At 67.1% G+C, this 53,704-nt stretch carries 50 protein-coding genes; 19 read left to right on the top strand and 31 right to left on the bottom strand.

Features of this window, described 5'->3' with window-relative positions:
* The 7 genes from VF649_RS04210 to VF649_RS04180 form a co-directional block, all read right to left on the bottom strand.
* Positions 1-1,189: UDP-N-acetylmuramoyl-L-alanyl-D-glutamate--2,6-diaminopimelate ligase (locus VF649_RS04210; protein ID WP_331010707.1), on the bottom strand; the 1,189-nt coding region annotated here is incomplete at its 3' end.
* Positions 1,176-2,888 carry a penicillin-binding protein 2 gene (locus VF649_RS04205; protein WP_331010704.1) on the bottom strand — a complete coding sequence of 571 codons (1,713 nt, stop codon included), beginning with the start codon at positions 2,886-2,888 and terminating at the stop codon, positions 1,176-1,178. The genes VF649_RS04205 and VF649_RS04210, both read right to left, overlap by 14 nt.
* Complete coding sequence (locus VF649_RS04200) at positions 2,888-3,424, bottom strand: hypothetical protein (protein WP_331010703.1); 537 nt, start codon at positions 3,422-3,424, stop codon at positions 2,888-2,890. The genes VF649_RS04205 and VF649_RS04200 overlap by 1 nt, the downstream gene beginning before the upstream one ends.
* Positions 3,421-4,380: a 16S rRNA (cytosine(1402)-N(4))-methyltransferase RsmH gene (gene rsmH, locus VF649_RS04195; RefSeq protein WP_331010702.1), complete on the bottom strand. Its 960-nt coding sequence runs from the start codon at positions 4,378-4,380 to the stop codon at positions 3,421-3,423. Before rsmH ends, VF649_RS04200 begins: the two co-directional genes overlap by 4 nt.
* A complete protein-coding gene (locus VF649_RS04190) occupies positions 4,377-4,889 on the bottom strand; it encodes a division/cell wall cluster transcriptional repressor MraZ (RefSeq protein WP_331010701.1) in 513 nt (170 codons plus the stop codon). The genes rsmH and VF649_RS04190 overlap by 4 nt, the downstream gene beginning before the upstream one ends.
* A 423-nt stretch (positions 4,890-5,312) precedes the next feature.
* The gene (locus VF649_RS04185; protein ID WP_331010700.1) at positions 5,313-5,627 is read right to left on the bottom strand and encodes a hypothetical protein; all 315 of its coding nucleotides are present in this window, start codon (positions 5,625-5,627) and stop codon (positions 5,313-5,315) included.
* 131 nt (positions 5,628-5,758) lie between these two features.
* Positions 5,759-6,745, bottom strand: coding sequence for a cysteine synthase A (locus VF649_RS04180; RefSeq protein WP_331010699.1), 987 nt, complete (start codon positions 6,743-6,745; stop codon positions 5,759-5,761).
* 196 nt (positions 6,746-6,941) lie between these two features.
* Here VF649_RS04180 and VF649_RS04175 point away from each other — a divergent pair, with 196 nt between their 5' ends.
* From VF649_RS04175 to bfr, 5 genes are all read left to right on the top strand, one after another.
* Complete coding sequence (locus VF649_RS04175; RefSeq protein ID WP_331010698.1) at positions 6,942-7,325, top strand: hypothetical protein; 384 nt, start codon at positions 6,942-6,944, stop codon at positions 7,323-7,325.
* Between the two features lie 93 nt (positions 7,326-7,418).
* The gene (gene purL, locus VF649_RS04170) at positions 7,419-9,596 is read left to right on the top strand and encodes a phosphoribosylformylglycinamidine synthase subunit PurL (protein WP_331010697.1); all 2,178 of its coding nucleotides are present in this window, start codon (positions 7,419-7,421) and stop codon (positions 9,594-9,596) included.
* Positions 9,597-9,679: 83 nt separating this feature from the next.
* The gene (locus VF649_RS04165; RefSeq protein ID WP_331010706.1) at positions 9,680-10,825 is read left to right on the top strand and encodes a DUF418 domain-containing protein; all 1,146 of its coding nucleotides are present in this window, start codon (positions 9,680-9,682) and stop codon (positions 10,823-10,825) included.
* Positions 10,826-10,883: 58 nt separating this feature from the next.
* A complete protein-coding gene (locus VF649_RS04160; protein WP_331010696.1) occupies positions 10,884-11,054 on the top strand; it encodes a (2Fe-2S)-binding protein in 171 nt (56 codons plus the stop codon).
* Positions 11,055-11,126: 72 nt separating this feature from the next.
* Positions 11,127-11,615: a bacterioferritin gene (gene bfr, locus VF649_RS04155; RefSeq protein ID WP_331010695.1), complete on the top strand. Its 489-nt coding sequence runs from the start codon at positions 11,127-11,129 to the stop codon at positions 11,613-11,615.
* A 25-nt stretch (positions 11,616-11,640) separates the two neighbouring features.
* Here the strand turns inward: bfr and VF649_RS04150 are convergent, their stop codons facing one another.
* From VF649_RS04150 to panB, 6 genes are all read right to left on the bottom strand, one after another.
* The gene (locus tag VF649_RS04150; protein WP_414713638.1) at positions 11,641-12,063 is read right to left on the bottom strand and encodes an Hpt domain-containing protein; all 423 of its coding nucleotides are present in this window, start codon (positions 12,061-12,063) and stop codon (positions 11,641-11,643) included.
* Positions 12,064-12,105: 42 nt separating this feature from the next.
* Positions 12,106-12,333 carry a sulfurtransferase TusA family protein gene (locus VF649_RS04145; RefSeq protein WP_414713637.1) on the bottom strand — a complete coding sequence of 76 codons (228 nt, stop codon included), beginning with the start codon at positions 12,331-12,333 and terminating at the stop codon, positions 12,106-12,108.
* 20 nt (positions 12,334-12,353) lie between these two features.
* Positions 12,354-13,721 (bottom strand): ribosome biogenesis GTPase Der, encoded by a 1,368-nt coding sequence (gene der / locus VF649_RS04140; RefSeq protein ID WP_331010692.1) that lies wholly within the window; start codon positions 13,719-13,721, stop codon positions 12,354-12,356.
* Between the two features lie 241 nt (positions 13,722-13,962).
* Positions 13,963-15,285, bottom strand: coding sequence for a PQQ-like beta-propeller repeat protein (locus tag VF649_RS04135; protein ID WP_414713636.1), 1,323 nt, complete (start codon positions 15,283-15,285; stop codon positions 13,963-13,965).
* Positions 15,282-15,980, bottom strand: a complete 699-nt coding sequence (locus VF649_RS04130) for a tetratricopeptide repeat protein (protein WP_331010690.1) — start codon at positions 15,978-15,980, stop codon at positions 15,282-15,284. Before VF649_RS04130 ends, VF649_RS04135 begins: the two co-directional genes overlap by 4 nt.
* A 66-nt stretch (positions 15,981-16,046) precedes the next feature.
* Positions 16,047-16,889 carry a 3-methyl-2-oxobutanoate hydroxymethyltransferase gene (gene panB / locus VF649_RS04125; protein WP_331010689.1) on the bottom strand — a complete coding sequence of 281 codons (843 nt, stop codon included), beginning with the start codon at positions 16,887-16,889 and terminating at the stop codon, positions 16,047-16,049.
* A 515-nt stretch (positions 16,890-17,404) separates the two neighbouring features.
* Here panB and VF649_RS04120 point away from each other — a divergent pair.
* Positions 17,405-17,926 carry a PEPxxWA-CTERM sorting domain-containing protein gene (locus VF649_RS04120; RefSeq protein WP_331010688.1) on the top strand — a complete coding sequence of 174 codons (522 nt, stop codon included), beginning with the start codon at positions 17,405-17,407 and terminating at the stop codon, positions 17,924-17,926.
* A 159-nt stretch (positions 17,927-18,085) separates the two neighbouring features.
* On the opposite strand, the gene VF649_RS04115 is transcribed toward VF649_RS04120, so the two are convergent.
* The gene (locus tag VF649_RS04115) at positions 18,086-18,970 is read right to left on the bottom strand and encodes a TraB/GumN family protein (protein ID WP_331010687.1); all 885 of its coding nucleotides are present in this window, start codon (positions 18,968-18,970) and stop codon (positions 18,086-18,088) included.
* 107 nt (positions 18,971-19,077) lie between these two features.
* Here VF649_RS04115 and yghU point away from each other — a divergent pair, with 107 nt between their 5' ends.
* Both yghU and VF649_RS04105 read left to right on the top strand, forming a co-directional pair.
* Positions 19,078-19,962, top strand: a complete 885-nt coding sequence (gene yghU / locus VF649_RS04110) for a glutathione-dependent disulfide-bond oxidoreductase (RefSeq protein ID WP_331010686.1) — start codon at positions 19,078-19,080, stop codon at positions 19,960-19,962.
* A gap of 29 nt (positions 19,963-19,991) precedes the next feature.
* Positions 19,992-20,840, top strand: coding sequence for a dienelactone hydrolase family protein (locus VF649_RS04105; protein ID WP_331010685.1), 849 nt, complete (start codon positions 19,992-19,994; stop codon positions 20,838-20,840).
* Positions 20,841-20,884: 44 nt separating this feature from the next.
* Here VF649_RS04105 and VF649_RS04100 read toward each other — a convergent pair whose 3' ends face one another.
* Entirely contained in the window at positions 20,885-21,499 is a 615-nt protein-coding gene (locus VF649_RS04100; RefSeq protein WP_331010684.1) for an FMN-dependent NADH-azoreductase, read from the bottom strand.
* Positions 21,500-21,578: 79 nt separating this feature from the next.
* Between VF649_RS04100 and VF649_RS04095 the strand changes: the two genes are divergently transcribed.
* The gene (locus VF649_RS04095; RefSeq protein WP_331010683.1) at positions 21,579-21,986 is read left to right on the top strand and encodes a helix-turn-helix domain-containing protein; all 408 of its coding nucleotides are present in this window, start codon (positions 21,579-21,581) and stop codon (positions 21,984-21,986) included.
* Between the two features lie 20 nt (positions 21,987-22,006).
* On the opposite strand, the gene mdoH is transcribed toward VF649_RS04095, so the two are convergent.
* From mdoH to VF649_RS04065, 6 genes are all read right to left on the bottom strand, one after another.
* A complete protein-coding gene (mdoH, locus tag VF649_RS04090; protein WP_331010705.1) occupies positions 22,007-23,812 on the bottom strand; it encodes a glucans biosynthesis glucosyltransferase MdoH in 1,806 nt (601 codons plus the stop codon).
* A 2-nt stretch (positions 23,813-23,814) separates the two neighbouring features.
* Positions 23,815-25,299, bottom strand: a complete 1,485-nt coding sequence (locus tag VF649_RS04085; protein WP_331010682.1) for a glucan biosynthesis protein — start codon at positions 25,297-25,299, stop codon at positions 23,815-23,817.
* A gap of 135 nt (positions 25,300-25,434) precedes the next feature.
* Positions 25,435-25,659, bottom strand: coding sequence for a hypothetical protein (locus VF649_RS04080; RefSeq protein ID WP_331010681.1), 225 nt, complete (start codon positions 25,657-25,659; stop codon positions 25,435-25,437).
* Between the two features lie 102 nt (positions 25,660-25,761).
* Positions 25,762-25,950 (bottom strand): hypothetical protein, encoded by a 189-nt coding sequence (locus VF649_RS04075; protein WP_331010680.1) that lies wholly within the window; start codon positions 25,948-25,950, stop codon positions 25,762-25,764.
* 128 nt (positions 25,951-26,078) lie between these two features.
* Complete coding sequence (locus VF649_RS04070) at positions 26,079-28,607, bottom strand: TonB-dependent receptor (RefSeq protein WP_331010679.1); 2,529 nt, start codon at positions 28,605-28,607, stop codon at positions 26,079-26,081.
* 261 nt (positions 28,608-28,868) lie between these two features.
* Complete coding sequence (locus VF649_RS04065; RefSeq protein ID WP_331010678.1) at positions 28,869-29,510, bottom strand: GntR family transcriptional regulator; 642 nt, start codon at positions 29,508-29,510, stop codon at positions 28,869-28,871.
* Positions 29,511-29,690: 180 nt separating this feature from the next.
* Between VF649_RS04065 and VF649_RS04060 the strand changes: the two genes are divergently transcribed.
* The 6 genes from VF649_RS04060 to VF649_RS04035 all read left to right on the top strand — a co-directional run bounded on the left by VF649_RS04060 (position 29,691) and on the right by VF649_RS04035 (position 38,154).
* Positions 29,691-30,617 carry a hydroxymethylglutaryl-CoA lyase gene (locus VF649_RS04060; protein WP_331010677.1) on the top strand — a complete coding sequence of 309 codons (927 nt, stop codon included), beginning with the start codon at positions 29,691-29,693 and terminating at the stop codon, positions 30,615-30,617.
* Complete coding sequence (locus VF649_RS04055) at positions 30,614-32,662, top strand: hydantoinase/oxoprolinase family protein (RefSeq protein WP_331010676.1); 2,049 nt, start codon at positions 30,614-30,616, stop codon at positions 32,660-32,662. The genes VF649_RS04060 and VF649_RS04055 overlap by 4 nt, the downstream gene beginning before the upstream one ends.
* An 11-nt stretch (positions 32,663-32,673) precedes the next feature.
* The gene (locus tag VF649_RS04050; protein WP_331010675.1) at positions 32,674-34,539 is read left to right on the top strand and encodes a hydantoinase B/oxoprolinase family protein; all 1,866 of its coding nucleotides are present in this window, start codon (positions 32,674-32,676) and stop codon (positions 34,537-34,539) included.
* Between the two features lie 5 nt (positions 34,540-34,544).
* Complete coding sequence (locus VF649_RS04045) at positions 34,545-35,744, top strand: CoA transferase (protein ID WP_331010674.1); 1,200 nt, start codon at positions 34,545-34,547, stop codon at positions 35,742-35,744.
* Positions 35,744-36,373 (top strand): isochorismatase family protein, encoded by a 630-nt coding sequence (locus VF649_RS04040; RefSeq protein ID WP_331010673.1) that lies wholly within the window; start codon positions 35,744-35,746, stop codon positions 36,371-36,373. Before VF649_RS04045 ends, VF649_RS04040 begins: the two co-directional genes overlap by 1 nt.
* Positions 36,374-36,567: 194 nt before the next feature.
* Positions 36,568-38,154 carry a carboxylesterase/lipase family protein gene (locus VF649_RS04035; protein ID WP_331010672.1) on the top strand — a complete coding sequence of 529 codons (1,587 nt, stop codon included), beginning with the start codon at positions 36,568-36,570 and terminating at the stop codon, positions 38,152-38,154.
* A 35-nt stretch (positions 38,155-38,189) separates the two neighbouring features.
* Here VF649_RS04035 and VF649_RS04030 read toward each other — a convergent pair whose 3' ends face one another.
* The 4 genes from VF649_RS04030 to VF649_RS04015 all read right to left on the bottom strand — a co-directional run bounded on the left by VF649_RS04030 (position 38,190) and on the right by VF649_RS04015 (position 44,064).
* A complete protein-coding gene (locus VF649_RS04030; RefSeq protein WP_331010671.1) occupies positions 38,190-41,021 on the bottom strand; it encodes a family 78 glycoside hydrolase catalytic domain in 2,832 nt (943 codons plus the stop codon).
* A 243-nt stretch (positions 41,022-41,264) separates the two neighbouring features.
* Positions 41,265-42,443, bottom strand: coding sequence for an acetyl-CoA C-acetyltransferase (locus VF649_RS04025; protein WP_331010670.1), 1,179 nt, complete (start codon positions 42,441-42,443; stop codon positions 41,265-41,267).
* Between the two features lie 66 nt (positions 42,444-42,509).
* Positions 42,510-43,262, bottom strand: coding sequence for an SDR family oxidoreductase (locus tag VF649_RS04020; protein WP_331010669.1), 753 nt, complete (start codon positions 43,260-43,262; stop codon positions 42,510-42,512).
* A 34-nt stretch (positions 43,263-43,296) separates the two neighbouring features.
* Complete coding sequence (locus VF649_RS04015) at positions 43,297-44,064, bottom strand: SDR family oxidoreductase (RefSeq protein WP_331010668.1); 768 nt, start codon at positions 44,062-44,064, stop codon at positions 43,297-43,299.
* Positions 44,065-44,181: 117 nt separating this feature from the next.
* Between VF649_RS04015 and VF649_RS04010 the strand changes: the two genes are divergently transcribed.
* Entirely contained in the window at positions 44,182-45,381 is a 1,200-nt protein-coding gene (locus tag VF649_RS04010; protein WP_331010667.1) for an acyl-CoA dehydrogenase family protein, read from the top strand.
* A 21-nt stretch (positions 45,382-45,402) separates the two neighbouring features.
* Here the strand turns inward: VF649_RS04010 and VF649_RS04005 are convergent, their stop codons facing one another.
* A complete protein-coding gene (locus tag VF649_RS04005) occupies positions 45,403-46,611 on the bottom strand; it encodes an acyl-CoA dehydrogenase family protein (RefSeq protein WP_331010666.1) in 1,209 nt (402 codons plus the stop codon).
* 185 nt (positions 46,612-46,796) lie between these two features.
* Here VF649_RS04005 and VF649_RS04000 point away from each other — a divergent pair, with 185 nt between their 5' ends.
* The 3 genes from VF649_RS04000 (at position 46,797) to VF649_RS03990 (ending at position 48,777) form a co-directional block, all read left to right on the top strand.
* Positions 46,797-47,927, top strand: coding sequence for an acyl-CoA dehydrogenase (locus VF649_RS04000; RefSeq protein WP_331010665.1), 1,131 nt, complete (start codon positions 46,797-46,799; stop codon positions 47,925-47,927).
* The gene (locus VF649_RS03995) at positions 47,924-48,292 is read left to right on the top strand and encodes a Rieske (2Fe-2S) protein (RefSeq protein WP_331010664.1); all 369 of its coding nucleotides are present in this window, start codon (positions 47,924-47,926) and stop codon (positions 48,290-48,292) included. Before VF649_RS04000 ends, VF649_RS03995 begins: the two co-directional genes overlap by 4 nt.
* Before the next feature lie 74 nt (positions 48,293-48,366).
* Complete coding sequence (locus VF649_RS03990; RefSeq protein ID WP_331010663.1) at positions 48,367-48,777, top strand: nuclear transport factor 2 family protein; 411 nt, start codon at positions 48,367-48,369, stop codon at positions 48,775-48,777.
* A 3-nt stretch (positions 48,778-48,780) separates the two neighbouring features.
* Here VF649_RS03990 and VF649_RS03985 read toward each other — a convergent pair whose 3' ends face one another.
* The 5 genes from VF649_RS03985 to VF649_RS03965 all read right to left on the bottom strand — a co-directional run.
* Complete coding sequence (locus VF649_RS03985; RefSeq protein ID WP_331010662.1) at positions 48,781-49,788, bottom strand: NADP-dependent oxidoreductase; 1,008 nt, start codon at positions 49,786-49,788, stop codon at positions 48,781-48,783.
* Positions 49,785-51,206 carry a 2-oxo acid dehydrogenase subunit E2 gene (locus VF649_RS03980; RefSeq protein ID WP_331010661.1) on the bottom strand — a complete coding sequence of 474 codons (1,422 nt, stop codon included), beginning with the start codon at positions 51,204-51,206 and terminating at the stop codon, positions 49,785-49,787. The genes VF649_RS03985 and VF649_RS03980 overlap by 4 nt, the downstream gene beginning before the upstream one ends.
* Positions 51,206-52,216 (bottom strand): pyruvate dehydrogenase complex E1 component subunit beta, encoded by a 1,011-nt coding sequence (locus tag VF649_RS03975; protein WP_331010660.1) that lies wholly within the window; start codon positions 52,214-52,216, stop codon positions 51,206-51,208. Before VF649_RS03975 ends, VF649_RS03980 begins: the two co-directional genes overlap by 1 nt.
* 16 nt (positions 52,217-52,232) lie before the next feature.
* On the bottom strand, positions 52,233-53,204 hold the full coding sequence (locus tag VF649_RS03970) for a thiamine pyrophosphate-dependent dehydrogenase E1 component subunit alpha (RefSeq protein WP_331010659.1): 972 nt from the start codon (positions 53,202-53,204) through the stop codon (positions 52,233-52,235).
* Positions 53,205-53,214: 10 nt separating this feature from the next.
* On the bottom strand, positions 53,215-53,704 hold a 490-nt coding region (locus VF649_RS03965), incomplete at its 5' end, for a thiolase C-terminal domain-containing protein (RefSeq protein ID WP_414713635.1).

Genomic DNA, 53,704 nt, shown 5'->3' with positions numbered 1-53,704 from the left:
TGTCGTCGGTCACGATCACATGATCGCCGCCCGCCACCGCCACCCGGCCCATTTCCGGCCGCTTGCCGGTGTCGCGGTCCCCGCCGGCACCGAACAGGACGATCAGCCGCCCCTTCGCATGCGGCCGCAACGCCGCGATCGCCGCGTCCAGCCCGTCGGGTGTATGTGCATAATCGACATAGACCGGCGCCCCCGTCTTGGAAATCACCGCCCGTTCCAGACGCCCGCGCACCGGCGCCAGCCGCGCCAATCCCGCCAATGTCGTGCCCAGATCGGACCCGGTCGCCAGCGCCAGCCCGGCCGCGGTCAGCGCGTTCGCCGCCTGATATCCGCCGATCAGCGGCAGGGTCACGACATGCGTCTTGCCCGCGGCGTCGATCGTCAGCGTCTGGCCCAGCGCGGTCGGCACGCGCGTCACCAGCCGCAGGTCGCGCCCTTCCACGCCCACGCTCAGCACGCGCAGGCCGCGCGCGGACGCCGCCTCCGCCACCCGCACCGACGCCGGATCGTCCGCCCACACCACCACCGCGCCATCGGCCGCCACCACTTCGGTGAACAGCCGCAGCTTCGCGTCCAGATAGGCGTCCATCGTGCCGTGATAATCGAGATGGTCGCGGGTCAGGTTGGTGAACGCTGCCGCGCGTACCGGCAGGCCTTCGGTGCGATATTGCGACAGGCCGTGGCTCGATGCCTCGAATGCGGCGTGCGTCACGCCCTCGCGCGCCAGGCCGGCCATGTTCGACAGGAACGTCACGATATCCGGTGTGGTCAGCCCGGTCGACACGCGGTCGTCGCCCGTCGTCACGCCCAGCGTGCCGATCGACGCGGCGTGCCGCCCCTCCTGGCTCCACAATTGGCGCAGCAGTTCGACGGTCGATGTCTTGCCGTTGGTGCCGGTCACCGCCACCGTCACGTCCGGGAAGGGCGCGAAGAAGCGTGCGGCGATACGGGCGAAGGCGCGCCGTGGCTCCGGATCGGCGACATGCACCGCACCCGCCACCGCCGCCTCCGGCCGCGCGACCACCGCGATCGCGCCCGCCGCCACCGCCGCCGCGACATAATCCTCGCCGTTGAAGCGAGTGCCGGGGAACGCGCCGAACACCGTGCCCGGCGCGACCTTGCGATGGTCGATCGCAAAGCCGGTCACCACGGCGTCGCCCGCGCCCTCGATCAGATCATTCAACCGCATTCGGATCGGCACCCTTCGGTTCCCACAGCAACGGCAACAGCTCGCTTTCGTCCACGTCGGCGCGGTCGTCGGGACGGATGCCCAGCATCGGCCCGATCCGCTGCACCACATGGCTGATCACCGGCCCCGCCGTCCATGCCGCCGTCGTGAAGCCGAATGTATCCGCGGTTCCCTTCGGGCTGTCGAGCATGGCGATCACGACATAGCGCGGGCGGTCCATCGGGAACACCGCGGCGAATGTCGACACGTTCGCGCTGCGATCATAGCCGCCCTTGTCCGGCTTTTCCGCCGTCCCGGTCTTGCCGCCGATGCGCAGACCCGGTGCCTCCGCCTTGCGGCCCGTGCCCTTCATCACCACCAGCCGCATCAACTGGCGCATCCGGTCGCTCGTCGCCTGGCTGATCACCCGGCGCCCGGCCGGAACCGCCACGCCCTGCCGCTTCATCAGCGTCGCGGGTCGCCAGACGCCGCCGTTCACCAGCGCGGCATAAGCAGACGCAAGATGCAGCGGCGTGACCGCGATCCCGTGGCCATAGGCGACCGTCATCGTCGTCGTCCGCGCCCAATATTTCGGCCAGAGCGGCTTGGCGCGCCCGCCGACCTCGATATCCGCCGCCTCGCCGAAACCGACCTTGTTGAAAAAGGCGCGGGTCCGGTCGGGCCCCAGTTCGTCGGCGATCCGTGCGGTCGCGATGTTGGACGAATGCACCAGCAGTTCGGGGACATTCAACCAGCGCTTCTGCGGATGATCGTCGCGGATATGGAACCCACCCACCGCCAGCGGCGCGGTCGCGTCGTACCGCTTGGTCATCGACGTCACGACCCCGCTCTCGATCGCGTTGGCGACGGTCAGCATCTTGAACGTCGACCCCAGTTCATAGACGTTCGACACCGCCTTGTTCAGCAGCAGCTCGTACGGCACGTTGCCGGTCCGGTTGGGGTTGAAGCTCGGCAGTGACGCCATCGCCACGATTTCCCCGGTATCGACGTCCAGCACCAGCCCGGTCGCGCCGATCGCGCTATGCTTCGTCATCGCGGCGGCCAGTTCGGTTTCCATCGCCGCCTGCACCCGGCTGTCGATCGACAGCGCCACCGGCGTGCCGCGCCGCGCCGGGTCGGTCAGCTGCGCATCCAGTACCTTTTCCATCCCGGACGCCGCATTGCCGTTCTGGTCGATCCAGCCCAGCACATGCGCCGCCAGCGACGCCTGCGGATACAGCCGCTCGGGCTCGCGCCGGAACTCGATGCCCGGCTCGCCCAGCGCGTTGATCGCCTTCACCAGTTCGGGCACCGCCCGCCGCGCGAGATAGGCGAATTTCTTGCGGCCCGTAAGGATCGCCAGATATTGCGCCTCGCTCTTCTGCGGCATCAATTCGGCCAGCCGGTATGCCAGCAACGCCGGATCACCGACCAGCTTGTTCGGGTGCACCGCCACCGACCAGGCATCGATCGTCGTCGCCAGCGGCATGCCGTTCCGATCGACGATATCGCCGCGTTCGGGCACCAGCCCGCGCACCGATGCCTCCGCGCGCGGTCCGTCGGATGCAACTGCCAGCCATAGCAGCCGCACGCCGACGATGCCGGTGACGAAGATGAACAGCAGCATCATCACCATCAGGCGAAAATGTGCGGTCGCAGTCGTCTGCTGCCGCTGCCCCGCGACGCTGACGCGCTCCGGCCGGGCCAGGGTCGCGGTCATTATGGCCGTTTCGCCGCGGCTTCGTTCTTCGCCAGCGCCGCCAGGTCATCGGCGAAATCGCTGCTGTTCAGGGCGACCTTCTGCGGCAGCGCCGTCATGCCACCCTTTGGCCTGATGTAATTGGCATGGCGCAGCATCGGTGCGGGCATGGCCCCGCTATCCGGCGCCGGCTGCGGCGTGGGATAGGAAACCTGTCGCGTCACCGATTCCGGCATCGCCACCGCCGGGTCCAGCATGGGTGCCGCCGCATGGTTGAAACTGGCCAGCTGCACCTCGCCCTCGACATATTGTCCCGCGCGCGGCGCCGACAGCGCCAGGACTTCGCTGTTCCACCGCTCCAGCTGGCTCAGCCGGCCGCGCGTTTCGATCTCCGTGTTCAGCCGGCGGATCTCGCGCTGCGACAGCAGGATGCGATGCTCGACCTTGGTCAGCGCCTGCCGCTCGCCCGCCACGCGCTGCGTCACCAGATAGCATCCGAGCGCGGCGGTCGCGACCGCCGCGACCAGACCCACCGATCGGAAACGCAACACGATCATGACAGGGAACCTTTCAAAGACGACCAGGACGGGGCCGCGGTACGGTGGGCCACGCGCAGCGTGGCGGATCGCGATCGGGGATTGCGGGCGATTTCGGCCGCGTCGGCGCGGATCGGCTTGCTCAGCCGCGCAAAGCTCGGCTCGGTCGCGGCGGCGGCCTGGGGCGCGTGCCGCGATCCCGCCGGCGTCGCGCCGCTCCGCTCCTTCAAAAACCGTTTGACGATCCGGTCCTCGGTCGAATGGAACGACACCACCGCCAACCGCCCGCCCGGCCGCAACACCGCCTCCGCCGCCGCCAGCCCGTCGCGCAACTCGTCCAGTTCCCGGTTCAGATGGATGCGGATCGCCTGGAAGGTCCGCGTCGCCGGATCCTTCTTCTCGTGCGGACGATGCCCCAATGCGCGCCGGACCACGGCGGCCAGTTCGGCGGTGGTGGTCAGCGGGCGCGCCGCGACGATCGCGCGCGCCACCCGCCGCGATTTCGGTTCATCCCCATAATGATACAGGACGTCGGCAATCTCCGCCTCGTCGCTCTCGTTCAGGAACTCGGCGGCGGTCTGGCCTTCCTGGCTCATCCGCATGTCGAGCGGGCCGTCCGCCTGGAACGAGAAACCGCGTTCGGCGCGGTCCAGTTGCATCGACGACACGCCGATGTCGAACGTCACCCCGTCGACCGCATCGACATCGCGCGCCGCCAGCGCCGCCGTCATCGCGCCGAACCGGTCATGCAGCAACATCAACCGCCCATCCGCTTCGGCCACCAGCGGCGCGCCCTCCGCGATCGCATCGGGGTCCCGGTCGAACGCGATCACCTGCGCACCTGCGGCCAGCAACGCACGGGTATAGCCGCCCGCCCCGAACGTCCCATCGACATGGCGTTCGCCAGCCACCGGCGCCAGTCCGGCGATCACGGCGTCCAGCAGCACGGGGATATGCGGGGCCGCGCCGCCGGTCATTTCCCGCTCCGTTCGGCGATCAGGGAATCCAGCATGCGGATCAGGCGCGGCTTGTCGGCCCGCGCTTCGCGGAACGTGTCCGGGTTCCAGATCTGGAACGTCTCGCCACCACCCACGAACAGCGCGGCATCGGCGATGCCCGCCGCCCGGCGCATCGGCGCGGACAACACCATGCGGCCGGCGCTGTCATAGGCGATCTGGGCCTTGGATCCGAACGCTTCGGCCATTTCGTCGTCCATGGCCTCCATCACGTCCACGCCTTCCATCGCCGCCACCTTCATGCGGATATTTTCGTGCAGCTGCCGCGAATAGGTCGGGTCGAAACCCTCCAGGCATGGCAGCTTGGCATGTTCACCAAGCAGGATCAGCCGATCGTCCGAACCGGCTTCCGGGGCATGGCGGCGGACCCGACGGTCGATCACGGCGCGAAAGCTGGACGGCAGGGACACCCGCCCCTTCGCGTCCACCGCGTTCAGAATTCCTCCGTGGAAGAAATCGATGATTTCCACGCACTGACCCCGTTGGAAGCCGCCGCCGTGCCGCTCGATCCCGATCGGATCGGGTGTGCCCCGGTACGTGAAGGCTTCCGCCCCTTCACACTGCGATGGGGGTATCAGGGCGCATCATGGGTTTCAATACCACTTCATGGTTCTACGCTGTTGATTGTCCCGATCATTGGTCTGTGCGGGAAGGCGCCACAATCGCGCTAATCCGCCATCGTTCTTTGCTTGTTCCGACGACGCGCCTGTGGATAACTCTTGGGGCAACTATTTTGCGCGGCGGGGCCGGCATGGTTTTTCATGGGTACGGCCCCCGCGGCCCCGGAATTTTTCGGTGGGCAGAATCAGGCCGCGAACGGCGGAGCCGGCATGGCCCGGCGCCGGTGCGTCGATGATTCTCGGGAACGTCGGCCGCGGATCTGCGGCGACGGATCAACGCCGGGTGGCGGATCCTGCGGCGGGTGGCGCCAGCACGGGGGCGGCGGGCGCGGGGATCGTCACCGGACCGGTGGGTGGTGCGGCGATGTTCTGGACTTCGGTGGCACCGCCCGGCGCCACACCCAGTTCGGCCAGCGGTTCCTTGGGGTCGGCCGCGGCGGCATTCGCCAGCGTCCCGGCGGCCTGGCCCGGTTCGCCCGGACGCCCCACCTCGTCACCGCCGCTCGCCAACCCGAAAAAGGCGGCGGCCAGCAGAACCAGCAGGAACACCGCCGCCAGTCCCATCAATCCGATGCGAACTCTCTGCATCCGATCGCGTTCTCCATGTCTTCGCACCACCGGCGCCTATGCACCATCGCATCCGAAGCGCTTTAACCTATGCCACGGTTCATCGCTTGTCTAATGCGCCCTGCCGGACGATCGATGCGTACCCGGCCGCCTCAGCGCGCCAGATAGGCCGGAACCGGTAGCCCCTTCGCCGCCAGCCACACCGGATTATAGGTGGTGCTGAGATAGCGCATACCCGAATCGCACAGGATGGTGACGATGCAGTGCCCGGGCCCCAGCTCACGCGCCAGGCGCACGGCGCCCGCCACGTTGATCCCGGACGACAGCCCGACGCACAGCCCCTCGCCCAACAGCCCGAACACCTGTTCCAGCCCCTCCGCGTCGGACACGCGATATTGGGTATCGACCGGCGCGCCCTCCAGATTGGCGGTGATCCGGCTCTGCCCGATGCCCTCCGCCACCGAATTGCCCTCCGCCCGCAATTCGCCATGCGCATAATATTCATACAGCGCGGCACCGTGGGGATCGGTCAGCGCGATCGTCACCGCCGGGTTCCGCTCCTTCAACCCCAGCCCGATCCCCGCCAGCGTCCCGCCGGTCCCGACCGCGCAGGTGAAGCCGTCGACCCGGCCCCCGGTCTGGTCCCAGATCTCGGGCGCGGTGGTGCGGATATGCGCCATCCGGTTGGCGATGTTGTCGAACTGGTTCGCCCACAGCGCGTTCGGCGTCTCCTCCGCGATCCGCCGGCTGGTATGGACATAGTGCGCGGGATTGGAATAGGCGGTCGGCGGCACCAGGACGAGTTCGGCACCCAGCGCGCGCAGCGTGTCCATCTTCTCGCGGCTCTGGGTCTCGGTCATCACGATGATCGCGTGATAGCCCTTGGCCTGCGCGACCAGCGCCAGTCCGATCCCGGTATTGCCGGCCGTCCCCTCGACGATCGTCCCGCCGGGCTGCAACGTGCCGTTCGCCTCCGCATCCTCGATGATCGCGCGCGCCGCGCGGTCCTTCACCGATCCGCCGGGGTTCATGAATTCGCACTTGCCCAGGATGTCGCATCCCGTCGCCGCGCTTGGCCCGTTGAGGCGGACAAGCGGCGTGTTGCCGATCAGCGAGAGGGTATCGGGAACGATTGTCATGACCGGCAGATAGGATAGCGGCGGGCTTTGGCCAACCCAGCTTGGCTTGGGCTGCCCATAGCCGCGCTCCGCCTGTTCGATGCTGCACCTGCGAGGACATCCGCCGGCTCGCAATGATCGCAATGTCCGGGTGCCCCGAAACGTAACGCACTGTCCCCTTGACGCGCGATGCCGCAACCGCGAAGACCGGGGCACCATGGCAAACCGCTCTCTCCCCCTCGCCGCCGCCATTCTGGCGGTTTCCCTCCTCGCCGGCTGCAATTCGCAGCCCGAAACCGTCAACGGCGGCCCGGTCGATCCGACCGCAGAAGCCGTCGCCAACGCGCCGAAGGTTGCGCTGCCGCCGTCGGTGAAATCCAGCAAGGTCTATCGCTGCGCCGACAGCAGCCTGCTCTATGTCGACTTCTTCTCCGACGATCTCGGCGCCAACATCCGCACGGAAAGCGCCGGCACCAACACCCGGTTGACCGCCCCCGCCGTTGGCGCGCCGTTCACCGGCGAAGGGTACAGCGTGTCCGGCAACGGCGACAAGGTCGAGATCGCCCAGCCCAAGAAGCCGGCGCAGTCCTGCAAGGCCTGAACCCGTCCTCCCCCTTCCGGCCGAAGGGGGAGGACCGCAGCCGCCTCAACTCGGCGGCTGACAATGCCGCCCGCCTCCGCTATCCGCCGGCCCATGACCCAGATCACCCCCGCGATCGTCGCCGAGCACGGCTTCTCCCCGGACGAATATGATCGCGTGCTGCACGCGCTCGGACGCGAGCCGAACCTGACCGAACTCGGCATCTTCTCGGTCATGTGGTCGGAACATTGCAGCTACAAATCCAGCCGGCTCCACCTCAGGAAACTACCCACCACCGGTCCGCAGGTCATCTGCGGCCCCGGTGAGAATGCCGGCGTGGTCGATATCGGCGATGGCCAGGCCGCGATCTTCAAGATGGAGAGCCACAACCATCCAAGCTATATCGAACCCTATCAGGGCGCGGCCACCGGTGTCGGCGGCATCCTGCGCGATGTGTTCACCATGGGCGCGCGCCCGATCGCGAACCTGAACGCGCTCCGCTTCGGCCGGCCCGATCATCCGAAGATGCGCCATCTGATCGCGGGCGTCGTGTCCGGCATCGGCGGCTATGGCAATTGTGTCGGCGTGCCGACCGTCGGGGGCGAGGTCAATTTCCACCGTGCCTATGACGGCAACATCCTGGTCAATGCGATGACCGTGGGTGTCGCCGAAACCGCCAAGATCTTCTATTCCGCCGCCTCCGGCCTCGGCAACTCGATCGTCTATGTCGGGTCGAAGACCGGGCGCGACGGCATCCACGGCGCCACCATGGCGTCTGCGGACTTCTCCGAGGATTCGGAGGAGAAGCGGCCCACCGTCCAGGTCGGCGATCCCTTCACCGAAAAACTGCTGATCGAGGCCTGCCTTGAGCTGATGGCGTCGGACGCGATCGTCGCGATCCAGGACATGGGCGCCGCCGGCCTCACCTCCTCCTCGGTCGAAATGGCGTCCAAGGGCGGCGTCGGCATCGAACTGGACATGAACAGGGTACCGTGTCGCGAAACCGGCATGACGCCCTATGAGATGATGCTGTCCGAATCGCAGGAACGCATGCTGATGGTGCTGAAGCCGGGGCGTGAAGCCGAGGCGGAGGCGATCTTCACCAAATGGGAACTGGACTTCGCCGTCATCGGCCGCGTGACGGACACCGGCCGCATGGTGCTGACGTTCGACGGCGCCACCGTGTGTGACATCCCGCTCGGCCCACTCGCGGACGAAGCCCCGCTCTATGACCGCCCGCACGTCCCCACCCCGCCGCGCGCGCCGCTCACCGACCTGCCCGAAACCACCGATCTGGCCGCCGATCTGCTGACGCTGATGGGGTCGCCGGATATCGCCAGCCGCCGCTGGATCTGGGAACAATATGACCACATGGTCGGTGCCGACACCGTCCAGCGGCCCGGCGGCGATGCTGCGGTCGTCCGGGTCCATGGTACGCAGAAGGGGCTGGCGATCAGCACCGATTGCACCCCACGCTACTGCTTCGCCGATCCGGTCGAGGGTGGAAAGCAGGCGATCGCCGAATGCTGGCGCAACCTGACCGCCGTCGGCGCGGTCCCGCTCGCCACCACCGACTGCATGAACTTCGGCAATCCGCAACGGCCGGAAATCATGGGCCAGTTCGTCGGTTGTATCGAAGGAATGGCCGCGGCCTGCACCGCGCTCGACTTCCCGATCGTGTCGGGCAACGTCTCGCTTTATAATGAAACCAAGCTTGATGACGGCACCGGGTCCGCGATCCTGCCCACGCCCGCGATCGGCGGTATCGGCCTGCTCGCGGACTGGACGCGCTCCGCCACGATCGCGCTCAAGGCCAATGGGGACGAGATCTGGCTGATGGGCGAAGGGCCCGGCCATCTGGGGCAGTCGATCTGGCTGCGTGAAATCCACGGACGCGAGGATGGCCCGCCGCCGCCGGTCGACCTTGCCGCCGAACGCCGCGTCGGCGATGCCGTCCGTGCGCTGATTCTGGACGGCACCGCCACTGCGGTTCACGATCTGTCCGACGGCGGCCTGCTGGTCGCGCTGACAGAAATGGCGCTGGCCGGCCGGCACGGCGCGACGCTCGATGCCGCGCTGACCGCCGCGCAGGCGTTCGGCGAGGATCAGGGACGCTATCTCGTCACCGTCGCGCCCGGCACGATGCCGGCGCTGCCGGTGCCTGCAAGCCGGATCGGCACGGTCGGTGGCGATCACATCGCGGTGGCCGGTGCCGTCGTCCCGGTCGCGACGCTGCGTACCGCGCACGAGGCGTTCTTTCCGCACCTGATGGGCGCGACCGCGCTCGCCTGATCGCGGAACGACGGATCTCGGACCAGCACCCCCCGCCGCCCGCGCGGATCGTCACGCTGGATATCCTGCGCGGCCTCGCCGTGATGGGCATCCTGCTGATGAACATCGGCAATTTCGCACTGCCGGAAGGCGCGTTCTTCAACCCGCACGCGGTTGCGGTGGCCGGGCCGGCGGATATGGCGATCTGGCTGGCGGAGTTCGTGCTGGTCGATGGCAAGATGCGCAACATCTTCACGATGCTGTTCGGCGCGGGCATCCTGCTGCTGCGTGATCGCGCGGTCGCGTCCGGCATGGACGACGGCCGGCTGCATACCCGTCGGCTGGCGGTGCTCGGTCTGTTCGGGCTCGCGCATTTCTACCTGTTGTGGACCGGTGATATCCTGTTCCAATATGCGGTGATCGGCACGCCGATGCTGTTTTTCGCCGATCGCCGGCCTGCCTTCCTGCTCGGGCTGGCACTGCTCTGTCTCACCGCCCATTTCCTGCTGTCGCTGTCGGTGCTGCACGGCATTGCGGCGATGCGGTCCGATCCCGCCGCGTGGCGGGCAATGGTAACGATGCTGGGCAGCGTCGATCCTTCCGCGATCGCCGCCGACATCCGCCAGATGCAGGGATCCTATGCCGTAACTCTCCATCATCGCATCGTCGCCGACGGCCATATGCCGTTCGTCACGCTGTTCGTCACCGGCCTGGAAACCGCGGGCATGATGCTGCTCGGCATGGCGCTGTTCCGCACGGGGTTCCTGCAGGGACGCTGGTCGCGCGGCCACTATGCCGTCGTTGCCCTGACCGGCTATGGCATCGGACTGCCCGTAATGCTGACGCTCGCCGCCCGCACCAGCGCCAATGACTTCGATCCGGTCGTTGCCTTTGGTGCGGCGACGGTCTGGTCGCTGCCTGCTCGGCCGCTCGTGGCGCTTGCGCATGTTGCGGTGGCGATCGTGTGGGCCGGTGACGGCAACGGCCCGGTCCGGCGCAGGATCGCCGCGGCGGGGCGCGCCGCCTTCACCAACTATCTCGGCACCACGCTCGTCATGACCACGCTGTTCTACGGCTATGGCGGCGGGCTGTACGGCCGGCTGGATCGGCTTGCCCTGCTGGGGATCGTGGTTTGCGGGTGGGCGGTAATGTTGCTCTGGTCCGCGCCGTGGCTCTCCCGCCACAACCACGGCCCGCTCGAATGGCTCTGGCGCCGGCTGGCACGGCCACCCGCCGTAACCGGATCATAACTATTGCGACTTAGTAGCAATAGCGCTAAACAGGCTTCGTTCCGGGAGAGGGAGCCATATGGTCGTCTGCATCTGCAATGCCATTCGTGAAAACGACATCCGGGCCGCGGCCCGGTCCGGCTGCCATACGCCGTGCCGCGCCTATGCCGCACTCGGGCGACAGGCCCGCTGTGGCCAATGCGTGCCCTTCGCCCGTCAGATCATCGATGCGGAACGCGCCGTCGCCTGATAGGAAATCCCTGTTCCCCGCCCCGCGTTCCGCGCTAGGGGGATCGGGAACCGCGATTAAGGGGACTGCGCCATGAAGGGCGACGCCAAGGTCATCGAACTGCTCAACCTCTGCCTGAAGAATGAGCTGACGGCGATCAATCAATATTTCCTGCACTATCGCATGCTGGACCATTGGGGCGTCGAGCGCCTGGCCAAGTTCGAATATGGCGAGTCGATCGACGAGATGAAGCATGCCGACTGGCTGTCGGAACGCATCCTGTTCCTCGACGGCCTGCCCAATTTCCAGCTGCTCGGCCGGCTGCGGATCGGCGAGAATGTCGAGGAAGTGCTGCGCGCCGATCTCGCGCTGGAGGAGGAAGCGATCCCGGCGCTCCGCGAAGGTGTGGCGCATGCCGAATCGGTCCGTGACTATGTCAGCCGCGACCTGTTCCTGAAGATCCTGGCAAGCGAGGAACATCATGTCGATTATCTGGAACGCCAGTTCGACATGATCAAGCAGATGGGGATCGCCAACTATATCCAGCTGCAATCCCGTCCGGCCGGCGAAGGCGCGGACTGATCGTACCGCGTGTCGGCCGGCGCGGTCACGCCCGGCCGAACACGACCTTTCGACCAAAGCCAGTCGGCTTGCGCATGATCGGCGGGGCCGCCGCCTGATCGCACAGCGCCATCGTCCGCTGGAACAACGGGCGCAACCGCACGACCACGGACAGCAGTTCGTCTGGCGCTTCACGATGCTCGATACAGCGCCGCGCCGTCATTTCGACATGCTCCGCCAAGCGCGCCAGTGGCATCGCCCCGATCTGCGCCGAATCACCTTTCAGCGTATGCGCCGGCAGCACCAGCGCGGTCGCGCTGCGGTCGCGCATGGCATCCTCGATCGCCGATAGCGACTTGATGCCGTCCTCCCGGAAATATCCCAGGATCCGCACGAAATCGGCTCCCAGTTCGGATCGGGCGCGGTTGAACGCCACCCAGTCCACAAGTGCGCCGTCGGGTTCGGACACGGCTTCCACCTTCTTGATCACGACATCATCGTCATGACCGCTTTAGGCAGGGTTTGGTAAAGATTGGATTGCACGCGGCGTGGTCCAAACGTCGAATCGCCCCGCCGTCGCGCTCACGATCCAGCCATGCGTCGCCGCCAGTGCCGCGACTTCGCCGGCGACGTTGGGATCGTCGGCCAGCAGGACGAACGCCGTCCCCGTGTCACCCGTCCGCACTGCCCGCGCCAGCCGCAACGCCGGCCAGGGGCAGCGCATGCCGCGCGCATCCACCAGGACGGGCGCGCCCGCGCTCACCGATCGAACGGATTGCGCGGCGCGCGCACGGTCAGCCGGATCGGCACCGCCCCGAACCCCAGATCCTTGCGGATCCCGTTCATCAGATAGCGTTTGTAGCTTTCCGGCAGCTGATCGACCCGCGTCCCGAACAGGATGAACCCCGGCGGCCGGGTCTTCGCCTGCGTCAGATAGCGCAGCTTGATCCGCCGTCCGCCCGGCGCCGGCGGTGGGTTGATCTCGATCGCCTTTTCGAACCAGCGGTTCAGCACGCCGGTGGACACGCGTTTCGACCATGCTTCGCGCACGTCGAACGCCGCCTGGATCAACTGATCCATCCCGCGTCCGGTTTCCGCCGACACCGTCAGCAACGGCACGCCGCGCACCTGCGCCAGCCCTTCCTCCAACGCGGCCCGCACGCCCTGGAACAGGCTGGGCGGGTTCTCCGCCACGTCCCATTTGTTGAGCGCGATGATCAGCGCGCGTCCCTCCTGCAACACCTGATCGGCGATGCGCAGGTCCTGCGCCTCCAGCCCCAGCGTCGCATCCAGCAGCAGCACGACGACCTCGGCAAAATCCACCGCATGCATCGCATCGGCGGCGGACAGCTTCTCCAGCTTGTCCTGCACCTTCGCCTTCTTGCGCAGCCCGGCGGTGTCGATCAACCGCACCGGCCGCACCTGCCCGTCGGGCGCGGTCCATTGCCATTCGATCGCGATCGCATCGCGCGTGATCCCGGCTTCCGGGCCGGTAATCATCCGCTCCTCCCCCAGGATGCGGTTGACCAGCGTCGACTTGCCGGCATTGGGCCGCCCGACGATCGCCAGCTTCAGGGGGCCGTTCTCCTCATCCTCCGGCTCGTCCACGACATCGTCGAAGCCCTCATATTCGATATGCGGACGCAACGCTTCGAACAGGTCGACCAACCCGTCGCCATGCTCGGCCGAAAACGCCAGCGGCTGCCCGAACCCCAGCGCGTAGGCTTCCAGCACGCCGCCCTCCGCGGCCTTGCCCTCCGCCTTGTTGGCCATCAGGATCACGGGCGTATCCTCGGACCGCAACCAGCGTGCGATTTCCTCGTCCTGCGGCACGATCCCCGCCCGCGCATCGATCAGGAACAGCGCGACGTCCGCCTCGCGCACCGCCGCCTGCGTCTGCGCGCGCATGCGGCCCGGCAGCGTGTCGGGATCCTCATCCTCCACGCCCGCGGTATCGATGATCCGGAATTCCATGCCCAGCAGGGTCGCGTCCCCCTCCCGCCGGTCCCGCGTCACCCCCGGCCGATCATCGACCAGCGCGATCCGCTTGCCGACCAGGCGGTTGAAGAGCGTGGATTTGCCGACATTCGGTCGGCCGACGATTGCGACGAGGGGAAGTTTAGCCATGCTCGCGATGTAGCGAAATCCTGGCGCACGTCACGGCAAAGTTGTGGGGGACCACCGCTTCACCACATACCCATTTCTGGCAAAACCCGCTCCTCGACACGCCCCGTTCGGTTCGAGCAGCCGTCGAACCTTTCGAGACGGCATATCGAGAAGGCGCCGCGCCATTCTCGATATGGCCTCTCGACAGGCTCGATCCCTGCTCGAACCGAACGGAATCGTCTGGATCAGGCCCGCTTGGTACTCACCGCCAGGCGGACAGCTTCCCGTCGTCCGCCAGCAAGAACACCGCATCGCCCGCCACCACCGGCGGCAGCGAGAAGGACTTGCCCGCTTCGATCGACGTGCCCAGACCGCCGGTCGCCGGCGTTACCGACAGCAGCTGGCCCTCGGTGCTGACCACCAGCAACCGGTCGCCCGCCAGCACCGGGCCGGTCCAGCCGATGCGCCCCTTCTTGCTCTTCTCGTTGCGCCAGCGCGGCAACTGGCTGATCCAGCGGATGCGACCGGTGGCGCGCTGGATGCACAGCAGCCGCGCGTCGTCCGTCACCACGAACAGCCAGTCACCGGCCACCCACGGGGTCGCGATGCCGGCGATGTTCAATTCCCACAGACGCTGACCGGTGGTCAGTTCCAGCGCGACCATGCGCCCGCCCTGCCCGACCGCATAGACGCGCCCGCCATCGATCACCGGGTCGGCATCGATATCGCTCAGCGTCGACACCGCCGTGGAAATGCTGGTCCGCGACAATGCATCCTGCCACACCGCGCGGCCATTCTCATACCGGTACGCCGTCAGCTCGCCCGAGGAAAAGCCCGCCACCACCGTGCCCTGCGCCGCGGCCGGCGCCGCCACGCCGAACACGCCGGCTGCCTCCAGCGTGCCGGATTCGTTCCATACGGTATTACCGGTGTCGGCGTTCAGCGCGAACAGCTGATTGTCCTGGCTAACGACATAGACATTGCCGTTCGACACGGTCGGCGCGCCGCGCAACGGGCCACCCGGGCGCTTTTTCCACACGATCTTGCCGGTCGCGGCTTCCACCGCGGCGGCATCGCCTACGCCGTTGGTGGCATAGAGGCGCTCGCCATCCACGCTCACACCGCCCCCGAACAGCGAACGGGCATTGCCCTTCGGATCGTCCAGCTGCACCGACCAGGCGACCGCGCCGCTCCTGGCGTCGATCGCGCGGATCATCGCCTCGGTGTCCATCACATAGACGCGCCCACCCGCGACCACCGGGGGCGCGGCCAGCCGCACCTGCTTGCTGGTACCCGCGATCGACACCGTCCATGCCCGCGCGGGGGCGGCGCCCAGTGCCAGATGACCCATGGATTTCTGCGCATTGCCCCCGGACTGCGTCCAGCTGTCATTGGGTTCCGCCGCCGGCAGCGTCACCGGCACCTCCGCGATCGACGCGTCCAGTTCCGCCCCGTTTTCCGACGTCAGGACGGCGATGCGATCGCCCAGCAAGGTCGTCTTGGACTTGCCCGATCCCTTGAAGACGCCACAGCCGGACAGCGCGCCCGCCATCATCAGCGCGGCTGCGAACTTCATCCTGGTCATTGAAGATTTCCCTCACCGCCCTGGGGCACATCGAAGCCCAGCGCGCCTGCCACCCGCACCGCGCGCCCGCGCAGCGATGCCGACAGCGTTTCGTCCTTTGCGATCGCGGCAAAGATCCGCCCCGCGTCCTGCGGCCGATTCATCCGCAGATGGGCGACCGCCACCATTTCCCCCGCACTGCCGAACCAGGGATTTCCGGCCGCCGCCAGCGGCTTCAACCGCTCGATCACCTTGGCCGGCGGCAGGCTGTCATATTCGATCGCGGTCTGGCGAACGAGCGCCGCATCCCGCATCGGCTGCGGCAGGCTGCTGTCGCCCGCCACCTTTGCAAAGCCGGCCAGTGCGGCCGTCCGGTCATTGCGGATCTGCGCCGCCGATGCCTCCGCCAGCAACGCCGCGCCGCGATAGCCGTCATGGCCATCCGCCGCCAGCGCATCCAGCCGCGCCTTCACGCCCGCCTCCTTGCCTTCGCTCAGGTCGGTCAGCGCCTGCGTCAGCACCTCGCTCTGCGCTTCGGCGGCCAGGGTCTGGCGATGCTGCCAGTAGATCCAGCCACCGGCGGCGGCCAGGAACAGGATGACGGCCAGGGCGATCCACTTGCCGTTGCGCGTGACAAAGCTTTCCATCCGGTCGCGACGCAGATTCTCGTCGACCTCACGGAAGAAGGTATCCTCATTCTGGGGGGCGAGGGCCAAACGGTATCTCCGGCGCTAGAAACTGGCAGCACCCTTAGCGACCACCGCGCCTGAACGGAAGCTGTGTCAATTCTTCGGCTGATACGTCTGTTCCAGGCCGGGAAACACCCGCGCGCGGACATCGGCGGCATACCGCGCCGCGGCCGTGTCGATCCCCGCCGCCATCGTGCCATAAGCTTTCACGAAGCGCGCCGTCTGCGTGAACAGCCCCAGCATGTCCTCCGCCACCAGCACCTGACCGTCGCATCGCGCCGATGCGCCGATGCCGATCGTCGGGCACGCTACGCTCTCGGTGATCGCCACGGCGATCGGCTCGACCACGCCTTCGATCACGATCGCGAATGCGCCGGCCGCCGCCACCGCCTGTGCATCGCCGACGATCTTGTCGGCCTCCGCCGCACTCCGCCCGCGCGCACCGTAACCGCCCAGCGCGTTCACCGCCTGCGGCGTCAGTCCGACATGCGCCATCACCGGAACGCCGCGCGCGCCCAGAAATGCGATCGTCTCGGCCATCGCCGCGCCGCCCTCTAGCTTCACCGCCGCCGCGCCGGTTTCCTTCAGGATGCGGGCGGCGTTCGCAAAGGCCTGCTCCTTCGACATTTCATAGCTGCCGAACGGCATGTCGATCACGACCAGGCTGTGCGCCGCTCCGCGCACCACCGCCGCCCCGTGGGCGCACATCATCTCCAGCGTGACCGGCACCGTCGACGGCAGGCCGTAGATCACCTGCGCCAGGCTGTCGCCGACCAGCAGGATGTCGCAATGCGGATCCAGCAATTCCGCCGTACGCGCAGTATAGGCGGTCAGCATGACCAGCGGCGTGCCGCCCTTCCGCGCCCGCACGGCCGGCACGGTCACGCGTTTCAGACTGCCCGCCGCGGGAACGGGCTCGGAAATATGGGTCGACATGCCGGCGGTCTAATCCGGACATGGCACGCAGGCAAATCGGTTGGGCGGACCGGCTTTGCCGTAGAGAGCGGGTCGAACACGCTGGCTCCCGATCCTCCATCGGAGTCGATGCATAAGCGAACGGTCAGCACTGACCGTCGCTCGCAGAATAGCCCTGTTGATGAACCCCAGGTCAATCCTCGGCCGCTTACCCAAATGTCAATCCGTTATAAAACAGCAATATTTGACGATATAGGCGTCCTGATTGGATGATGGTGGAGCAGAATAAGCCGGATCCGCGGCGCCGAAAGTTCCATGATGCATCATAGAGAGGGGGCTAAACTGGACAAATTGACGAAAAACGGTGGACGCGATCCGGCAGCTTCCAACCGTGCGGGGCGGGTTACCTACTCGGCGCCCACTAAAAAACAGGGCTTGCCGCAATTCTTCGGCGCTACTGCAACCTTTCCCGAAATGGAACGTAACTGTGTACGTTATACCACCGTCACGTTCGGCCTTTAGCGTAGGGAGACATTATGAAAAAACTGGCACTTGGCATGGCCACCGCGATGGTCGCGGCTGCTTCCCCCGCATATGCGGAACCGCTGCTCTTCGACTTTTCCGGGCCTTCGGGAACAGCGATGTTCCAGCTCGAGTCAAACCCTACTCCCGATTTTTCGCAGACGTTCCTCGGGTCAGAGCAGTTTTCTTTCAGTAACGTCGTGGGTACCTTTGGTGGAGTATCCGGAACCGCGTCGACGATCAGCTTTGGGAATGGCGTATTCGCCAGCCTGAGCATCAACGCCGCCAATCTCGGTTTCACCCAATTCAACAACCCGACATTATTTACTGGACCGCCGGCAAGTCCGACATTCCTGACGGGTTCGTTCACTATGATCAACCCGTTCTTCGGAAATGGTCAGTTGACCATCTCCCCGGTCGCAGCCGCCGTTCCCGAGCCCGCCAGCTGGGGCCTCATGATCCTTGGCATGGGCGCAGTCGGCTTCGCCATGCGTCGCCGTCCAACGGTGGTCGCGAAAGTTTCGTACGCCGCGTAAATCCGCACCACAATCCGCTCCGTACGAAGTGGCAAAGCCGTCGATCGCACGATCGGCGGTTTTCCCTTGGCAGCCTATTGCGCATTTCCAATGTCGGGCGAGAACCATCACTAGCGTCGTATCCCGTCTGCGATCCGGGCTCGCCGCTCCAGGTATCCCCTACCGCCGTCGCGCGCGGATGCCGAGTTTCGCCAGTTGCACCTGCACGCTGTCCGGCCCGACCAGATGCCCGACGCCCACCGCCACGAACGCCGTTCCCTTGCCGGCCAGCAGCGTGCGGATCTGCTGCGCCCAGGCGCGGTTGCGTTCCACGATCAGCCGGGCATAGAGCTTCGGTTCCTTCTCGCGCATTTCGTCGACCACCATCCGCGACAGCGCGGGCAGATCGCCTTGCTCCCACGCCTGCGCCAATTGGGTCAGCTGCTGCGGCCCTTCCTCCAGATCGTCGATGCTGCTTTCCAGAAACGCGATCTGCTCGGCCTCGCTGAAATCGGCCAGGAATCGGATCTGCTGCTCGGCGGTTTCCAGTCCGTGGATGCGGTCCTTGTCCGTGACCGCGATCGCCCGCAACGTCCGGTCCGCGCCGGCCGACGGGTCCAGCCCCGCCTTCAGGAATGGCAGCGTGCCCAGCGTCACCGCCGCCAGCCAGGGCCGCATCGGCTCCAGCTGCGCGATCGTCATGCCATATGGCTTCGCCGCCGCGGTCAGCCGCGCCAGCAAGGCCGGGCTGAGTTTCGCGGACAGCGGCCGTGCCGGATCAATGCCATGCTGCCGCACGATTCCCGCCATCGCCGACTGGCTGCTGCCCAGATCGTCGCCGATCTCCAGCCACAGGTCCCGCGACGCGCGCATCGCCGCGTCGATCTTCGGCGTCTTCCACTCCGATCCCTTGCGCGCCGCATGTGCCGTGCCGAACAGATAGATGGTCGAATCAGCATCGGACACCGACCACAGCGCCGGCTCCGCCCGCGCCGGACCCGCGCAGATCCCCACCGCCAGCATCGCGGCGCCCACGCCCGCCCGCATCCATCGCCGATCCTGCATTCGCACTCGTCCTGTTCCGTCGATGATGTCTTTGCGACGGCGCGCTTCCACCGGCCGCACTTGCTCCCTAGAACGGTGCGGCGCGTACAACCAGCCGGAGCCTGTCGATGACCGAAGCCGCCCCCTACACGCCGCCCGCGGTGTGGACCTGGAACCCGCAAAACGGCGGACAGTTCGCCAGCATCAACCGCCCCACCGCCGGCGCGACCCATGACAGGGATCTGCCGGTCGGCCGTCACCCGCTGCAACTCTATTCGCTCGCCACGCCCAACGGGGTGAAGGTGACGGTGATGCTGGAGGAATTGCTGGAACTCGGCCATGCCGGCGCGGATTATGACGCCTGGCTGATCCGCATCAACGAAGGCGATCAGTTCGGCAGCGGCTTCGTCGCGATCAATCCCAATTCCAAGATCCCGGCGCTACTCGATCGCAGCGGGCCGACCCCGATCCGCATCTTCGAATCGGGCGCGATCCTGATGCATCTGGCCGAAAAGTTCGGCGCCTTCCTGCCGACCGATCCCGAACCCCGCGCCCGCTGCCTGTCCTGGCTGTTCTGGCAAATGGGAAGCGGGCCGTTCCTGGGCGGCGGCTTCGGCCATTTCTATGCCTATGCCCCGGTGAAGATCGAATATGCGATCGACCGCTTCGCCATGGAGGTGAAGCGTCAGCTTGACGTGCTCGACCGGCGCCTGGCGGAAAGCGAATATCTGGGCGGGGACGCCTACAGCATCGCGGATATCGCAAACTGGCCCTGGTATGGGGCGCTGGTGCAGGGCACCCTCTATAACGCGGCCGAATTCCTGCAGGTGCAGGATTATGCCAACGTCCGCCGCTGGGCGGATCAGATCGGCGCCCGCCCAGCGGTCCAGCGCGGCCGCATGGTCAATCGCGTGATGGGCGATCCCGCCAGCCAGCTTCACGAACGCCATGACGCCAGCGACTTCGCAACGAAGACACAGGACAAGATCCAGGCGCAATCCCCGGCCGATTGAACCCCATCCCGCCCATCACAGGAGACGTCATGCCCACGCTCACCCGCCCGGAGGGATCGGAACCCGCCGATTTCAACGTCACCCGCCGCACCGCCGCCGGATTGTTCTTCGCGGGTTATGCGGTCGCCGCCGTTGCCGCCGATGCCGCGCCGATCACCACCCCGGTCGATGGGCTGGTGATCGAAAAGGCCCTCATTCCCAACGGCGCCACCAATCCCCTGCCCGCCTATGTCGCGCGTCCGGCCGGCACCGGGCGCCATCCCGTCATCCTGGTCGCCAACGAGATTTTCGGCATCCACGCCTATATCAAGGACGTCTGCCACCGGCTGGCAAAGCTCGGCTATGTCGCGATCGCACCGGATTTCTTCTACCGGTCGGGCGTCAGCCTGCCGGAAATGACCGATATCGCGAAGATCCGGCCGATCGTGGAACAGGCCGGCGTTGAACAGGTCGACGGCGACGTCCGCGCCACCACCGCCTGGGCGAAGTCGCGGCCGTTCGCACGGGTCGACCGGATCGGCATCACCGGCTTCTGCTGGGGCGGGGCGGTCACGTGGCGGGCGGCGATGGTCGATCCCGACATCCGCGCCGGCGTCGCCTGGTATGGCCAGCTAAAGGCCCTGATCCCGCGTGCGGCGGAACTGAAGGTGCCGGTGCTTGGCCTCTATGGCGGCCGCGATCAGGGAATATCGGCGGAGGATGTCCAGGCGATGCGCGCCGCGCTGAAGGCAGCGGGCAAGACCGGGTCGGACATCCATGTCTATCCGGACGCCGAACACGGCTTCCACGCCGATTACCGCGCCAGCTACAACCCCGCCGCCGCGACCGACGGCTGGGCGCGGATGCTCGCGCATTTCCGGAAAAACGGGGTCGCCTGACTGTGCAAGGGGCCGCCGATCGGCGGCCCCTTGCTCCATCCGATTCAGGCGGCCAGCGCAGCGATCTGCTGGTCCGCAGCCGCCAGTGCCGCCGCCCGCGGCTCGGGCCCGGCCGCGACGCCTTCCGCTACGACCACCGTGACATCGGTAATGCCGATGAAACCCAGCACCGCACGCATATAAGTTTCGGCATGCTCGTACGGCGCCGCAGGTGCGCCAGGCCCATAGAATCCGCCGCGCGCCACCGTCAGGATCACGCGCTTGCCACCGGCCAATCCTTCCGGGCGCCCGTCCGCGCCATACCGGAATGTCTGCCCCGCGATCAGGATCCGGTCGACCCACGCCTTCAACTGGCTCGACACGCCGAAATTATACAGCGCGACACCGATCACCACCGTGTCGGCCGCCAGAAACTCCTGCAGCACTGCGCGCCCGGTCGCCAGATCGTCGGCGATCGCGCCGTCGGCCACGCCGTCCTGGTTCTGCGCCGCCGCCAGATAGGCGCCCGACAGATGCGGGATCGGCGCGGTCGCCAGGTCGCGGTAGGTCGTCGTCACATCGGCATTGGCCGATGTCAGTGCGGCGACGGCCTTTGCCGACAAGAGCCGGCTGACCGAATGATCGCCCAAGATGCTGGAATCGAGATGCAGAAGGTTCATGACGATGGCGCCTTTCAGTATTACTTTGTGACCCAGGCTATATGCGATACCGTCCGGACATCGCCAAGGAGGCACAAGGTTGGAACTCACGCACATCGATGTAACCACCCCGGCGCAGCGGCATGCACCCGGCGAGTGCGCCGCGATCAGCTCGATCCTGTCGCGGGTCGGCGATAAATGGACCGTGCTGATCGTGATGATGCTGGCGGACGGGCCGCAACGGTTCAACGCGCTGAAACGGGCCATTGGCGGGATTTCGCAACGCATGCTCACGCTCACGCTGCGCGGACTGGAACGCGACGGGATGGTGACGCGGACCCTGTTCCCCACCATCCCGCCGCGCGTGGACTATGAACTGACGGCACTTGGTCACTCGCTTCGCGTGCCGGTTGCGGCGCTCGGCAGCTGGGCGTTCGACCATATCGATGCGGTCGCGGCCGCCCGCGCCGCCTTCGATGCCCGCGATGCCGACGATGTCGCCGCCTGATCGATGGGATTGCGGCGCGATCAGGCCGGGATCGCCACCGGTTCGGCAATCGCCGCCTTCGGCACCTGGAAATAGCCGCGCGCGGCGAAACGCTCACCGGTTGTCGCGCCGGCGGTCCAGCTCGCCAGCAGCGGGCTGACCAGCATGCCGAGCGTCACCGGGGACAGCCATAGGCCAAGCGGTGGCGCCAGCACCGACACCACCAGCAGGACGAGCCCGATCGCAATGTGCCAGATATAGCGCGGCATCACCTCCGCCACGCTCAGCCCGTCACTCTTTCGGTTCTGCGGGTTCCAGCCGGATTTTCGGCCACGCAGGATGTTCGCGACGTCGATCGTCTGGGTCAGCGCGATCGCCGGAGCGGTCAGGACGGACAGCGGCACGTCCAGCAGCACGGATCGCAGGATCCCCCGCGCCCCGCCAAACGCCGCGCGGCGATCGGGATCGGCCATCGCCCAGATCATGCTCATCGCCTTCGGCCCGAACAGTAGCAGCAGCGTGACGACCAGCACCTTTACCGACGTGGTCGCCTCCACCACCGATGCCCCGCCCCAGAATGCCTGCGCAATCCCGGTCGCGATCAGCACCAGCCACGCGGGCGAGGTGATATAGGCCGATGCGCCGATCAGCAGCTGCAGCCGGTTGATCCAGTGAAAACCGGACGATCCGATCAGCCGCAGATGCTGGATATTGCCCTGCGCCCAGCGCCGGTCGCGCACCGCCTGGTCGATCAGCGTCGGCGGATATTCCTCGAACGTATCATCGATCATGATCATGTGCACACGCCAGCCGCGCCGCCGCAGCAGGGCCGCCTCCACCATGTCATGGCTCATGATCGTCCCCCCGAACGGTGGCCGCCCCGGCAATTCGGGCAATCCGCAACTGGATGCGAACGCCGTCACCCGGATCAGCGCATTATGCCCCCAGAAGGTCGCTTCGGACCCCGACCACCACACCAGCCCCGCGGTGGAGATCGGCCCGTACAACCGGCTGGCGAACTGCATCCACCGTTGGAACAGGGTCGTCGCCCCGATCACCGCCGGCACCGTCTGCAACAGCGCGATCGTCGGGCGCTGCTCCATCACCTGCGCCATGCCGACGATGGCATTTCCGCTCATCAGGCTGTCGGCATCCAGCATCAGCATATAGTCGTACGCGCCGCCGAACCGCCGGATCCATTCCGCGACATTGCCGGGCTTGCGTCCGACATTCTCCGTCCGCCGGCGGTAATAGAGCCGAGGTCCGTGGGCGCTGGCCAGCGCCTGCCATGCCGCAACTTCGGCCGGCTCCGCCTGCGGACCCGAATCGCTCAGGACGAAGATGTCGAAGCGGTCGCCCTGACCGGTCGCGCGCAGCATCTCCGCCATGCGTGCGATCCGCCCGAACACCTCTGCCACATCCTCATTATGGATCGGCATCAGCACCGCGGTTCGCCCGGTTAAGGCCATGTCGCGCCGGGGGATCGGCACGGTCCCGGGGTGGATGCCGGTGATGAGCAGGAAGAACCCGATCGTCGCAGTCACGAACCCGAACGCAATCCATCCGAACAGTGGAAAGAACAGCAGCAGCAGCAGCCCGTCCCAAAGGCTGAAGCCGTCGCTCAGCAGCGACTCCTTGACCGCGACCGACGCCGCCGTCGCGAACAGCCCGGTCAACAGCACCAGCATCACCCGGCGCGCCAGCATCTCGTCGGCCAGCAGGATCGTCGCCGGGGTTTCGCCCGGCGCGTCCGGCTTCGGCGGTGGCCCGTCGAAGCGCTGTTCCGGCATCGGGATCGGCGCCGCATCGGGCAACAGGGCCAAGGGGGTCGGCACGGTTTGCGGCACCGTCAAAAGATCGGCGCCAGCACGGTCTCGCTCAGCGCGGTCCCACCACGCTTCAGGAACAGGCGGACATCCGCCGGACCGGGTGCCTGCGGCGCGATATCGGCAGTCACACGCCAGCGATTCTTCTGGCCCACCACCGGATAGGCGGCGTTCGCCAGCAATGTGCCACGCGTCACGTCGATCTGCGCCTTCACGCCGCTGTCACGGCCCAGACCCGCCAGTCCGGCGCCCTCGAAATCGACCACCAGCTTGCGGGCACCCGCTATCGGCTCCGCGCCCGGCCGGCCGGCGGTGCCGCGCCAGCATTCCACCGCATGCGCCGCCGTACCGATCGTCGGGTCCTGCGATCCCCAGCGCAAACGGTAATCGAACTGCAACCGCTGCCCCGCCTTCGGCGCGACCGCCGGTGTCCAGAATGCGACGATATTGTCCACGGTTTCGGTGGTGGTGGGAAAGGCATAGAGCATCACCTGCCCCTTGCCCCAATTGCCCTGCGGCTCCGCCCACAAATTGGGGCGCCGATCGTAGAAGGCACCGTCATCCTGATAATGATCGAACAGCCGGTCGCGCTGAATCAGTCCGAATCCCTTGGGATTCTCGTCGGAAAAACTGTCCAGCGTTTCGCGCGGCGGATTGGCCAATGGTCGCCAGATCCGTTCCCCCGCACCCGTCAGCATCGCCAGGCCGTCCGAATCGTGGATTTCCGGCCGCCAGTCCGCGCCCGATTGGCGATTGCCCTCGCCATACCAGAACATGCTGGTCGCCGGGGCGATGCCCAGCCGGGCGATATCGCGCCGGGTCGTCAACACCGCCGACACGTCCTGCACCACCCCGCCGGCATGGGTCGACTGGAACCGGTACGCCCCCGTCACGCTCGGACCGTCCATCAGCGCGTAGACGGTGTAGGCCTGCGCCCCGGTCCGTTCGATCCAGAACTCCGTGAAGTCCGGAAACTCCTCCTTCCCCGTGCCGGTATCGATCGCGATCCCGCGCGCCGACAGGCCATATTGATCCTGCGACCCGGCGGTCCGAAAATAGGATGCGCCCATGAACGCCAGCCAGTCGCTGTTTCCATCGGGCGACATCGCGCGGAACCCGGCGATCCCCAGCGCCGGGGCATGGCCTGCCTCGCTCTGGAACAGAGCCGGTGAAAAGGCGACGGATCGCGCCTGACCGCCCTCGATGATGTTGATCGCGACCGGCATTGGCGCATAGCGGCCGAGCGGGAACAGCCGGATCCCGCCCGCCAGCGTGCGATCCGCACGATATCGGATCGAACCCACCTTGTCATAGTCGATCGCCGCCGCCGCCGCGACACGGCGTGGCGCGCGATAGGCGCGGGTGGCCAGTGCCGCCGCACGCTGCTGCAACATGTCCCAGGAAAACGGCACCGCGCGGCCGAGTGCCGCCCCCTGTGCCCGGGCAAGATCCGGTATCAGTCCCAGCGCGGCCAGCCCCGCCATCGCTTCACGCCTGCTCGGTCCCATGGCTTGCTCCCCGTCTTGCGCCATCGTCGCGGGGTATTGACCCCACCACGGCAACGGACACACCGCCACCGGCTCATGCTGCAACGGCGAACGCGGGATATGGTTTCGCGCGGGTAATGACAGGCGGGATGATCGTCAGTCGATCGCGCTGCCGTTCAACGCCAGGCTGGCACAGCGCAGCGCCATCACACGATCGGCCGAGGAGGGTTTCAGGCAGCCCCACGAAAAGGCGGACCGATCCGGCGCGCCTTCCACCCACATCCGGGCCGCCAGCTGCACCAGTTCCGACACGGTCGGCGATCGCCCCGCGGCGACACAGTCCACGATCTCATCCGGTATCAGCACGGTCGCGCTGGGCATGGTCCATCTCCTTGGTCTCTTATGACCATATCCAACGCGCATGTCGTTGGGATGACACCAATTGCGCGCTGCGCCGTGACGATTTTACGGTCGCCGTTCGGATCAGGACAGGGACAGGATCAGCGCGCGTCCGGCCAGCATCGCCGACGTGCTGAACGACAGGCTCATCAACAGCCAACCGACGCAAAGCAGGACGGTCGGGTGCGGCCGCAACGCCTTTCGATTCGATTTGGTGCTGGCGATCACGAACGACACCAGGAAACCGTAGAACAGCACCACACCCTCAGCCATCGCCAAACTCCCGCGTTACTGGCGGTTTCTTAGGATGAAATGGTTAACAGCTGTTCCACCCGCAACCAAGCGCGACATCGCTTCGGCCGCGTCATCCCGTCGGTTCCGCCGGGTCCCCGCGACCGCCGTCAGAAGGTGTAGCCGAGTTCCAGACCGTATAGCCGCCGGGCGCCGGGCGAGATGAAGGATCCGCCGAACTCGATCGCGGGAATGGCCTCGTTGATGTATTTCTTGTTCAGGGCATTGGTCGCGAACAGGTTCGCCTTCCACCGTTCGCCGCCCAGCCCGAACCGCAGGTCCAGCACACCGAACGCCTTGCGCCTCGCCACGCTGTAGTCGGCATTGCCGGCTGCCGCCGGCAAAGCGAGCGCCGAGATCGGCAGCAGCGCACTGAAGATCGTCGCCTTCGTCTGATCCTGCACGGTGTGGAACCAGGTCGGGCCGGTGATCCGATAATCGGCGCGCAACAGCAATTTGACGGCGGCACTGACCGGGACTTCCTGCTGGCTGCCCAGGTTGATGGTGTAATCCGGGGTGTAGGGCGACTTGTTGCCGACCGTATCGGGACGCGAGCGGTTCCGCTTGATTTCGGAGTCGGTGTAGTTGAACGCGCCGTAGAGCGTCCAGCCCTCGGCGATCCGGGCGTCAAGATTGAATTCCCCGCCTTTCAGATCGACCCGGTCGATGTTCGAAACCACGCGCAACAACCCGAACCCGCCGACGAAGAATTCGAAGAACTGCATGTCACGGACCTGAGTATAATATCCGCCCAGGCTGTAGTTCACGGGTCCCACGCGCCCCTTGATCCCGGCTTCGTAGGCGCTGGAACGCTCCTTGCGGAACTCGTCATTGATCAGCACGCCGGCGTTGATCGGCGCGACGTTGAAGTTCTGGTTGACGATCGCGGCCGACCCCTGATTGTTGAACCCGCCGGATTTGAAGCCAACGCCCCAGTTCGCGTACAGATTGTTGCGTGGCGCGAATTCCAGGCGCGCGCTGATCTTGGGCTCCAGCTGCTTGAACGTACGGCTCTTCGACGGGATCATGCCGCCGGTCTGCCCCGGGTTGATCGGGCCGCCGGTGAACGGATCGGTCGCCACCGGCACCCGGTTGTCGACATGCCGCTGCTCGACGTCGTAGCGAAGTGCCATCGACAGATCGAACGCCCGGCTCGGCGTCCAGTCGACGGAACCGAAGCCCGCATAGACGTCGGTCTTGAACCGATCCGCGAACAGCTGAGACGTCGGGTTGGCCGAACCCGGCGCATTGTACAATTGCTTGATCACGCCCTGCCCGGTGTCGCCACCAAGGCTGACGCCGGTCAGCCGGTCGATATGCAGCAGATAGGTGCCGAGCTGCCAGCTGATCGGCCCCCCGCCGGTCGACGCCAGGCGAAGCTCGCCGCTGATATCCTTCTGGTTCCGCAGCTGATATTGCGTCCCGTCGCAAGTCGTCGGCGAATAGGCGCCGAACACCGATCCGTTGGCGGGTGCGAAGATGAACGGCACCGGGATCGCGCCGATCGCGGCGGGCGGAGTAACGGGATAACCGGTCAGCGCGGCGGTGGACGCGAAACATGACGTCACGGTGCTTTGTGCCGCCGGATTGGCCGCCGCCAGATAGCGGGCGAAATCGGCGGAGGTGCCGTCGGCGGTCAGGTCGTTCTTCACATTGCTGTACAGCGCCCACGCCGTCAGCTTCGCGCCGCCGAAATCATGGTCCAGCTTCAGCGATCCCTCGATCGTACTCTGGTTGTTGGTCGGCCGGATATTGCCATAATAGCGGAACGGGTGATCGTTGACATCTTCGTAGAAGGCGCCGCCCAGCGCGGGCAGGTGAAAGGACGAGTTGAAGTTGATCGACGCACCTCTGAACTCGCCGTAGCGGGCCTTGGCATCCAGCTGTGTCGCCGCGCCGATCTCCGCGACGATCCGGCCGTTGACGTTCCATTCCTTGCGGTTGTCGACCGCCTTGTCGTCCAGGAATATGTTGCGGAAAAACCCATCGGTCCGGTTGTAATCGCCCGACAGCACGAAACCGATCGCCGGGGTGATCGGGCCGGCGATATAGGCGCTGGCGGTGGCCGCGTTGACGTTGGCATAGCTGACCTTTGCGCCACCTTCGAACCGATCGCCCGGTTTCAGGGTCTGGATGACGATCGCACCGGCCGCCGCGTTGCGTCCGTACAGCGCGCCTTGCGGACCCTTCAGCACCTCGATCTGGCGCAGCGTTCCCTGCGCCTGGTTGAGCACCGCGTTGTTCGTCTTGAGGATGCCGTCCACCACCAGCGCGACCGAACTTTCCGCGTCGCGCGCGCCGTTCAGCCCGCGGATGTTGATCTGGTTGTCGCCCGCGTCGGCGGTGCTGCTGACGATCGTGACACCGGGCGTCAGCTTCGCGAAGTCCTGCGCGCGCTGGATACCGGCCTGCGCGATCGTGTTCGCGCCGAATGCCGTGATCGACGCAGGCACGTTGACCAGCGATTCGCTGACCCGGCGCGCGGTGATGACGATATCGCCCGGATCGCCGGCGGTGCCCTGTACCGCGTCGGTGGACGATGACGTGTCGACAGGCGCCGTCTGCGCCACGGCGGGCGTGATCGCGAAGGTCATGGCCGACACACCGGCAAGCAACGGCATCATCTTCGTACGGCGCATGCTTTCCCCCTGTAGCTGCGAACGTCCCGTGCGGATCTGCTCGCCCCTGAATCACATGGTTGTATACATATTGCGGGCCGTCAAGATTGTTTTGCGCGCCGAACAGCCGGCTGCATCGCGCCCGGACAACCGCTCCCGCCTGAATCCCGCCCTGCAATGGCAGCGCGCCGCGATACCCGGACATGTATACACCGGCCCGGGCCGGCTACACGACGGCGGGCATGGTCGCCGGCCTTCAGCGCCAGCGGTCAGGGCAGGCGATCAGGCGCCATGCTCGTTGCGATAGACGTGGAACGCGCGCCGGATGTGCGATGTCATGACGGCGCGTGCCCAGTCGGCATCCCGCGCCTCCAGAGCCGCGACGATCTCGATATGTTCGGCCAGGCTGCGGCGCAGCTGGTCCGCGTCGTAACGCAGAGCGGTCCGGTGGACGATCGGCTGCAGCACCAGCCGGTTGATCATGTGCGCAAGCCGGTCCGACGCCGCGGCCTGGATGATCAACGCATGGAACTGGGCGTTCTTGGCGAGGAACGTATCGACGTCGGGCAGCGTGCGCTCGATCGCCGCATCGATCGCCCGGACGTTGCCGTTCAGTGCCGCCAGCATTTCCGGCGTAACGCGTTCCGCCGCCTGCGCCGCGGCGTGACCCTCCAGCATCGTCCGCAGCGTGAACAGTTCCTCGACGTCGTCGGTCGACCAGTTGCTGACGAACGAACGCTGGCTGTCGCTGCGCTGGATGAACATCTCGGCTTCCAGCCGGTGCATCGCGTCCCGCACCGGCGTGCGCGACACGCCGCAGATTTCCGCCAGCTCCTCTTCCTTCAACTGCGCGCCCGGCGCGAGCACGCCCGCCATGATCTGGCGCTTGATCTCGTCATAGGCGCGGTCGCTGGCTCTCGACATGGTTCTGGTCCCGTCGCGCATCCAAACTCGGTCGCGCTCAATGATCGGCCTTAGTGGCCCGCCGGGTCGGTCGGCACAAGCGGTGACGTCGCCGCAAAGGGGGCCGACAAAAGGCTTGCCAAATGTATACATGAATGGGAGATCAATGGCGTCAGGGGTGAGGGCGAGGAAAAAGGCGGCATGCCAGACGGCATCGAAATCGTGGAGGTGTCGCCGCGCGATGGCCTGCAGAACGAATCACTGCAAGTTTCCACGGAGAACAAGGTCAGCCTGATCCGCCACGCGCTCGCCGCGGGGGTCCGGCGGATCGAGGTCGCCAGTTTCGTGAACCCGGCGAAGGTACCGCAGATGGCGGACGCGGAAGCCGTGATCGCCGCCCTTCCGGATACGGGTGCGGTATACATTGGATTGGTTCTGAACCGCCGCGGGGCGGTGCGGGCGCTGGAAACCAAGGTCCAGCAACTGGGCGCCGTCTGCGTGACCACCGACAGTTTCGCGATGCGCAACCAGGGGCAGACCAGCGCGCAATCGCTGGATATCGCCTGCGACGTGGTGGGGGCGGCGCTGGCCGCGGGCCGAAGTGCGCAGATCACGATCGGCGCGGCGTTCGGTTGTCCATTCGAAGGCGAGGTGCCGCATGACCGCGTGATCGCGATGGCGCGGCGCGCGGCGGCCAGCGGCGCGGTCGAAGTGGCGCTTGCCGATACGATCGGGGTCGCGGTGCCGGCACATGTCCGGGCACTCGTCACCCAGGTTCGCGGGGCGATCGCGCCGCTTCCCGTCCGCGTGCATCTGCACAACACCCGCAACACCGGTCTCGCAAATGCCTGGGCGGCGGTGGAGGCGGGCGCCGCGACCATCGACGCGGCGATCGGCGGGCTGGGCGGCTGTCCGTTCGCGCCGGGCGCGGCTGGCAACGTCCCGACCGAAGACGTCGTCTACATGCTCGAACGATCGGGCATCGCGACCGGTCTGGATCTCGACGCGCTGATCGCGGGTACGACCTGGTTTTCCGGCATCATGGGTCGCGCCTTGCCCGGCATGGTGTCCAGGGCCGGACGCTTCCCGCAAGCCGCAATCTCCGTTCTCGAAGGGGTGGAACAATGAGCTATCGTCTCGGTGTCGATGTCGGCGGCACCTTCACCGACCTGCTGCTGCTGGAGGAAGAATCGGGCCGGTTCTGGCGGCACAAGACGCCGTCGACCCCCGCCGACAGTTCCATCGGCATCCTCGACGGGGTGGAGGCGGTGTGCGCCAAGGCGGGCGTCACGCCCGCGGATGTGGAGGTGTTCCTGCACGGGACCACCGTCGCCACCAATGCGGTGCTGGAGGGCAAGGGCGCCCGTGTCGGCCTGATCGTCACCCAGGGTTATCGCCAGATCATGCAGATCGCGCGCAGCTATGTGCCGGGCGGGCTGGCGGGCTGGATCATCTGGCCGAAGCCCGAACCGCTCGCTGCGCTGATCGACACGGTCGAAGTCGCCGGACGGATGGACGCGCAGAGCAACGAACTCCGCCCGATCGACGATGGCGAAATCCGCGCCGCCCTGAGCCGGTTAAAGGCGCAGGGCGTGGAGGCGATTACCGTATCGCTGGTCAACGCCTATCTGAACGGCGCGCACGAACTGCGGATCGGCGCGCTTGCCGCCGAAATCTGCCCCGATCTGCCGATCTCGCTCAGCCATGAGGTGCTGCCCGAGATGCAGGAATATGAGCGCACGTTGACCACGGTCGCGAACGCGGCGGTCCGCCCGATCGTCGGCAACTATGTGCGCAACCTGCGCACCAAGCTGCGCGGCGCGGGCATGGCCGGAAAACTGTCGCTGCTGCGGTCCGACGGCGGGCTGATGTCGTCGGAGAAGGCGGAGGCGCATCCCGTGTCGCTGCTGATGTCCGGCCCGGCGGGCGGCGTGACCGGCGCCCTGTGGGTCGGCAAGAAAAGCGGCCTGCGCAATATCCTCACGCTGGATGTCGGCGGCACGTCGACCGACGTCGCCCTGATCGAGAATCTGGAACCACGCCGCGCCCGCACGACCGAGGTGGGTCATCTGTCGGTCCGGGCTTCCTCGCTGGACGTGAAGACGGTCGGCGCCGGCGGCGGATCGATCGCCTATGTCCCCGAACTGACGAAGGCGCTGCGCGTCGGTCCGCAAAGCGCGGGCGCGGTGCCGGGGCCGGTCGCATATGGCAAGGGCGGAACGCAGCCGACCGTGACCGACGCCAATGTCGTGCTCGGCTACTTGCCCGAATCCTTGCTGGGCGGCACGTTCAGACTGGACCGCGAAGGCGCGAAGGCCGCGGTGCAGACCATTGCCGATGCGCTCGGGATCGGCCTGATGGAAGCGGCGCGCGGCATCATCGACATCGTCAACGAAATCATGTTCGGCGCGCTGCGCATGATCTCCGTGCAACAGGGCTATGACCCGCGCGGCTTCGCGCTGATGGGGTTCGGCGGCGCCGGGCCACTGCACGTCAATGCGGTCGCGCGGCTGATGGGAAGCTGGCCGGCGGTATCGCCCGTGTCACCGGGCGTGCTCTGCGCGCTGGGCGATGCGACGACGCGGATGCGCACCGAAACGGCGCGCAGCTTCTCGCGCCGGTTCGGCGACACCGACGAGGCGGAGGTGCTCGCGATCCTTGATGACATGGCCCGGCAGACCCGCGATGAACTGAAGGCGGACGGCATTGCCGACGCCGATATCACCAGCCTGTTCGAAATCGATGTCCGCTATGAGGGCCAGGCGTTCGAAGTTCCGCTGTCGATCGATGCCGAAACGCTCCGCCGTGACGGGCTCGCCGGCATCATGGCCCGGTTCGATCGCGAACATGAACGGCTGTTCACCTTCAACATGGCCAGCCCGCACGAACTGGTGAACCTGCGCGCGGTCGCGCTTGGCGTTGCGCTCGATCTGCCCGCCGCGACGCTGCCGACGGGGGACGGCGACCCGCGGCAGGCGCGCCTGCGCGACCATGAGCTGTGGATGGACGGCGGCATGCACCCGGCGGTGATCTACGATCGTGCGCTGCTGGAACAGGATGACGTGATCCCGGGTCCGGCGATCGTGATCGAAATGGATTCCACCACGCTGATCGAACGCGGCTGCATCGGCACCGTCGATGCCGTCGGCAACATCCTCATCACCCTCGCCTGAAGGGACCTGCCATGCCCGCAAAGATCATCGAGACCAACGCCACGCCCTTTGCCCGCGTGCCGATCGATCCGGTCACGCTGGAGGTGATCGAGAACGCCCTGCGCAACGCCCGCGTCGAAATGGATGCGACGCTGGTGCGCACCGCCATGTCGCCCGGCATCCGGGAACAGGGCGACGCCTTTCCCCTGATCGCCGATCACAAGGGGCGGATGATCGTCGGCCAGTTCGGATCCTTCATCGGCGGCTTCCTCGACGGGTATGACGGTACGCTGGAGGACGGCGACATGATCTTCCTGTCGGATCCCTATTCGGTCGGCGGCGCGATCAGCCATTCGAACGACTGGCTGGTGCTGCTTCCGGTGTTCAAGGATGGGCGGATCGTCGCCTATACCGCGATGTTCGGGCATCAGAGCGACATCGGCGGCAAGGTTGCCGGAAGCATGCCGATCGACGCCCATTCGATCTTCGAGGAAGGGGTTCGCATCCCCCCGGTCAAGATCTGGCGCAAGGGCGAATATAATGAGGACCTGATCAAGCTGGTGATGCACCAGACGCGCAAGCCCGACTGGTGCGCGGCCGATCTCAACGCGCTGATCGCGTCGTGCCGCGTCGCATCGCGCCGGGTGATCGAGATGTGCGAACGGTTCGGCGACGATGTCTATATCTCCGCTACCGAGGAACTGCTCGCCCGCAATTACCGCGCGATGAAACAGCTGATCGAAACTTCGATCGGAGAGGATCCGGTCGATTTCGAAGATTATCTGTGTGACGACGGCATGGGCTTCGGACCCTACAAGATCAAATGCACGATGTGGCGCGAGGATGGCCGCGTCATCCTGGATTTCGCAGGCACCGATCCCCAAAGCCCGGCATCGATCAACTTCTTCCTGAACGAGAACATGTTCAAGATGTTCTTCGGCATCTACATGATCATGGTGTTCGATCCACAGATCCTGTTCAACGACGGCTTCTACGATCTCATCGACGTCCGCATCCCCAGCGGGTCGTTGCTGAAACCGGCGTTTCCGGCGGCGCTGTCGGGACGGACGCACGCGCTCGGCCGGATCTTCGACATTCTTGGCGGCCTGCTGGGGCAACGCACGCCCGAATTCCTGTGCGCGGCGGGCTTCTCGTCGTCGCCGCACCTTTTCTATTCCGGCACCGACCGCAACGGCCAGTATTTCCAGCTATTCCAGATCGGCTTCGGCGGCATCCCCGGGCGTCCGATGGGTGACGGGCCGGACGGGCATTCGCTCTGGCCCGGCTTCACCAACGTGCCGAATGAGTTTCTCGAACGCTATTTCCCGCTGGTGATCGAGCGGTACGAAACCGCGCCGGATTCGGGCGGCGCCGGGCTGCACCGTGGCGGGAACGGCATCCACATGACCTACCGCTTCCTGGAACCCGGCGTGGTCGCGATCCATGACGACCGCTGGTTCATCAAGCCATGGGGCGTCAATGGCGGCGAACCGGGCGCACGGGCCCGCAAGATCCTGGAACGGGCGGATGGCACGCGCAGCATCGTCGCGAACAAGCTGGAACAATTGATGGTCCAGGCGGGCGACCAGCTCCACTTCATCACCTGGGGCGGTGGTGGATGGGGCGATCCGCTCGATCGCGATCCGGTGCTGGTGGAAAAGGAAGTGACGCAGGGTCTGGTCACGGCGGACGGTGCGCGGCGCTACGGCGTGGTCGTCGGGGATCCGGCGGCGACCACCGCCTTGCGCGCCGTGATGCGCGCCGCCCGCACCGGCCCGTTGCCGCTGTTCGACCGCGGGGGTGAGATCGAGGCCCTGCGCGCCGCATGCCTGGAGGAGACCGGCCTGCCCGCCCCGCGCCAGCCGGTCTGGGCCCATGCCGCGATCGCTGCGGAGTGACCGGCGTGACAGGAACCACCGCGAATACTGGCGCGCTCCAGGACATCCGCGTCATCGAACTGGGGCAGCTGATCGCCGGCCCCTTCTGTGGCCAGCTGCTCGGCGACATGGGCGCGGACGTCATCAAGGTCGAACCACCGGGCGCGGGCGATCCGATGCGGGCCTGGGGCCGCGGCGACCATAAATTATGGTGGGAAGTGGTGTCCCGCAACAAGCGCGCCGTCTCCGCCAATCTCCGTGTTCCGGCGGGGCAGGATCTGGTGCGCCGGCTGGTGGCCGAAGCCGACATCCTGATCGAGAACTTCAAGCCCGGCACGCTGGAGAAGTGGAACCTGGGGCCGGACGCGCTGCATGCGATCAATCCGCGGCTCATCATCGTCCGCGTCTCCGGCTACGGCCAGACCGGGCCTTATGCCGCACGCGCCGGGTTCGGCGGGATCGGGGAGGCGATGGGCGGATGGCGCTACATCGTCGGCGATCCGGATCGCGCACCCAGCCGCATGGGCCTGTCGATCGGCGATACGCTGGCGGCGACCTATGGCTGTCTCGGCGCGCTGGCCGCGCTGCATGCGCGGGAACGCACGGGCAAGGGCCAGGTGGTGGACAGCGCGCTGTACGAAGCGGTGTTGCAGGTCACCGAAAGCCTGATCCCGGAATATGTCGCGTCCGGCTACATCCGCGAACGCTCTGGTTCGGCGCTGCCGGGGATCGCGCCGTCCAACGTCTACGCCTGTGCCGATGGAGAGTTTCTGATCGGCGCGAACCAGGATGCGGTGTTCGCGCGGCTGTGCGCCGCCATGGGCCGGCCGGAACTCGCTTCCGATCCGCGCTATGTCGACCATGTGTCGCGCGGGGCGCATCAAAAGGAACTCGACGCGCTGATCGAAGCCTGGACGCGGACACTGCCCAAGGCGGAGGTCGAACGGCTGATGATCGAACATAGCGTGCCGTCGGGCACCATCTACCGCGCGCCCGAAATGCTGGAGGATCCGCATTTCGCCGCGCGCGAGGCAATCGTTTCGATGGATCATCCGCGATGGGGCGAACTGAAGATGCAGGCGAGCTTCCCCAAATTGTCGGACACGCCCGGTTCGGTGCGCAGCATCGCCCCGCAACGCGTGGGGGAGCATAATGACGAGGTCTATGGCGCGCTCGGCCTGTCCGCGGAGGAACGCGCGGCGCTCGCGGCGGCGGGCGCGATCTGATGATCGACGATCATGCCGGCGGGTTTGACGGGCGGCTGGCGTTCGGGCGACGTCCGGCGCTGATCGTGGTCGATGTGGTGATGGCCTATCTGACGCCGGGTTCGCCGCTGTACGCTCCCGGATTCGCCGCCGCGTTTGCGGTGAACGAACGGCTGGTCGCCGCGGCGCGCGCGGCCAGGGTACCGGTGATCTTCACCAATGTGGTGTATCAGCCGGGCGGCGCCGACGGCGGCGTCTTCTATCGCAAGGTGCCGGCGTTGCAGGCGTTCCAGCGTGGTCGCGCCGACGGTGCCTTCCCGCCGTCGCTGCAACCGCGCGCCGACGAGACGATCGTGTCGAAACAATATGCCTCCGCCTTCTTCGCGACATCGCTCGCCTCCACCCTGACCGCCATGGCGGTGGATACCGTGATCGTGACCGGCTTCTCGACCTCCGGCTGCGTCCGCGCCACGGCGCTCGATGCGCTCCAGCACGGGTTTGTGCCGTTCGTCGTGCGCGACGCCTGCGGCGACCGCGACGCCGCGCCGCACGCGGCGACGCTGTTCGATCTGCAAGCCAAATATGCCGAAGTGGTGGACGAAGACGCGATCACCGGACTGATCGCGGCGCATGGCGGGCCCGCCCGATGACGCACGGCGATCGTCCGGAATAGCGCCGGCGATCGCGACCCGCGCGAAACCCAGCATGGGCGCGCCACGGCAGACCGGCGTGTCTGGCGCTTTCTTTGTTGCACCAAAATTGCCGCACGGTCGTTCCGCTGTTCACCCGACGGTGGCGCGCTATGCTGACCCCGGGTCATGGGCTTTGGGCGGAGGCAACAATGGTGAAACCGGCACGAAAAATCCTGCTGGCATGGCTGGTGGCGACGTCCACCGTCGCCAACGCGGCCGGAGACGCGCCGATCGTGACGGTCGAGAGCGGCCGGCTGCAGGGCGTGGCCGACGAACGCCTGCCGTCGGTCCGCGTGTTTCGCGGCATCCCCTTCGCGGCTCCGCCGACCGGCGCGCTGCGCTGGCGGGAACCGCATCCCGCTTCCTCCTGGTCGGGCGTTCGTCCGGCAACCACCTTCGGCCCGCGCTGCATGCAGCAACCGCTCTTCTCCGACATGATGTTTCGCTCGCCCGCCCCCAGCGAGGATTGCCTGTACCTCAATGTCTGGACCCCCGCGGACGCGGTGCAGGGGGCCAGGCGCAAGCTGCCGGTGCTGGTCTATGTCTATGGCGGCGGTTTCGTCGCGGGCGATGCGTCCGAGAAACGCTATGACGGCGCCGCGATGGCGGCACGCGGGATCGTGGTCGTGACCATGAACTACCGGCTCGGCATATTCGGCTTTCTCGCGCATCCGGAGCTTACGGCCGCGTCCCCGCACGCGGCATCCGGCAATTACGGGCTGCTCGATCAGGTCGCGGCGCTCGACTGGGTCCGCCGCAACATCGCGGCGTTCGGCGGCGACGCCGGCCGCATCACGATCGGCGGAGAATCGGCAGGCTCGATATCGGTCAGCGCATTGATGGCGTCCCCGCTGTCGCGCGGCGCGATCGCGGGTGCGATCGGGGAAAGTGGCGCCTTGATGCAGAAATGGACTCCGCCCGCGCGGGCCGAAGCCGAGCGGAACGGCGCGACCTTTGCCAAGGCGGTGGGTGCCCCGACGATCGCCGCGCTGCGGGCGATGCCGGCGGATACGCTGCTGGCCGCGCAGGGCAGGATGAACGACCTGCGCTTCGGCGCGGTGATCGACGGATATCTCCTCACCGAAGCGCCGTCGGTGACATTCGCCGGCGGCCGCGCAGCGCGCGTGCCGCTGCTGGTGGGCGCCAATTCGCAGGAGGCGCCGGCCTCCGCCGTGCTGGGCGACGCGCCGCCGACCGTCGCGACCTACCGCCGCGGCCTCACCCGCGTGCTGGGCGACACGGCGGATGCCCTGTTCGATCTGTATCCGGCGAAGACCGACGCGGATGTCATGGCGGCCGCGACGGCGATCGCGAGCGACGATTTCCTTGCGCTGCCGACGTGGAAGTGGGCGGATCTGCAACGCAGGACGGGCGCGCCCACCTTCTACTATCTCTACACGCATGTCCGGCCCCGCATGGTGACGGACGCATCGGGCAATCCGCTGCCCTGGGGTGCGGTGCACAGTGCGGAAATCGAATATGCGCTCGGCAATCTGGATGCCAATCCACTCTACGCCTGGACCGCGGACGACCGGAAGGTCTCAGCGACGATGAGCGGCTATTTCGCAAACTTCATCCGGACGGGTGACCCCAATGGCGGCACCCTGCCCGCCTGGCCGAAGGCATCGCGGAACCCGGCCAGGATCCGGCGCCAGCGGATCGACGTCGATACCCGCAGCGTCCCCTTCCCCGAACAGGCGCGCTACGAAGCAGCCGAGTCGCTGCTGTCCATGCACTGACCAGCGGCGGAGGGGGCCGCGAGCCTGCGCGATCCTCACCGGGCCGCTGGCGGATCATAGGGCGTTTCGAACGCATAGGATCCCGACCCGACATCGAACGCCAGTCCGGAACCACGCACATCCACGGCCCGCAGTCCAACGATCCTGGAAAGCGGAACGCCTCCCTCCCGCACCGGCTCCACGTCCGTGACGGGCAGGCGGACCCGGGCGGTCGCCCCGGCCGGGATCTCGACCGCGACGCGGAGTCGCTTGCGCGCGACCGCCCAGTCGCACGCCACCGTCCCCACCGCCGAATCGAAAGCGGCCTTTGCGCTCGCCAGCCCGGATACGGGTTGCGGCGCGATCATAATCGGTGGGCCGTCCCGGCGCGCAAAGTCGATGTCCAGCCCCCCCAGGCCGCCATAAAACCACTGTTCGATGTGACCCAGCATGAAATGATTTTGCGAGTTTGCCGGGTCGCCGTTCCAGGCCTCGGTCAACGCCGTGGCGCCCGACGCGATCTGGGCGAGGTAGCTCGGTGCATCGGTCCGCTTGAGCAGATCGTACAGCACATCGCCGCGCCCTTCCGCGTTGAGCGCCCGCACGACATAGTGGAAGCCGATGTCGCCGGCGGATACATGGTCATCGCGTTCGCGGATCGCGGCGATCAGGTTGGCGAGCACGCGCGGACGATCGGCCGGCGGCGCGATGCCCAGCGCAAGCGCCATCGCATTCGCCGCCTGGCTGCCGCGATCATAACGCGCCTGGACGGGATCATATAGCTTGGTGTTGATCGTGGTGCGGACCGCCGCGGCGCGTTCCGCAAAATCGCGTGCGGCGTCCGCCCGGCCCAGAATCGCGGCGATACGCGCCATCGCGTCCAGGTCCGCGTAGAGCGTCGCGGTGCCGGTCATCGCCAGCGAGGTCAGTTGGGCCGGCCCGGACGGCTTTGGCCCGATGTCGAACCAGTCGCCCAAGCCGTAGGCAATCAGCCCCTCCTGCGCCCGGCCCGCCAGATATCGGGCGTACCGGACCATCGCCGCCCAGTTTTCGCGCAGGATACCGGCGTCGCCATAGGTGCGATATACGCTCCACGGGCCCAGCACGATCGCGGTGCCCCATTCCGGGCTGTCGCGAAAGGCGGTGTCGCTTCCGTCCCCGTTCAGGAACTTCACATATTCGGGTGCGATCGATGGCACCATGCCGTTCGGCTGCTGCGTGCCCCGCATGTCGCGGACCATCTTCTCGTACAGCGTCACCGCGTCGCGATTGAGCGTCACGGTCGTCGCGTTCAGATAGATCTGCTCCAGCCAGCCCAGTTTCTCGCGGTGGGGGCAATCCGTCACCACCGACGCCAGGTTGCTGACCAGCGCCTGCTCGATCAGCGCATGCACCTCGACCAGGCGCGGATCCGCGCAGGCGAAGTGGCCGGTTCTGGCCAGGCCGGCATGGAGCACGCAGCCCTCCAGCGAAACGATCTGATCGGCTGCCGCACCCTCGACCTCCAGATAGCGATAGCCGGTGTAGGTGAACCGCGGTTCCCAGATTTCCTCCGCATCGCCCCTTGCCACATAGCGGAAGTAGATGCCGTCCCTGCCGTCACGCTGCCCGGTCATGCTGCGCTGGTCGACGGTCCCGTCCGGCATCAGCAATTCGCCGGGCCACAGCGTGATCGTCTGTCCGGCCCGCGCGCGGCGCAGCACGATGCGCGGCCGGCCCGCGAAATTGACACCGAAATCATAGCGCAGATTGCCGTTGGCCAGCCGCTGCACGCCGGTCGGCGTGATCCTGCGCGCGCGGGATACCGGCGGAACGCCGTTGGTCACCAGCGCACCCCCGGGGCCCGCAATCTCGTGCGCCCGCGTCCATTCGGGGCCCATCGATCCGGTCGCCCAGTCGCGCGCGATCCGGCGTGCATCGCAATCCTCGCCGCCATAGATCGAGGAAAAGGTGACTGGACCCGCGCGCGTCCGCCACGCAGGACCGGACGTCACCACCTGCTCGCTGCCATCGGCCAGGATGATCCGCAGCCGCGCGATCAGCCGGAGCGGACCGTTCGACCGCCACAGCTTGGCATATCGCCCGGCGACATTCTCCACCGCGAAGAATCCGTTGCCCAACATGACCGCGATCGCGTTCGCGCCGCTCCGGAGCAGCGCGGTGACGTCATGATTGTCGTAGATCACATAACGGGTGAAATCGGTCCACCCGCCGCTCAGACCGCCCGGCTGGACCTCCACGCCGTTCAGGAAACAGGCGTGATGACCAAGGCCCGCAATCGCCAGATAAGCGGCCCTGATGTTCCCCGGCACCCGGAAGTCATGGCGGAACAGGGGCATGACGCGCCCTTGCGCGCGTTGTCGGTCCGCCACCTCCTGCGTCGGCGCGGTACCGTCCGGTTCGGCGGAAATCCACGCCGCCTGCCACGGACCGGGGTGGATCAGGCCGGTGGTGAACCGGCCCGCCACCGTCTCGGCGGTGCTCCCGGCACCGGCATCATGGATCGTGATCCGCCATTCATAGGCGGCCTGCGACACGAGCGGCAGGTCATGGGAGGGGCGCCATGCAAGCGCATCCGACCGGACAAACCCGGTATCGAATACGACCGTGCCAGGCGCCACCCCCGCCCCGGCACCCGCGAACAGCCGGATGCGGAAGCCGCCCTGGCGAAGGTTCCGCGCCCCCTTGGCCGCGGCAAGGATCCAGCGGAACCGCGGCCGGCGGGTGTCGATGCCGCACGGGTCGTGCAGCCATTCGACCGTGGCGCGGCGCAGCGTCAGCCGCGCGCGCCCGACCCGGGCCGCCCCGGCCGGGGATATCGCCGCGGCAACGCTGGCCCCGACCAGCAGCTTTCCTGCCTCGCGTCGGTTGGTGGGCAACACGGACATCCTGCTCTCCCTGCCGGCGGTGATCCCGTGCCGGCCACCCGACCGTCGCCAGGACAGGCTCCGTCCCGGGCCCTTTCCGAGGCTCGAACGGTGCGGGCACCGGGATCGGACCCTTGATAGATCCGTCTGCCGAATCAATAAACCGGGATCATGGCCGGCGATGCTGTCACATCCGGTCATCGACGTTCCGCCCGATCGCCCGCGGTCCTGTCCACCGCGATGCCGGTCGTCAGAGAACGACCGTCACAGCGCCTCTACGATGGTCGCATTGGCGATGCCGCCGCCCTCGCACATCGTCTGCAGCCCCCAGCGCAGCCCGCGGGCCCGCAGCGCGTGGACCAGCGTCGCCATCAGCCGGGTACCGCTGGCCCCCAGCGGATGCCCCAGCGCGATCGCGCCACCGTTGACGTTCAGTCGCGCCGGATCGGCACCGATGTCCTTCAGCCAGGCGAGCGGTACCGACGCGAACGCCTCATTGACCTCGAACAGGTCGATCTGGTCGAGCGACAGACCACCGCGCTCCAGCACCCTGACCGTTGCGGGCATGGGTTCGGCCAGCATCACGACGGGATCGCCGGCCGTGACAGCCAGCGCGTGAATGCGTGCGATCGGCGTCAGTCCGTGGCGGCGCAGCGCGGCTTCGTTGACGACCAGGACCGCCGACGCGCCATCGGTGATCTGACTGGCATTGGCCGCGGTGATCGTGCCGCCCGCCACGATCGGCTGCACCGCGCCAATCCCCTCGATCGTCGCATCCGCGCGCACGCCTTCGTCGCGCGCATGGCGGATCGTCTCACCATCCGGCGTGCGGACCGTGACGGGCACGATTTCCGCATCGAACGCGCCGGCGGCGATTGCGGCGGCGGCCTTGCGGTGACTGTCGAGCGCGAAGGCATCCATCGTCGCGCGGTCGAAACCCCAGCGATCAGCGATCATCTGCGCGCCCGTAAACTGGCTGAATTCGGCTACGTCATACCGATCGCGGATCCGCTGGCTCAACGGCCCCAGGCCAAGCCCCGCCTGTGCCGCCAGCCGAAATGGCGACCCCATCGGTACGCGCGTCATATGTTCGACACCGCCGGCGATCACCATGTCCTGGGTTCCGGACATCACCGCCTGCGCCGCGAAATGCAGCGCCTGCTGCGATGATCCGCATTGCCGATCGATCGTCACGGCCGGCACGGTCTGCGGCAGGGCGGAGGCGAGCACGACATGACGGGCCAGATGATTGGACTGTTCGCCGATCTGGCTGACGCATCCGAAGATCAGGTCGTCGACCGCCGCCGGATCGATCCCGGTCCTGGACAGCAGCGCATCGACGGGTACCGCGCCCAGATCGGCGGGATGGACGTCGGCCAGCCGGCCCTTGCGGCGCCCTCCCGCGGTCCGCACGGCGTCGATGATATAGGCGGCGTCAGGCATGGCGGGCGGCTTTCGATGGCTGTGTTGCGGGGATGATGAGGCGTTCGGGACCGGGCGCCGGGCCCATCAAAGCGTCAGCCCGCCATCGATCACGAATTCCGCACCGGTCGCGAACCGGGCCTCGTCACTGACCAGATAGGCGACGATCGCCGCAACGTCTTCCGGACGCCCCAGTTCGCCGATCGGATGGCGATCGACAAAGCTGCGGTACAGCGCCTCGGGATCGGCGACCTGTGCCATGACCTTGTCGATCATCTCGGTATGGATCGCGCCGGGGTGGACCGAGTTGCACCGTATGCCGTATTTCTCGCGCGCGCAGTGCAGCGCGACCGACTTGGTCAACAGCGTGACCCCAGCCTTCGCGGCGTTGTAGGCGGCCAGATCGGCATCCGCCTTCAGCCCCGATGCCGACGACATGTTGACGATCGACCCACCCCGGCCCTTCATCGCCGTGATCCCGGCACGGCACCCGAGGAAGACGCCGCACAGATCGATATCGAGTTCGTGCCGGAACTGGGCGTAGCTCAGCGCCTCGATCGATCCCATCGTCGTTATGCCGGCATTGTTGACCAGCGCGTCCAGCGTCAGGCCGTCCGCCACGATCGTGGCAGTCACCGCCTGCCACTGCGTCTCGTCCCGCACGTCGAGCGGCAGGAACCGGGTCCGCGCCAGATCGGCCACCGCCGCCTGCCCCTTGGCGACGTCGATGTCCGTCGCGATGACGGTCGCACCTTCGTCCACCAGCCGCCGCACGATCGCCAGCCCCAGCCCCGCCGCAGCCCCGGTCACCATCGCGACCTTGCCGGTCAGTCTCTGCATCATTCCTGCTCCCGATCCTGCACCGTCCCGCTCCTCACATCGTCGGATGCGCGGCCGTCAACCCGCCATCGGCGACAAACGCCGCGCCGGTGCTGTAGCTGCTGTCGTCGGATGCCAGGAACACGGCAAGCGCGGCCTGCTCGTCCGGATCCGCCATCCGCCCGATCGGGGCCATGCGGTCGAACGCTGCCTTCATCTCCGGGCGCGCCGCGATATGGTCGCGCAGGATGGCCGTCAGCGTCGCGCCGGGATGCAGCGTATTGACGCGGATCGGCAGGCCCTGCAGCGCGCACCACGTCGCCACCGATTTGGTCAGGCCTACGACCGCGGCCTTGGATGCGGTATAGACCACGTCATTGGCCAGCCCCAGGAACGACGTGGTGGAGGCAATGTTGATGATCGAGGCGCTCGATCCGGCGTCCCGGTCGCACATCAGCGCGATCGCCGCGCGGCATCCCAGCATCGCGCCGGTGACATTCACCGCCATCACCCGGTTCCACATGGCGAGGGTCATGGCGTCGATCGCCAGGTTGGAGACGATGCCGGCATTGTTGACCAGCACGTCGAGCCGGCCATGATCCGACGCGATCCGCGCCATCGCCGCCTGCCAATCCTCCTCCCGCGTCACGTCGAGCCGCAACAGCCCGCCACCGTCGGCCAGATCGGCGGCATGGACGATGGCGCCTTCGGCCGCAAAGCGCCGGGCGATCGCCGCCCCGATGCCCGATGCGGCACCCGTCACCAGCGCCACCTTGCCCGCCAACCGCATCCGCCGTTTCTCCTCTGCGGACAACAAAGCCACAGAACATCCGGGTCTTCGCCTGCCATAAGCGACAGGTGCGCGGTCTGTCAGTAAGGCGAGGCGACCGGCAGGTGCGGCTTCGCTATGGTGCGAAGACCAGCGACAGGGGGAACAGGCGTGCACAGCGAAGGACACACGGCGGACGTGGCGGGCGCCGGCGTCGAACGGACCGCCGCGATCGCGGCCAGGGTCGAGGCTTTCGTCCGCGATGTGGTGATCGCGTACGAGCGCGATGATCGTCGCACCCCGCATGGACCCAGTGATGCCCTGGTGTCCGAACTGCGCGACAAGGCCCGCGCCGCCGGTGTGCTGACCCCGCATGTCCTGCCCGACGGCCGCCATCTGTCGCAACGAGAGACGGCATCCGTGCTGCGCCGGTCGGGGCTGTCGCTGCTCGGTCCGGTCGCCTGCAACACGGCCGCGCCCGACGAGGGTAACATGTACCTGCTTGGTCGCGTCGGCACTGCCGACCAACGCCGGCGCTTTCTCGCGCCGCTGATCGCCGGGCAGGCGCGGTCCGCCTTCTTCATGACCGAACCCGCAGCCGACGGGGGCGCCGGATCGGACCCTTCGATGATGCAGACCCGCTGCCGGCTGGACGGCAACCATTGGGTGATCGATGGCCGCAAGGCGTTCATCACGGGGGCGGAAGGGGCTGCGGTCGGCATCGTGATGGCGAAATCGGACGATGGCGCATGCATGTTTCTGGTCGACCTGCCCGACCCTGCCATTCGCATCGAACGCGTGTTCGATACGATCGACTCTTCGATGCCCGGTGGTCACGCGGTGGTCGCAATCGACGGCCTGCGCGTGCCCGCCGATCAGATGCTCGGCCGGTCGGGCGAAGGGTTCCAATATGCCCAGCTCCGGTTGGCGCCCGCGCGGCTGTCGCATTGCATGCGCTGGCTGGGCGGCGCGATCCGCGCGCAGGAAATCGCAACCGACTATGCGTGCCGGCGGATGGCGTTCGGCAAACCGCTGATCGACCATGAAGGCGTCGGCTTCATGCTGGCCGACAATCTGATCGACCTGCGCCAGTCCGAACTGATGATCGACTGGTGCGCCGATGTCCTCGATGGTGGATCGCTGGGCACGGCCGAAAGCTCGATGACCAAGGTCGCCGTGTCCGAAGCACTCATGCGGGTGGCGGATCGCTGCGTCCAGGTGATGGGCGGCACCGGCGTGACCGGCGACACGATGGTCGAACAGCTGTTCCGCGAAATCCGCGCCTTCCGCATCTATGACGGCCCCAGCGAGGTCCATCGCTGGAGCCTGGCCAAGAAGATCAAGCGCGACTGGAAGGCGGCGCAGGGCTGATCGGCAGCGCCGCCGACGTGCTTAAAGGCCCAGGACGGTCTTGGCGATGATGGTACGCTGGATCTCGTTGCTGCCACCGAAGATCGTCCAGGCCCGACTGTTGAGATAGGCGGGGGCCGCGACCTGCGCGGCCTTGCTCTCGATCGGCTCGGCACTGCTGTTGCCGTAAAGCGGGCGCCGCGTTTCCAGTTGCAGCCCGGCATAGCCGTGTAGCCGCACCGCGAGTGCATCGACCTCCTGTCGCAGCGACGACGCCACCATCTTGACCATCGATGTCTGCGGCCCCGGTTTGCGGCCATGCGCGATCTCCGCCAGGATCCGGAGTTCGGTGACCTCCAGCGCCTGCGCCTCCAGTTCCACCCGCGCCAGCGCATCGGCGAAGTCGCTGTCTTCCATCATCACCCCGCCCGTGCCCGATGGTTGATGCTCGCCCGCGGCGCGCAGGCGCTGGAGCGCGGCGATCAGGGCGGGGGCGAGACAGGATCCTCCGCGTTCATTCTCCAGCAGGAACTTGGCGATCGTCCATCCCTGCCCTTCCTGCCCCACCAGATCCGACACGGGCGCCACGACGTCGTCCAGAAAGACCTCGTTCACCTCATGATCGCCGGCCAGGCCGATGATCGGGCGTACCGTGACGCCCGGCTGCCGCATGTCGATCAGGATGAAGCTGATCCCGGCCTGCGCCTTCACGGTCGAATCGGTGCGAACCAGGCAGAACATGTGGTCGGCGAAATGCGCGTGCGTCGTCCAGATCTTGCTCCCGTTGATGCGGTAGCGGTCCCCGTCGCGCACCGCGGTCGTCTTCAGGCTGGCGAGGTCGGATCCCGATCCCGGTTCCGAAAAGCCCTGGCACCAATAATCCTCCCCCGACAGGATGCGGGGCAGATACCGGGATTGCTGCGCGGGCGTACCGAATGCGTGCAGCACCGGCCCCAGCAGCTTGAGGCCGAGCACGGGCAGACCGGGCGCGTCGGCCAGCGCGCATTCCCGTTCGAAGATATAGCGCTGCGTCGGCGTCCAGCCGGTGCCGCCATGCTGCAGCGGCCAGTGATAGCCGAGCCATCCCTTCGCGTGCAGGATGCGCTGCCATTCCCGGCCGATGTCCGGTTCGGCGAACACCGTCGGCGTCGCCGCCGCGCCGTCCCGCAGATGCTGCGGCAGATGCTCCGCGAGAAAGGCGCGCACCTCCTCCCGAAAGCCGAGTTCGTCCTGATCGAGTTCCAGATTCATGCGCCATGCCGTATCACCACCCGCGATCATTTCTCGCTGCGAAAAGCGCTAGGGTAGCCATGCGGCGCAGGACCTATCCCTAATCCGAGTAGCAGGAACACCCGCCTCGTCCTGATATCCGAAGCCGGGCCGCGCCTGCTTACGACGCGTCGGCAGCGACCGGACGCCAGCGATGCGGGGGATGCGTGGACTTCGATCTCGACGACGAACAGCAGATGATGCGCGACCTGGTGGTCCGGCTGATGACCGGGCGCCAGGATGCCGCGATCCGCAACCGCGACCGCGCGGCGCCGGAAGGATTCTCCGCCGCCCATTGGCGGGCGATGGCGGAACTGGGGCTGCTGGCATTGCCGTTCGGGCAGGATGTCGGGGGGATGGGCGCAGGCCCGGCCGCACTGATCACCGTGATGGAAGAACTGGGCCGCGGCCTGTGCAGCGAACCCTATCTTTCCGATCTCATCCTGGCCGGTCGGCTGCTGGAACGTGCCGGCACCGCGGCGCAGCGCGATGCCTGGTTTCCCGGGATCGTGGCCGGCGAAAAACGGCTGGTGCTGGCCCATGTCGAACCGGCGGCCCGGTTCAACCCGTTGACCGTGCGATGTCGGGCGGCGCACCACGGCGCGGATGTGGAACTTGATGGCGTCAAGACCTTCGTCATCGCCGGTGTCGGCGCCGACGGGTTCATCGTCTCCACCCGCGATGACGGCGCGGGCGACGACGATGCCGACGGCATCTCGCTCTGGCTCGTGCCGGCCGACGCGCCCGGTATCGATCTGCGCAGCTACCGCCTGGTCGACGGCGGCGTCGCGTGCGAACTGCACCTGCGCGGGGTGACACGGGCGGAACGGCTGGACGGCGGTGCGGACGCGCTGCTGGCGACGTTCGACGAAGCGCGTGTGGCCGCCTGTGCGGAGCTGGTCGGGATCATGGCGATGATGTTCGATGCCACGCTGGATCATATCCGGACCCGAAAACAATTTGGTCAGCCGATCGGAAGTTTCCAGGCGATCCAGCATCGCATGGCCGACTGCTACGTCGCGCTCGAACAATCGCGGTCGCATCTGTTCCGCGCGGCCCTGACCGTCGGCGCAGACCACCCCGCCGCGATCGCGGCAGCCAAGAGCTTCGTCGCCGCCGCCGCGATGAAGCTCGGCGAGGAGTGCATCCAGTTCCATGGCGGGATGGGGACCAGCGACGAACTGGCGCTTGGCCACGGCCACAAGCGGATCATGCTGCTGGCGATGCTGCTGGGCGACAGCGCCAGCGAACGGCGACGCTATCTCGATCTGACCCGCGCGGAGCAGGGCCACGCATGACGGACATGGGGGAGCGCCGCTATCACCGGGCGGCCCGCGCGGACGGCCTCGTCGACGGCACCGGGGTCGGCCTGATCGTGCAGGGCTGGCCCGTCCTGCTCGCCCTGGTGGATGGACAGATCCGTGCGACGATCGATCGCTGCCCGCACGCCGCGTCCGATCTTGGCAGCGGACGCATCCGCCGCGGGGCGATCCTGTGCCCGCTGCACGGGGCGCGCTTCGATCTGGCTACGGGCAAATGCATCGGCGGCAGCTATGCACCGCTGCTCCTGTTCGATACGCGCGTGGTCGGCGGCTGGGTCGAGGTGGCGGTACCGGATGCGGCGCCTGGTTTCGAGCATCTTCCGGTCCGCGCCCGCAACTGACGGCTCGCTCTTTGCACAGGTGGCCCTGCCCCGCGACGCGGATACGTCTGCTGAAGGCTGATGGGAGGTGACGGATGGCATTCGAAGGACCGATCGAGGATCGACTGGCGATCCGGGAATTGCTGGATGCCTATGCGGACGCGGTCTGCCGCAACGATCCCGACGATTGGGGGGCGACATGGGCGGACGACGCGGTCTGGTCTCTGCCCGATTATCCCGAGATCGGCGAGGTTCACGGTCGCGCCGCAATCGTGGAGATGTGGAACGGGGCGATGGCGCACTATCCCGGCATCATCTTCACCACCACGCCGGGCGCCATCCTGGTCGATGGCGACCGTGCCATCGTCCGCTCCTGGACGTCGGAGGTCTATGATCGCGACGGCATCACGAAGCGCGACCGGGGCCGCTATGACGATGTCTGCGTCAAGCAGAACGACCGCTGGGCGTTCGCGAGCCGCACGTTCACGAACATCCATCGCGCCTGACGTTTAGAGGCGCACCAGCGTCTTGCCGATCGTGCGCCGCGCCATCAGGTCGATGAAGGCCTGCGGCGCGGCGCCGATCCCGTGATAGATCGTTTCCAGGGATCGGAGCGCGCCGGCGGACGCCCAGGCGTCCAGGTCGCGCTGCGCCTCGGCCAGGCGATCGCCATGGTCGTAGGTCAGGAACCCGCGCAGCGTCAGCCGCCGCACCACCAGCTGCCACAGGGTACGGACGCCATAAGGGTGGTCCTGATCATTATAGTCGCCGATCATCCCGCAGACCGCCACACGTCCCTGATCGCGCATCAGCGGCAGGATCGTTTCCAGCGTGGCCCCGCCGACATTGTCGAAATAGACGTCCACGCCCCCCGGCGCCGCGGCGGCGATCGCGGCCGCCAAATCGGATTCGGCGCGATAGTCGATCGCGGTTTCCACCCCCAGATCGCGGATCGCCGCGCACTTCGCCGCCGATCCGGCCAACCCGATCACCCGGCAGCCGCGCAGCCGCGCGATCTGGCATGCGACGCTGCCGACCGCGCCGGCGGCGGCACTGACCAGCACCGTCTCCCCGGGCCGGACGGCGGCGATGACATGCAGGCCGACCCAGGCGGTCAGCCCGGCGGGGCCAAGCGCACCCATCCGGGTTTCGATCGCGATGTCGGGATCGGTCTCGACGACCTCCAGCCCCAGTGCGTCGGCGGACAGCACGACCCGGTCCGCCCAGCCGGCCAGCGCGCGGACATGTTGGCCGATGACCAGCGCCGGATTGCGCGACGCCAGCACCTCACCCAGCATCATGCCACGGACGGTTTCGCCGATCGCGACCGGCGGCAGGTAGCTCGGCCGGTCGTCCAGAAAACCGCGGATGGCGGGATCGATCGAAAGCGTCCGGACGGCAACCAGCACCTCGCCATCCGCGATCGGGGGCAGTTCGGCGGCCTCCTCCCGGAAATCGTCCGCCACCGGCATTCCCACCGGCCGCCGCGCCAGGACGATGCGCGACACCGCCGTCATGGCCGGGCGAACAGCAGGTCGGGCGTCTCGATCCGCCTTTTCAGCGCGGCCAGGAACCGCGCGCCCGCGGCCCCGTCGATCGCGCGGTGATTGCAGGACAGCGTAACGCCGATCCGGCTTTCGAACGCGCCGGAGCCATCGGCCTGCTCGCCCCAGACCCGCCGCATGCCGCCGACCGCCAGGATCGCCCCCTGCGGCGGATTGATGATCGCATCGAACCCGTCGATCCCGAACATGCCGAGATTCGACACGGTGAAGCTGCCGGCGCTCATGTCCTCGTGCGAAAGGCGTCCGGCATTCGCCCTGGCGAGCAAACCGCGCGTGACCTCGGCGATGGCGTGCACCGACAGCGTTTCGGCTGCGCGGATCACCGGGGTCACCAGCCCGCGGTCCGCCGCGATCGCGATCGCCACGTCGGCGGTGCGGAAACGGTGGATGGCATCGCCATGCACCTGGACGTTGCAGTCGGGCACCTCGATCAGCGCCAGCGCGACGGCGCGCACCAGGCAATCGTTGATCGACGCCTTCTCTCCCGCGACAAGGGTGGCGACCCGCCGCATTGCGACAAGCGCGTCCACAGTCGCTTCGGCGCGAAGGTAGAAGTGGGGGATGGCCTGCTTTGCCTCGGTCAGGCGCCGCGCCACGATGCGACGGATCTTGTCCATCGGAACGATGTCCGGCCCGGCGCCGGTCGACGACGCCGGCGCCAGCCGGGACAGCACGTCCGCCTTGCAGATCCGGCCGCGCGGACCGGTCCCGCGCAGCGTGCCCAGGTCGACGCCGTGCTGCGCGGCCAGCCGCTTGGCCAGGGGCGATGCATAATGGGTATCCGGAACAACCACGATTTCTACCGGGCCGCCTGCCGGGATGGGCGCCGCGGGCCGCGACGCCTGATCGACATCCTGATGCGTGATCCTGCCGCCGCGACCGGTGCCGGCCAGGCCCGCCACGTCGACACCCCGCGCCTCGGCGAGTGCCCGGCCGGCCGGGCTGATCGCGATCCCGTCCGGCACCGACGGCGGCACGACCGCCACCGCGATCGGCGTCGGATCGGCAGCCGCCGCAGGGGCCGCAGGGGCCGCCGCCGGGCTGCTCGCGCCCTGCCCCGCTGCCGTCACGGTGTTCGCCGCGCGAAACGTCAGCAGGAAGGCGTCGACGTCTGCGCCGTCCGCTGCGCCATCGGCGAACACGCCCAGCAAGGCGCCGACCGGCTTGGTCTCACCCGCGGCGGTCACGATCCGCGCCAGCACCCCGTCGCGTTCCGCCTCATATTCGTTGGTGATCTTGTCGGTTTCGATCAGCGCGATCAGATCGCCCTTGGCAAAGGCGGCGCCCTCGGCGACGAGCCATTCGGCCAGCGTCCCCTCCTGCATCTCGATGCCCCATTTGGGCATGGTGAAGGCCCGGAGCGCGGCCATCAGCGATATGCCAGCGTCTTGCGCACCGCCGCCACGATCTTGGCGGGCGATGGCAGATAGGCGCTTTCCAGTTCGCGGGCGAACGGGACGGGCGAATGCGGCGCGGTGACCATCACCGGCGGCGCCTTCAGGCTGGCGAACGCGCGTTCGCAGACCAGGGCCGAAATATCGGTCGCAAGGCTGCATCGCGGCGGGCTTTCGTCGACCACGACCAGCCGGCCGGTCTGTTCGACCGAATCGAGGATCGCCTCCTCGTCCAGCGGGCTGGTGGTGCGCAGGTCCAGCACGTCGCAGCCAATCCCCTCGGCCGCGAGTTCGTCGGCCGCGCTGGCCGCGAAGCTGGTCATCAGCCCGCATGCCACGATCGTTACATGTTCGCCGGCACGGATCAGTTCGGCATGGCCGAAGGGAATGGTATAGTCGCCGTCCGGCACCTCGCCACGGACGGCGTAGAGGGCCTTGTGTTCGAAGAACAACACCGGATCGTCGTCGCGGATCGCCTGGGTCAGCAGCCCCTTGGCATCGGCGGGCGTGGTCGGCAGCACGATCTTGAGCCCGGGCATCGCGGTCATCAGCGCATAGACCGACTGGCTGTGCTGCGCGGCGGCGTTCAGACCCGCGCCATACGCCAGCCTGATGGTGATCGGGCACCGCGACTTGCCCCCGAACATGTACCGGAACTTGGCCACCTGGTTCCAGATCTGGTCCAGGCTGACGCCCACGAAATCGGCGAACATCAGTTCGGCGATCGGGCGCTTGCCGGCCAGCGCGGCGCCGGCCGCCGCGCCGATGATCGCGCTTTCCGAAATCGGCGTGTCGATGACGCGATCGGGGCCGAACTTGGCAAACAGGCCGCCGCTGGTGCTCCAGATCCCGCCGATCGCCTCCGGCCCACCGGCCGTGCCCATGCCGCCGACGATATCCTCGCCCAGCATGATGATGTTCGGATCGCGCTCCATTTCGGCGGCGATCGTCGATACGATCGCGTCGCGGAGCATCATCTGGGTCATGGTCGGTGGCTCCGGATCAATAGGAAATATAGACATCGGCGGTGACGTCGGCCGGGTCCGGCGGGGCGGCCACGCGTGCCTCGGCAACCGCCGCGTCGATCAGCGCCGCGGTTTCGCGCTCGACCATGTCGAGATCGGCACCGTCCAGCAGCCCGGCGTCCGTCACGCGCTTTCGGAACGCCTTCAGACAGTCACGCTCCGCGCGCAGCCGGTCGATCTCGCCCGCCCCGCGATAGCGCTGGGGATCGCCTTCGAAGTGACCGTAATAGCGTTCGGTATCCAGTTCGATCGCCGCCGGCCCGTTACCGCCGCGGACATGGTCCAGCAGTTCGCGCATCGCATCATAGGTCGCGAAGAAGTCGCAACCGTCCGCACGCCAGACCTTCATGCCGAACGCTTCCGCGCGGCTGGCGATGTCGCGTGCCGTGCCGACCGCATAGTCGACGCCGGTATGCTCGGAATAATGGTTGTTCTCGAACACGAAGATACAGGGCGCCTTGGTCACCACCGCCAGGTTCATCGCTTCGAACGTGGTGCCCTGGTTGCAGGCGCCGTCTCCGGAAAAGGCGATTCCGACTCCGCCCTTGCCGTCCAGCTTGGCCGCGATCGCGGCGCCGACCGCCTGGGGCGCGCCGGCCCCGACGATGCCGTTGGCGCCCAGCATGCCGATCGACACGTCGGCGATGTGCATCGATCCCGCCTTGCCCTTGCACAGCCCGTCGGCGCGCCCATAAATCTCCTTCATCATGCCTTTCACATCGCACCCCTTGGCGATGCAGTGGCCGTGGCCGCGATGGGTGGAAACGATATAGTCGTTGCTGTCCAGATGCTCGCACACGCCGACCGCCGCGGCTTCCTGCCCGCCATAAAGATGCGTGAAGCCCGCGATTTCCCCGGTCTGGATCTCGTCGTGCAACCGTTCCTCGAACATGCGGATCGTTACCATCCGGCGATAGGCGCGGATCAGTTCGTCACGGCTCAATTGCATCGCAGCATCCTTATCGGGACAGGATGGTGACGGCCGACACGCCCGGCGCACCATAAACATGGGAATAGGCAAGTTTCGGATCGCCGGGCGCCTGACGCGGCCCCGCGTCTCCGCGCAACTGGACGACATTCTCATACACCTGGCGCAGGCCTGAGGCCCCGATCGGTTCGCCACAGGCGATGCAGCCACCATCGGTGTTGACCGGCAGGGTGCCGCCGATCGCCGTCTTCCCCTCCGCCAGCCACGCCTCCTGGTCGCCGTCGGCGCAAAAGCCGTTTTCGGCCATATGCATCACTTCGGCCCCCGCCTCGGTATCCTGCAGCTGGGCGATCGCGATGTCGGATGGCGCGACGCCCGCCGCCTCATAGGCCGCCTGCGCAGCCAGCCGGGTCGCCGATCCGCCGCGCGCGATATCGATGGACGGTGCGAACACTTCGAACGATCCCGCCGGGCGGGTCCGCATCGTCACCGCGTCCAGCCGGATGAACCGCCGGGTCATC

This window comes from Sphingomonas sp. (assembly GCF_036387535.1).
Lineage (GTDB): Bacteria > Pseudomonadota > Alphaproteobacteria > Sphingomonadales > Sphingomonadaceae > Sphingomonas_R.
This window is presented reverse-complemented; position numbering and strand designations above follow the sequence as displayed.

Excerpts from the sequence above, each read along its gene's own strand:
- VF649_RS04040 (WP_331010673.1), top strand. The coding sequence starts at position 35,744 with ATGATCGACGATCATGCCGGCGGGTTTGACGGGCGGCTGGCGTTCGGG.
- VF649_RS03975 (WP_331010660.1), bottom strand. The coding sequence starts at position 52,216 with ATGACCCAGATGATGCTCCGCGACGCGATCGTATCGACGATCGCCGCC.
- VF649_RS04085 (WP_331010682.1), bottom strand. The coding sequence starts at position 25,299 with ATGGGACCGAGCAGGCGTGAAGCGATGGCGGGGCTGGCCGCGCTGGGA.
- VF649_RS04070 (WP_331010679.1), bottom strand. The coding sequence starts at position 28,607 with ATGCGCCGTACGAAGATGATGCCGTTGCTTGCCGGTGTGTCGGCCATG.
- der (WP_331010692.1), bottom strand. The coding sequence starts at position 13,721 with ATGGCTAAACTTCCCCTCGTCGCAATCGTCGGCCGACCGAATGTCGGC.
- yghU (WP_331010686.1), top strand. The coding sequence starts at position 19,078 with ATGACCGAAGCCGCCCCCTACACGCCGCCCGCGGTGTGGACCTGGAAC.
- VF649_RS04180 (WP_331010699.1), bottom strand. The coding sequence starts at position 6,745 with ATGACAATCGTTCCCGATACCCTCTCGCTGATCGGCAACACGCCGCTT.
- VF649_RS03985 (WP_331010662.1), bottom strand. The coding sequence starts at position 49,788 with ATGACGGCGGTGTCGCGCATCGTCCTGGCGCGGCGGCCGGTGGGAATG.
- VF649_RS03980 (WP_331010661.1), bottom strand. The coding sequence starts at position 51,206 with ATGGCCGCGCTCCGGGCCTTCACCATGCCCAAATGGGGCATCGAGATG.
- VF649_RS03970 (WP_331010659.1), bottom strand. The coding sequence starts at position 53,204 with ATGCAATTGAGCCGTGACGAACTGATCCGCGCCTATCGCCGGATGGTA.
- VF649_RS04135 (WP_414713636.1), bottom strand. The coding sequence starts at position 15,285 with ATGACCAGGATGAAGTTCGCAGCCGCGCTGATGATGGCGGGCGCGCTG.
- VF649_RS04175 (WP_331010698.1), top strand. The coding sequence starts at position 6,942 with ATGGCAAACCGCTCTCTCCCCCTCGCCGCCGCCATTCTGGCGGTTTCC.
- VF649_RS04050 (WP_331010675.1), top strand. The coding sequence starts at position 32,674 with ATGCCCGCAAAGATCATCGAGACCAACGCCACGCCCTTTGCCCGCGTG.
- VF649_RS04020 (WP_331010669.1), bottom strand. The coding sequence starts at position 43,262 with ATGCAGAGACTGACCGGCAAGGTCGCGATGGTGACCGGGGCTGCGGCG.
- VF649_RS04005 (WP_331010666.1), bottom strand. The coding sequence starts at position 46,611 with ATGAATCTGGAACTCGATCAGGACGAACTCGGCTTTCGGGAGGAGGTG.
- VF649_RS04115 (WP_331010687.1), bottom strand. The coding sequence starts at position 18,970 with ATGCAGGATCGGCGATGGATGCGGGCGGGCGTGGGCGCCGCGATGCTG.
- VF649_RS04160 (WP_331010696.1), top strand. The coding sequence starts at position 10,884 with ATGGTCGTCTGCATCTGCAATGCCATTCGTGAAAACGACATCCGGGCC.
- VF649_RS04075 (WP_331010680.1), bottom strand. The coding sequence starts at position 25,950 with ATGGCTGAGGGTGTGGTGCTGTTCTACGGTTTCCTGGTGTCGTTCGTG.
- rsmH (WP_331010702.1), bottom strand. The coding sequence starts at position 4,380 with ATGACCGGCGGCGCGGCCCCGCATATCCCCGTGCTGCTGGACGCCGTG.
- panB (WP_331010689.1), bottom strand. The coding sequence starts at position 16,889 with ATGTCGACCCATATTTCCGAGCCCGTTCCCGCGGCGGGCAGTCTGAAA.
- VF649_RS04205 (WP_331010704.1), bottom strand. The coding sequence starts at position 2,888 with ATGACCGCGACCCTGGCCCGGCCGGAGCGCGTCAGCGTCGCGGGGCAG.
- purL (WP_331010697.1), top strand. The coding sequence starts at position 7,419 with ATGACCCAGATCACCCCCGCGATCGTCGCCGAGCACGGCTTCTCCCCG.
- VF649_RS04030 (WP_331010671.1), bottom strand. The coding sequence starts at position 41,021 with ATGTCCGTGTTGCCCACCAACCGACGCGAGGCAGGAAAGCTGCTGGTC.
- VF649_RS04060 (WP_331010677.1), top strand. The coding sequence starts at position 29,691 with ATGCCAGACGGCATCGAAATCGTGGAGGTGTCGCCGCGCGATGGCCTG.
- VF649_RS04100 (WP_331010684.1), bottom strand. The coding sequence starts at position 21,499 with ATGAACCTTCTGCATCTCGATTCCAGCATCTTGGGCGATCATTCGGTC.
- VF649_RS04185 (WP_331010700.1), bottom strand. The coding sequence starts at position 5,627 with ATGCAGAGAGTTCGCATCGGATTGATGGGACTGGCGGCGGTGTTCCTG.
- bfr (WP_331010695.1), top strand. The coding sequence starts at position 11,127 with ATGAAGGGCGACGCCAAGGTCATCGAACTGCTCAACCTCTGCCTGAAG.
- VF649_RS04080 (WP_331010681.1), bottom strand. The coding sequence starts at position 25,659 with ATGCCCAGCGCGACCGTGCTGATACCGGATGAGATCGTGGACTGTGTC.
- VF649_RS04065 (WP_331010678.1), bottom strand. The coding sequence starts at position 29,510 with ATGTCGAGAGCCAGCGACCGCGCCTATGACGAGATCAAGCGCCAGATC.
- VF649_RS04165 (WP_331010706.1), top strand. The coding sequence starts at position 9,680 with ATGGGCATCCTGCTGATGAACATCGGCAATTTCGCACTGCCGGAAGGC.
- VF649_RS04025 (WP_331010670.1), bottom strand. The coding sequence starts at position 42,443 with ATGCCTGACGCCGCCTATATCATCGACGCCGTGCGGACCGCGGGAGGG.
- VF649_RS04055 (WP_331010676.1), top strand. The coding sequence starts at position 30,614 with ATGAGCTATCGTCTCGGTGTCGATGTCGGCGGCACCTTCACCGACCTG.
- VF649_RS04120 (WP_331010688.1), top strand. The coding sequence starts at position 17,405 with ATGAAAAAACTGGCACTTGGCATGGCCACCGCGATGGTCGCGGCTGCT.
- VF649_RS03990 (WP_331010663.1), top strand. The coding sequence starts at position 48,367 with ATGGCATTCGAAGGACCGATCGAGGATCGACTGGCGATCCGGGAATTG.
- VF649_RS04105 (WP_331010685.1), top strand. The coding sequence starts at position 19,992 with ATGCCCACGCTCACCCGCCCGGAGGGATCGGAACCCGCCGATTTCAAC.
- VF649_RS03995 (WP_331010664.1), top strand. The coding sequence starts at position 47,924 with ATGACGGACATGGGGGAGCGCCGCTATCACCGGGCGGCCCGCGCGGAC.
- VF649_RS04200 (WP_331010703.1), bottom strand. The coding sequence starts at position 3,424 with ATGATCGTGTTGCGTTTCCGATCGGTGGGTCTGGTCGCGGCGGTCGCG.